The organism is Bacillus sp. FSL W8-1143 (assembly GCF_037965155.1).
In the GTDB taxonomy this organism is placed as follows: domain Bacteria; phylum Bacillota; class Bacilli; order Bacillales; family Bacillaceae; genus Bacillus; species Bacillus pumilus.
Genome location: NZ_CP150182.1, coordinates 3,170,477 through 3,228,147, shown reverse-complemented (window position 1 = coordinate 3,228,147; position 57,671 = coordinate 3,170,477). Strand labels below are relative to the sequence as shown.

General features: G+C 40.4%; 58 protein-coding genes, 1 pseudogene and 1 other annotated feature (2 of these 60 running past the window's edge). Of the genes and pseudogenes, 48 read left to right on the top strand and 11 right to left on the bottom strand.

Annotation, left to right across the window (positions count from 1 at the left end):
• The 13 genes from NSQ36_RS16590 to NSQ36_RS16530 form a co-directional block, all read left to right on the top strand.
• A protein-coding gene (locus NSQ36_RS16590) for a SpoIID/LytB domain-containing protein (protein ID WP_339206159.1) crosses the window boundary here: on the top strand, nucleotides 1-354 show its end. The gene continues 1,755 nt to the left of window position 1, outside the view; the window shows 354 of its 2,109 coding nt (coding positions 1,756-2,109); its start codon lies off the left edge, out of view; it ends in the stop codon at nucleotides 352-354.
• A gap of 23 nt (nucleotides 355-377) precedes the next feature.
• The gene (locus NSQ36_RS16585; protein WP_044140362.1) at nucleotides 378-1,868 is read left to right on the top strand and encodes an N-acetylmuramoyl-L-alanine amidase; all 1,491 of its coding nucleotides are present in this window, start codon (nucleotides 378-380) and stop codon (nucleotides 1,866-1,868) included.
• Nucleotides 1,869-2,099: 231 nt separating this feature from the next.
• The gene (locus NSQ36_RS16580) at nucleotides 2,100-2,678 is read left to right on the top strand and encodes a hypothetical protein (protein WP_170965966.1); all 579 of its coding nucleotides are present in this window, start codon (nucleotides 2,100-2,102) and stop codon (nucleotides 2,676-2,678) included.
• Between the two features lie 198 nt (nucleotides 2,679-2,876).
• Complete coding sequence (locus NSQ36_RS16575; RefSeq protein ID WP_044140051.1) at nucleotides 2,877-3,536, top strand: exopolysaccharide biosynthesis polyprenyl glycosylphosphotransferase; 660 nt, start codon at nucleotides 2,877-2,879, stop codon at nucleotides 3,534-3,536.
• 18 nt (nucleotides 3,537-3,554) lie between these two features.
• The gene (locus NSQ36_RS16570; RefSeq protein ID WP_137054330.1) at nucleotides 3,555-5,006 is read left to right on the top strand and encodes an MOP flippase family protein; all 1,452 of its coding nucleotides are present in this window, start codon (nucleotides 3,555-3,557) and stop codon (nucleotides 5,004-5,006) included.
• Nucleotides 5,003-6,187: a glycosyltransferase gene (locus tag NSQ36_RS16565; RefSeq protein ID WP_113387418.1), complete on the top strand. Its 1,185-nt coding sequence runs from the start codon at nucleotides 5,003-5,005 to the stop codon at nucleotides 6,185-6,187. Before NSQ36_RS16570 ends, NSQ36_RS16565 begins: the two co-directional genes overlap by 4 nt.
• 79 nt (nucleotides 6,188-6,266) lie before the next feature.
• Nucleotides 6,267-7,604 carry a UDP-glucose/GDP-mannose dehydrogenase family protein gene (locus NSQ36_RS16560; protein WP_137054332.1) on the top strand — a complete coding sequence of 446 codons (1,338 nt, stop codon included), beginning with the start codon at nucleotides 6,267-6,269 and terminating at the stop codon, nucleotides 7,602-7,604.
• 15 nt (nucleotides 7,605-7,619) lie between these two features.
• Entirely contained in the window at nucleotides 7,620-8,549 is a 930-nt protein-coding gene (locus NSQ36_RS16555) for an NAD-dependent epimerase/dehydratase family protein (protein ID WP_339206156.1), read from the top strand.
• 39 nt (nucleotides 8,550-8,588) lie between these two features.
• Complete coding sequence (locus tag NSQ36_RS16550) at nucleotides 8,589-10,046, top strand: O-antigen ligase family protein (RefSeq protein WP_212045590.1); 1,458 nt, start codon at nucleotides 8,589-8,591, stop codon at nucleotides 10,044-10,046.
• 72 nt (nucleotides 10,047-10,118) lie between these two features.
• Nucleotides 10,119-10,796 carry a hypothetical protein gene (locus tag NSQ36_RS16545; RefSeq protein ID WP_106030077.1) on the top strand — a complete coding sequence of 226 codons (678 nt, stop codon included), beginning with the start codon at nucleotides 10,119-10,121 and terminating at the stop codon, nucleotides 10,794-10,796.
• 24 nt (nucleotides 10,797-10,820) lie between these two features.
• A complete protein-coding gene (locus tag NSQ36_RS16540) occupies nucleotides 10,821-11,576 on the top strand; it encodes a glycosyltransferase family 2 protein (protein WP_050944347.1) in 756 nt (251 codons plus the stop codon).
• 25 nt (nucleotides 11,577-11,601) lie between these two features.
• Nucleotides 11,602-12,792 (top strand): glycosyltransferase, encoded by a 1,191-nt coding sequence (locus NSQ36_RS16535; protein ID WP_226805380.1) that lies wholly within the window; start codon nucleotides 11,602-11,604, stop codon nucleotides 12,790-12,792.
• Between the two features lie 134 nt (nucleotides 12,793-12,926).
• On the top strand, nucleotides 12,927-13,994 hold the full coding sequence (locus NSQ36_RS16530) for an MraY family glycosyltransferase (protein ID WP_003212692.1): 1,068 nt from the start codon (nucleotides 12,927-12,929) through the stop codon (nucleotides 13,992-13,994).
• Nucleotides 13,995-14,028: 34 nt separating this feature from the next.
• On the opposite strand, the gene NSQ36_RS16525 is transcribed toward NSQ36_RS16530, so the two are convergent.
• Together NSQ36_RS16525 and NSQ36_RS16520 are read right to left on the bottom strand one after the other, a co-directional pair.
• Nucleotides 14,029-15,117 carry an LCP family protein gene (locus NSQ36_RS16525; protein ID WP_212045589.1) on the bottom strand — a complete coding sequence of 363 codons (1,089 nt, stop codon included), beginning with the start codon at nucleotides 15,115-15,117 and terminating at the stop codon, nucleotides 14,029-14,031.
• On the bottom strand, nucleotides 15,102-15,770 hold the full coding sequence (locus tag NSQ36_RS16520; protein ID WP_339206153.1) for a YigZ family protein: 669 nt from the start codon (nucleotides 15,768-15,770) through the stop codon (nucleotides 15,102-15,104). The genes NSQ36_RS16525 and NSQ36_RS16520 overlap by 16 nt, the downstream gene beginning before the upstream one ends.
• A 221-nt stretch (nucleotides 15,771-15,991) precedes the next feature.
• On the opposite strand from NSQ36_RS16520, the gene NSQ36_RS16515 reads away from it, so the two are divergent.
• The 25 genes and pseudogenes from NSQ36_RS16515 (at nucleotide 15,992) to NSQ36_RS16395 (ending at nucleotide 38,074) form a co-directional block, all read left to right on the top strand.
• Nucleotides 15,992-17,167, top strand: coding sequence for a sensor histidine kinase (locus NSQ36_RS16515; protein WP_003213166.1), 1,176 nt, complete (start codon nucleotides 15,992-15,994; stop codon nucleotides 17,165-17,167).
• 64 nt (nucleotides 17,168-17,231) lie between these two features.
• A complete protein-coding gene (degU, locus tag NSQ36_RS16510; RefSeq protein ID WP_008348273.1) occupies nucleotides 17,232-17,921 on the top strand; it encodes a two-component system response regulator DegU in 690 nt (229 codons plus the stop codon).
• 217 nt (nucleotides 17,922-18,138) lie between these two features.
• The gene (locus NSQ36_RS16505) at nucleotides 18,139-18,981 is read left to right on the top strand and encodes a DegV family protein (RefSeq protein WP_339206151.1); all 843 of its coding nucleotides are present in this window, start codon (nucleotides 18,139-18,141) and stop codon (nucleotides 18,979-18,981) included.
• A gap of 119 nt (nucleotides 18,982-19,100) precedes the next feature.
• Nucleotides 19,101-20,480 (top strand): DEAD/DEAH box helicase, encoded by a 1,380-nt coding sequence (locus tag NSQ36_RS16500; protein WP_339206148.1) that lies wholly within the window; start codon nucleotides 19,101-19,103, stop codon nucleotides 20,478-20,480.
• Nucleotides 20,481-20,546: 66 nt separating this feature from the next.
• Nucleotides 20,547-20,840, top strand: coding sequence for a competence protein ComFB (locus NSQ36_RS16495; RefSeq protein ID WP_050944343.1), 294 nt, complete (start codon nucleotides 20,547-20,549; stop codon nucleotides 20,838-20,840).
• Nucleotides 20,837-21,004: pseudogene (locus tag NSQ36_RS16490) on the top strand (ComF family protein); the annotation flags it as partial. The gene NSQ36_RS16495 and the pseudogene NSQ36_RS16490, both read left to right, overlap by 4 nt.
• Nucleotides 21,005-21,016: 12 nt before the next feature.
• The gene (locus NSQ36_RS16485) at nucleotides 21,017-21,523 is read left to right on the top strand and encodes a ComF family protein (RefSeq protein WP_339207374.1); all 507 of its coding nucleotides are present in this window, start codon (nucleotides 21,017-21,019) and stop codon (nucleotides 21,521-21,523) included.
• A 56-nt stretch (nucleotides 21,524-21,579) separates the two neighbouring features.
• On the top strand, nucleotides 21,580-21,999 hold the full coding sequence (locus NSQ36_RS16480; RefSeq protein ID WP_003212865.1) for a TIGR03826 family flagellar region protein: 420 nt from the start codon (nucleotides 21,580-21,582) through the stop codon (nucleotides 21,997-21,999).
• A gap of 79 nt (nucleotides 22,000-22,078) precedes the next feature.
• The gene (flgM, locus tag NSQ36_RS16475; RefSeq protein WP_003213252.1) at nucleotides 22,079-22,342 is read left to right on the top strand and encodes a flagellar biosynthesis anti-sigma factor FlgM; all 264 of its coding nucleotides are present in this window, start codon (nucleotides 22,079-22,081) and stop codon (nucleotides 22,340-22,342) included.
• Nucleotides 22,343-22,360: 18 nt separating this feature from the next.
• Nucleotides 22,361-22,843, top strand: a complete 483-nt coding sequence (locus NSQ36_RS16470) for a flagellar protein FlgN (RefSeq protein WP_050944342.1) — start codon at nucleotides 22,361-22,363, stop codon at nucleotides 22,841-22,843.
• Nucleotides 22,844-22,858: 15 nt separating this feature from the next.
• Nucleotides 22,859-24,379 carry a flagellar hook-associated protein FlgK gene (gene flgK, locus NSQ36_RS16465; protein WP_003213544.1) on the top strand — a complete coding sequence of 507 codons (1,521 nt, stop codon included), beginning with the start codon at nucleotides 22,859-22,861 and terminating at the stop codon, nucleotides 24,377-24,379.
• 9 nt (nucleotides 24,380-24,388) lie between these two features.
• Nucleotides 24,389-25,300, top strand: a complete 912-nt coding sequence (flgL, locus tag NSQ36_RS16460; protein WP_003213719.1) for a flagellar hook-associated protein FlgL — start codon at nucleotides 24,389-24,391, stop codon at nucleotides 25,298-25,300.
• 48 nt (nucleotides 25,301-25,348) lie between these two features.
• Nucleotides 25,349-25,927 carry a DUF6470 family protein gene (locus tag NSQ36_RS16455; RefSeq protein ID WP_003213106.1) on the top strand — a complete coding sequence of 193 codons (579 nt, stop codon included), beginning with the start codon at nucleotides 25,349-25,351 and terminating at the stop codon, nucleotides 25,925-25,927.
• Nucleotides 25,928-25,955: 28 nt separating this feature from the next.
• A complete protein-coding gene (fliW, locus tag NSQ36_RS16450) occupies nucleotides 25,956-26,390 on the top strand; it encodes a flagellar assembly protein FliW (protein WP_050944340.1) in 435 nt (144 codons plus the stop codon).
• Nucleotides 26,384-26,608: a carbon storage regulator CsrA gene (csrA, locus tag NSQ36_RS16445; protein ID WP_003212955.1), complete on the top strand. Its 225-nt coding sequence runs from the start codon at nucleotides 26,384-26,386 to the stop codon at nucleotides 26,606-26,608. Before fliW ends, csrA begins: the two co-directional genes overlap by 7 nt.
• A 153-nt stretch (nucleotides 26,609-26,761) precedes the next feature.
• A complete protein-coding gene (gene flaG / locus NSQ36_RS16440) occupies nucleotides 26,762-27,103 on the top strand; it encodes a flagellar protein FlaG (protein WP_003213002.1) in 342 nt (113 codons plus the stop codon).
• A gap of 20 nt (nucleotides 27,104-27,123) precedes the next feature.
• Nucleotides 27,124-28,653: a flagellar hook-associated protein 2 gene (locus NSQ36_RS16435; protein ID WP_339206142.1), complete on the top strand. Its 1,530-nt coding sequence runs from the start codon at nucleotides 27,124-27,126 to the stop codon at nucleotides 28,651-28,653.
• Between the two features lie 17 nt (nucleotides 28,654-28,670).
• Nucleotides 28,671-29,075, top strand: a complete 405-nt coding sequence (gene fliS, locus NSQ36_RS16430) for a flagellar export chaperone FliS (protein ID WP_003212886.1) — start codon at nucleotides 28,671-28,673, stop codon at nucleotides 29,073-29,075.
• Nucleotides 29,072-29,413 carry a flagella biosynthesis regulatory protein FliT gene (gene fliT, locus NSQ36_RS16425; protein WP_003212921.1) on the top strand — a complete coding sequence of 114 codons (342 nt, stop codon included), beginning with the start codon at nucleotides 29,072-29,074 and terminating at the stop codon, nucleotides 29,411-29,413. Before fliS ends, fliT begins: the two co-directional genes overlap by 4 nt.
• 13 nt (nucleotides 29,414-29,426) lie before the next feature.
• The gene (locus NSQ36_RS16420) at nucleotides 29,427-29,807 is read left to right on the top strand and encodes a hypothetical protein (protein WP_003213093.1); all 381 of its coding nucleotides are present in this window, start codon (nucleotides 29,427-29,429) and stop codon (nucleotides 29,805-29,807) included.
• 32 nt (nucleotides 29,808-29,839) lie between these two features.
• Nucleotides 29,840-31,525: a methyl-accepting chemotaxis protein gene (locus NSQ36_RS16415; protein ID WP_113387414.1), complete on the top strand. Its 1,686-nt coding sequence runs from the start codon at nucleotides 29,840-29,842 to the stop codon at nucleotides 31,523-31,525.
• A gap of 189 nt (nucleotides 31,526-31,714) precedes the next feature.
• Nucleotides 31,715-32,278, top strand: coding sequence for a ribosome-associated translation inhibitor RaiA (raiA, locus tag NSQ36_RS16410; protein ID WP_003213481.1), 564 nt, complete (start codon nucleotides 31,715-31,717; stop codon nucleotides 32,276-32,278).
• 186 nt (nucleotides 32,279-32,464) lie between these two features.
• The gene (secA, locus tag NSQ36_RS16405; protein ID WP_106030064.1) at nucleotides 32,465-34,990 is read left to right on the top strand and encodes a preprotein translocase subunit SecA; all 2,526 of its coding nucleotides are present in this window, start codon (nucleotides 32,465-32,467) and stop codon (nucleotides 34,988-34,990) included.
• A gap of 64 nt (nucleotides 34,991-35,054) precedes the next feature.
• Nucleotides 35,055-36,156, top strand: a protein-coding gene (gene prfB, locus NSQ36_RS16400) for a peptide chain release factor 2 (RefSeq protein ID WP_106030063.1) whose coding sequence is annotated in 2 segments (ribosomal slippage) — nucleotides 35,055-35,126 and nucleotides 35,128-36,156 — 1,101 coding nt in all. Because the reading frame shifts where the segments join, the coding sequence is not laid out codon by codon here.
• A 124-nt stretch (nucleotides 36,157-36,280) separates the two neighbouring features.
• Nucleotides 36,281-38,074, top strand: a complete 1,794-nt coding sequence (locus NSQ36_RS16395) for a M3 family oligoendopeptidase (RefSeq protein ID WP_339206139.1) — start codon at nucleotides 36,281-36,283, stop codon at nucleotides 38,072-38,074.
• Nucleotides 38,075-38,132: 58 nt separating this feature from the next.
• On the opposite strand, the gene NSQ36_RS16390 is transcribed toward NSQ36_RS16395, so the two are convergent.
• A complete protein-coding gene (locus NSQ36_RS16390) occupies nucleotides 38,133-38,888 on the bottom strand; it encodes an alpha/beta family hydrolase (protein ID WP_339206137.1) in 756 nt (251 codons plus the stop codon).
• Between the two features lie 189 nt (nucleotides 38,889-39,077).
• Between NSQ36_RS16390 and NSQ36_RS16385 the strand changes: the two genes are divergently transcribed.
• From NSQ36_RS16385 to NSQ36_RS16365, 5 genes are all read left to right on the top strand, one after another.
• Complete coding sequence (locus NSQ36_RS16385; protein WP_003212797.1) at nucleotides 39,078-39,926, top strand: YitT family protein; 849 nt, start codon at nucleotides 39,078-39,080, stop codon at nucleotides 39,924-39,926.
• 48 nt (nucleotides 39,927-39,974) lie between these two features.
• On the top strand, nucleotides 39,975-40,310 hold the full coding sequence (gene cccB / locus NSQ36_RS16380; RefSeq protein WP_003212771.1) for a cytochrome c551: 336 nt from the start codon (nucleotides 39,975-39,977) through the stop codon (nucleotides 40,308-40,310).
• A 380-nt stretch (nucleotides 40,311-40,690) separates the two neighbouring features.
• On the top strand, nucleotides 40,691-41,377 hold the full coding sequence (gene ftsE, locus NSQ36_RS16375) for a cell division ATP-binding protein FtsE (RefSeq protein WP_003213646.1): 687 nt from the start codon (nucleotides 40,691-40,693) through the stop codon (nucleotides 41,375-41,377).
• Complete coding sequence (gene ftsX / locus NSQ36_RS16370; protein WP_034620145.1) at nucleotides 41,370-42,260, top strand: permease-like cell division protein FtsX; 891 nt, start codon at nucleotides 41,370-41,372, stop codon at nucleotides 42,258-42,260. Before ftsE ends, ftsX begins: the two co-directional genes overlap by 8 nt.
• A gap of 111 nt (nucleotides 42,261-42,371) precedes the next feature.
• Nucleotides 42,372-43,637, top strand: a complete 1,266-nt coding sequence (locus NSQ36_RS16365; RefSeq protein ID WP_106035653.1) for a M23 family metallopeptidase — start codon at nucleotides 42,372-42,374, stop codon at nucleotides 43,635-43,637.
• Between the two features lie 50 nt (nucleotides 43,638-43,687).
• Here NSQ36_RS16365 and NSQ36_RS16360 read toward each other — a convergent pair whose 3' ends face one another.
• Nucleotides 43,688-44,428 (bottom strand): sulfite exporter TauE/SafE family protein, encoded by a 741-nt coding sequence (locus NSQ36_RS16360; RefSeq protein WP_003213751.1) that lies wholly within the window; start codon nucleotides 44,426-44,428, stop codon nucleotides 43,688-43,690.
• Between the two features lie 153 nt (nucleotides 44,429-44,581).
• Here NSQ36_RS16360 and NSQ36_RS16355 point away from each other — a divergent pair, with 153 nt between their 5' ends.
• The 3 genes from NSQ36_RS16355 to NSQ36_RS16345 all read left to right on the top strand — a co-directional run bounded on the left by NSQ36_RS16355 (nucleotide 44,582) and on the right by NSQ36_RS16345 (nucleotide 47,984).
• Nucleotides 44,582-46,030, top strand: a complete 1,449-nt coding sequence (locus tag NSQ36_RS16355) for a S41 family peptidase (RefSeq protein WP_212045582.1) — start codon at nucleotides 44,582-44,584, stop codon at nucleotides 46,028-46,030.
• Between the two features lie 344 nt (nucleotides 46,031-46,374).
• Nucleotides 46,375-46,728 (top strand): swarming motility protein SwrAA, encoded by a 354-nt coding sequence (locus NSQ36_RS16350; protein WP_007500014.1) that lies wholly within the window; start codon nucleotides 46,375-46,377, stop codon nucleotides 46,726-46,728.
• A 68-nt stretch (nucleotides 46,729-46,796) separates the two neighbouring features.
• A complete protein-coding gene (locus NSQ36_RS16345) occupies nucleotides 46,797-47,984 on the top strand; it encodes a PDZ domain-containing protein (RefSeq protein ID WP_226804174.1) in 1,188 nt (395 codons plus the stop codon).
• A 10-nt stretch (nucleotides 47,985-47,994) separates the two neighbouring features.
• On the opposite strand, the gene NSQ36_RS16340 is transcribed toward NSQ36_RS16345, so the two are convergent.
• Nucleotides 47,995-48,360: a winged helix-turn-helix transcriptional regulator gene (locus tag NSQ36_RS16340; protein ID WP_050944318.1), complete on the bottom strand. Its 366-nt coding sequence runs from the start codon at nucleotides 48,358-48,360 to the stop codon at nucleotides 47,995-47,997.
• Between the two features lie 229 nt (nucleotides 48,361-48,589).
• Between NSQ36_RS16340 and NSQ36_RS16335 the strand changes: the two genes are divergently transcribed.
• Nucleotides 48,590-49,264, top strand: a complete 675-nt coding sequence (locus NSQ36_RS16335; RefSeq protein WP_321999534.1) for an NAD(P)H-dependent oxidoreductase — start codon at nucleotides 48,590-48,592, stop codon at nucleotides 49,262-49,264.
• A gap of 90 nt (nucleotides 49,265-49,354) precedes the next feature.
• Nucleotides 49,355-49,579, top strand: a binding site (T-box leader).
• A gap of 75 nt (nucleotides 49,580-49,654) precedes the next feature.
• The gene (locus NSQ36_RS16330; protein WP_050944314.1) at nucleotides 49,655-51,004 is read left to right on the top strand and encodes an amino acid permease; all 1,350 of its coding nucleotides are present in this window, start codon (nucleotides 49,655-49,657) and stop codon (nucleotides 51,002-51,004) included.
• A gap of 211 nt (nucleotides 51,005-51,215) precedes the next feature.
• Here the strand turns inward: NSQ36_RS16330 and NSQ36_RS16325 are convergent, their stop codons facing one another.
• The 6 genes from NSQ36_RS16325 to NSQ36_RS16300 all read right to left on the bottom strand — a co-directional run.
• Entirely contained in the window at nucleotides 51,216-52,631 is a 1,416-nt protein-coding gene (locus NSQ36_RS16325) for an ATP-binding protein (protein ID WP_106032161.1), read from the bottom strand.
• A complete protein-coding gene (locus NSQ36_RS16320) occupies nucleotides 52,628-53,314 on the bottom strand; it encodes a response regulator transcription factor (protein WP_050944310.1) in 687 nt (228 codons plus the stop codon). The genes NSQ36_RS16325 and NSQ36_RS16320 overlap by 4 nt, the downstream gene beginning before the upstream one ends.
• On the bottom strand, nucleotides 53,311-54,294 hold the full coding sequence (locus NSQ36_RS16315; protein WP_335365207.1) for a YncE family protein: 984 nt from the start codon (nucleotides 54,292-54,294) through the stop codon (nucleotides 53,311-53,313). Before NSQ36_RS16315 ends, NSQ36_RS16320 begins: the two co-directional genes overlap by 4 nt.
• A gap of 275 nt (nucleotides 54,295-54,569) precedes the next feature.
• Nucleotides 54,570-55,904, bottom strand: coding sequence for an MFS transporter (locus NSQ36_RS16310; RefSeq protein ID WP_339206129.1), 1,335 nt, complete (start codon nucleotides 55,902-55,904; stop codon nucleotides 54,570-54,572).
• A 40-nt stretch (nucleotides 55,905-55,944) separates the two neighbouring features.
• Complete coding sequence (locus tag NSQ36_RS16305) at nucleotides 55,945-56,517, bottom strand: TetR/AcrR family transcriptional regulator (RefSeq protein ID WP_050944304.1); 573 nt, start codon at nucleotides 56,515-56,517, stop codon at nucleotides 55,945-55,947.
• A 90-nt stretch (nucleotides 56,518-56,607) separates the two neighbouring features.
• A protein-coding gene (locus NSQ36_RS16300; protein ID WP_339206127.1) for a PEP/pyruvate-binding domain-containing protein crosses the window boundary here: on the bottom strand, nucleotides 56,608-57,671 show its 3' end. Its footprint extends 1,510 nt past the window's final position; only the last 1,064 of its 2,574 coding nucleotides appear in the window; its start codon lies beyond the right edge, outside the window; its stop codon occupies nucleotides 56,608-56,610.

Sequence of the window (57,671 nt, the reverse complement as noted above, 5' to 3'; positions counted from 1 at the left end):
GCATCCATCTCAAGCCTGACGTTCTCAGGAAAAACAAAAGGACAACGTGCGAAGACGGTATCAATCAAGCTGACATATCATCTGAAAAATAAAACAGGCACGTATGCAGTAAACAAAAGTACAACGGCAAGTATGAAGATGACCGAGTTTAGATCCATCATGGGCGCAACAAAGGTGAAGAGCACATTTGCGTCAGTCAAAAACAATACAAATGACTTTACGATTTCAGGAAAAGGATATGGTCACGGCATTGGCATGAGCCAATACGGTGCCAAAGCTAGAGCAGAATCTGGAAACTCATATTCTTCCATACTTTCGTTCTACTATCCAGGTACAAAACTAACAAACTATTAAAGGGTTAAAGGAGGACATAGATGATGCGCTCAATCATGAAAACAGCCATCCTCAGCCTCATCGCCATTTTCGTTATTGTTCCAACAGCTTCAGCAGATAATTCAGTCTCACGAATTGATGGCGGAAGCAGATATGCTGTAGCAGCAAACGTAGCGAAAAAGGGATGGGGAACTGCAAGTACAGTCGTAATAGTAGGGAAAACTGCGTATGCAGATGCCACAGCAGGGATTCCACTTGCACACCAAAAAAATGGACCAGTTCTTTATACAAACAGTAAGAGTCTTTCAGGTGATACGAAAAAAGCCCTAAAGGCTTTAAAAACAAAGACAGTGATCGTTTTAGGCAGTACATCAAGTGTGTCAAATAACGTAATCAATGAAGTGAAGAAGATGGGCATCTCTACACAACGTATTTCAGGAAAAAATCGATATGAGCTATCTGCAAATATCGCGAAGAAAATGAAAAAGCCAGCAGGCGTCGTTGTCGTTGAAGGTTCCTTCTACGCTCATGGGATTGCAATTGCACCGGTAGCAGCACAAAAAGGTTTCCCGATTCTCTACACAGATAAAAAGGGACTTCGTTCTGAAATCGCATCTGTTGCAAAAGCAAGCAATGTCAAACAAACCATTGTAGTCGGCGGAGAAAATTACGTCACAAAAGCAGCTTATAATCAATTGAAATCTCCAACACGAATTAAAGGCTCCACTCGTTATGACGTTGCCGCTAATATTGTGAAAAAGTATAATATGAGCACGAACAATACCTATGTAGGAAGAGGGTTTGGCTACGCCACTTCATCTTCTGCTGCAGGGATCGCAGCGAAGCAAAACAAAGCATTGCTTCTAACGAATGAAAAAACATTACCAAAAGTAACAAGAGCAACCATTAGCAGTAAAAAAATCACCAAATTTACTGTCGTAGGCAGTGCAAATACGGTGACACCAACTGTCGTGAATCAATTGAAAAACCCTGTCGTCGGGAAAAAAGTATTCATTGACCCAGGTCATGGCGCACATGATTCAGGAGCTGTAGGCTACGGGTTATATGAAAAGAACTTGAATTTAGATGTAGCTAAGCGTTTAAATACGAAATTAAACAACGCGGGTGCACTTGTTACCATGTCAAGAACATCAGACACATTTGACAGTCTTCAAACACGAGTGAGCAAAGGTGCGTCAGCAAATGCAGATATCTTCATTAGTGTCCATGCAAACTCAAATGATAACAGCAGTGCAAACGGAACAGAAACGTATTATGACAAAACATATGCGTCTGCAAACAGCTTGAAGCTTGCGCAAAACATTCAGCCGAAAATGGTCAGTGCACTTGGTACAAGAGACCGTGGTGTGAAAACAGCTGGATTCTACGTGATTAAATATTCTAAAATGCCGAGTGTTCTTTTAGAAACTGGTTTTGTGTCAAGTCCAGTTGATTCAAACATCTTGAAATCGGCTACGTATAAAGATCGTTTAGCGTCAGGCATTTCAAGCGGTGTGTCAGGTTACTTTAGATAAGAAAATACAAACATGAGGGGTGCCTCAGATACTCCTCTTAGGCTGCTCGAGAACGTCTCTCGGCAGCCTTTTTTCAAAAGTCTATGAAGTGATCGGGTCGTCAATAATGTGTCAAGTTAAAAATACATTTCATTTCTAGTTATCTTTGTTATAATTGAAACATAAAAGGTGAATGGTTTACGCATGAATCTAAGCGACAGCCAATCGACAAATCATGAAGAGGTGACAATTTTGAAAAAATTAATCACAATGCCGTTTCTAGTATTGCTTCTAGGTGTACTACTCACAGCATGCGGCACAACAAATCAATCAAGCGACAACAATAAGGATGATAGCAAAAAGGAAACAACCGAAGCAGCTGATCAAAAGAAAGAAAATGCTTCAGAGAAAAAGGAAAAAACAGAAGATCAGTCATCAAATGAAAAAGCAGATGATCAAAGCAAAGAAACAGTTGCTCCAAAAGAAGAGCAATCTGGTCAATCTGATGAAGACGCAAAAGACAGCTCAAGTAAAGAAATCACAAAAGAAGAACCTACTAAGGAACAATCAAAAACTGATTCTAAAACAAAGAAAGAATCAACAACAAATAAGAAAAATGAAGTCACCAAGGAAGGCACATATGTCGGCTTGGCTGATGGACATACCATTGCTGTGAACATTGATGGCAAAGAAGTTGCTATTCAATTCGGAAATACGTTTTCTAAACAAGTGAACAGCTTAAAAGAAGAATCAAAAGTGAAAGTCACTTATACAAAAGATGCAAACGGAACCCTTCGATTAAAAACGATCGAATCCGTTAAAGCAAAATAAAAAAAGACCCAGAGACCCGCAGAATTGCGGGTCTTTTTTACGTTGAAAAGGGCATAACTTGATATAAGTGCACATTCTTAACACAGTTTTACAAGACTTAACAGCGCATTTACATTTGCTTAATGTTGCTCTGCTAAACTGACCTTCATAGAACATCTCTTTACACAACAACTACTTTGAATGGTGAGGTGCAGGTCAGTGAGTGCAGAGAAAGCGATGAATCTTTATAGAGAATATGAAGTGAGACGAAACCACTCTTTTGCCTTAACAGAACATATGGTTCGTTATTTATTTGCAAAACGTTTCATAGATTTAATGTTCTCGTTCATCGGATTGATGTTGAGTACGCCAATCATTTTGCTGTTTGCTCTTTTGATTAAGCTGGAAACACCGGGACCAGCCTTTTATATGCAGGAGAGGGTCGGGAAAGACGGTGTTTACTTTAAATTATGGAAGCTCAGATCGATGAGAACCGATGCTGAAAGCGGAGGAGCGAAATGGGCACAAAAAAACGACCCACGTATCACCAAAGTGGGAGCCTTCATTCGTAAAACAAGAATCGATGAACTCCCTCAATTCATCAACGTGTTAAAAGGAGAAATGAGTATCGTAGGTCCGCGTCCGGAAAGACCGATGTTTACCGCAGAATTTAATCGGACGATTCCAGGTTTTACGAAAAGATTAACGGTCAAGCCGGGACTGACAGGTCTTGCTCAAGTAAATGGAGGATATGAAATGAGTCCAAGTGAAAAATTAACACATGACTTACAGTATATTCAAAACTTGACATTTTCTCTCGACACGAAGATTATGGTAAAAACGTTAAAAGTCATCATGACGGGTGACGGAGCCAGATAAGTAAAGTAGGGAAGAGAAATGGCAAGTATGAAAAAACACATGCTGGGCGGGGCAAAATGGACAAGCTTGTCCGCATTTATCATTACGATCATCCAAATTGCACAGTTCGCCTTTTTAGGGAACGTGATGTCACTGAAAGAGTTTGGACTCGTTGGCATGATCACAACTGTCACAATATTTACGCAGATTTTACTTGATCTAGGGATCGGGGCAGCGATCATCCAAAAGGAACAAACAACAGAACGTCAATTATCCACATTATATTGGATCAACTTACTCACTGGCATTATCTTATTCTGTTTACTCATTCTAGTAAGCCCAATGATTGCCGCCTTTTATAACCGGCCAGAGCTGGAGGGGTTGCTCAAACTATTATCGATCATGTTTCTGATTGCACCCATTGGCCAGCAATACCAATACATGATGCAAAAGGACTTAGCCTTTAAAACATTAAGTGCCATTGAAGCCATTGCAACTATGATATCGCTGTTTGTTTTACTCGCTTTGGCCTTCTTCATCAATCCGATTGTAGCCTATGTCATTTCTCAAGTGCTTCTGCAATCTGGAAAAGGGCTTATGTATGCCGCAGCTTATTGGAAGAAGTGGCGCCCAGCACCTGTTTTTGCATTAGGAGAAGTGAAAGAATTTTTCTCATTCGGTGCATTCCAGCTCGCGTCCAGACTAGTCAATCGAGCAGGATCGAACATAGACATGATTTTAATCGGCCGGTTTCTAGGAGCAGAAGCGTTAGGTATTTATAGCTTGGCGTATCAAATCGTGACGATCCCCGTGCTGAAGATTAACCCAATCGTGACGAGAGTGGCTTTCCCGGTTTTCGCAAAAAGTCAGCGTGATCACTCCATGCTGCGAGAGGGCTTCCTCAGTATGACGAATATGCTCGCATTGATTAGCTTTCCGTTATTAATCGGTCTTGCTGCCGTATCAGATAGCTTTATAGAAGTAGTGTTTGGCGAGAAATGGCTCGTAGCTGTTCCGGTTCTTAATATATTATGCATTGTCGGACTTCTGCGTGTACTGATGAATCCAAACGGGTCAATACTTCTTGCCAAAGGGAGAGCGGACTTAGCCTTTTATTGGGATACGGGGATGCTTCTTGTGTATGGATGCGCCTTATATGTAGGTGTCAGCACAGGCAGTCTGCTCACAGTAGCTTGGGTTTACTCAGGTGTCAGCCTGCTCAACTTCATTGTCGGCAGATGGCTCATGGCGTATGTCATTCAGCTAGATATGAAGGTTTATTTAAAATCACTTGGCAAGCCTGCTGTTATGACGCTATTGATGGCCGCCTGTGCGGTAGCCCTGCATCAAGGCATGAAGCTGACGTCAGCCGACATTTTACTTCAATTAGGATTGACGATTTGTGTCAGCGCAGCATTGTATGGCTTGCTGCTCATCAAAATGTATCCGCAGGTGGCAGGCAAATTATTGAGAAGAGGTCGTTCGTCATGAAGGTGCTATGGCTGACAAGTGTATATCCTAGTGAAAAACATCCAAGTGAAGGTGTGTTCCATGAAACGCAAGTGCAGGAGCTGCTCAAACAAGGAATACAAGTGACCGTCATCTGTCCCAACCCGGTCAATCCACCGGTTTTGCGGATGCTGAAGGCGTCCTATCGGCAGAAAAAGGATCTGCCCGAACAGGAAGTGAGAAACGGAGTGACCGTATACAGGCCGCCCTATACAGCGCTTCCTGGACAGCTGAAATGGGCACAGCCGAGTAAACGAATAGCTTCTACTGTTCTCGGCGCCATGCAGCGTTACCAGCTGTCACCAGATTTTATCCATGCACACTTTGCGATGCCGTCTGGCGGAGCGGCGGCTGTGATTCAGAAAGAAACGCAAATTCCTTATCTTTTGACCTTACATGGCAGTGATGTGAACGTGTATCCGGGCTATAGCAAAGGGGCACATGCAGCCTTTGAAACGGCGGTGAAACAGGCATCTGCTGTTCTGACGGTGAGCGAGGAGCTTGCTAAAAAGACAAATGACATGACAAAGGTAGAAGCGAAATGCCTCCCGCTCGGTATTCCGCTCCAGTCATTTTCTAAAACGGAAGAAGATCAACAAGTCATCAGGAAAAAGTTAGGCTTACCCCTTCACGACAAGCTCGTTGTATTCGTCGGGCGATTAGTCAAAGAGAAGGGCTTACTTGAATTAGCTGATGCTGTCAGCGGCTTGGATGGTGTGAAAGCAGTTTTTGTTGGAAAAGGCCCCCTTGCAAAGGAGCTCACAGAACGGGCTGGAGCATCTATTCTACTCCCAGGGCAGGTGCCGAATGAGCAGGTGAAAGACTACTTAATCGCATCCGACCTGTTTGCACTTCCTTCTTATAGTGAAGGGATGCCTACCGTCGTCCTAGAGGCGCTCGCTTTAAAAGTACCTGTCATTGCGACACGAGTTGGCGGTCTCCCAACCTTATTTTCTAGCTATCAACACCTGCTCATTGAACCACGTTCGACAAGTCAGCTGAAAAAGGCCATTCACGCCTACCTTTATGAAAACAGATGGAATGAGCAAGTGAAAAGCGATCTTCATCAAATCGTTCATACAGAATATTCATCAGCAAATAATACGAAGCAGCTCATACAGCAATATGAAAAGGTGCTTCATCAATCAAGATCCATCGTTTAAACAAGATGAAATGTGCAAAGAATGATAGATAGATAAACAGCTTGGAACGGACAATATGCTTTTACTGAGAGGATGAAAAATGTTGAAGAAAATTGCTGTGATTGGAACAGGGTATGTCGGGTTAGTATCGGGTACTTGTTTTGCTGATATCGGAAATCGTGTCATCTGCTGTGACATCGATGAATCAAAAATCAACAGCTTAAAAAGTGGTGTCGTTCCCATTTATGAACCGGGTTTAAAGGAATTGATTGAAAAGAATACGGAAGAAGGAAGACTGTTTTTTACAACCAATATTCCTGCTGCTATCCGGGAATCAGAGATTATCTATATTGCTGTAGGGACTCCGATGACAGCACAGGGAGAAGCAGATTTAACATACGTGAAAGCTGTCGCTCAAACAATTGGTGAACATCTAAATGGCTATAAAATCATCGTCAATAAAAGCACAGTACCCGTTGGAACAGGCCGGCTCGTTCAAGCCATTGTCGAAAAAGCATCGCGCAGTAAATATCCTTTTGATGTCGTATCCAATCCAGAGTTTCTCAGAGAAGGATCTGCCATCCAAGACACGATGAATATGGAGCGGGCAGTAATCGGCTCGACAAGCACCCATGCGTCGACCATCATCAAAAGATTGCATGATCCATTTCAAACAGAGGTTGTGGAGACCAATTTAGAAAGTGCTGAAATGATTAAGTATGCTGCAAATGCCATGCTTGCCACAAAAATCTCATTCATCAATGACATTGCAAATATTTGCGAGCGGGTGGGCGCTGATGTTGAAAAAGTTAGCGAAGGCGTTGGATTAGACAGCCGTATCGGGCATAAATTTTTAAAAGCGGGCATTGGATTTGGTGGGTCTTGTTTCCCGAAAGACACGATGGCTCTTCTCAAAATTGCCGAAACAGCTGGCTACCGGTTCAAGCTGATCGAGTCCGTGATTGAAACGAACAATCACCAAAGAGCGCACCTTGTCAGCAAATTGATGAGTGTATTCGGTGATATTAGAGGAAAAACCATCTCTGTTTTAGGTCTCGCATTCAAACCGAATACGAATGATATGCGTTCTGCACCTGCATTAGACATTATCCCAATGCTGAGAGAGCTGGGTGCTTTTGTGAAGGCCTATGATCCGGTTGCTTATGTAGAAGCAGAACGAGAGCTTGGCCCGCAAGCTGTCTTCAGTAATGACCTGTATGAAACAGTAAAAGATACGGATGCTTGCCTCATCCTAACAGAATGGGATGACGTACAGAAGATGGATAAAGATCAAATCAAGCAGCTGCTTCGTTCACCGATTGTAATTGATGGAAGGAATTTGTTTGATCCAGCAGAAATGAAAGAGAGAGGATTTATTTACCAGTCTATCGGCCGCCCAGGCGTATGGGAAGCAGAATTGGTATCAAAGGCACAATAACAGGGGGGAGCTTGGATGAAGAAAGTATTGGTTACTGGGGGAAGCGGATTTATTGGATCACACACGGTAGAGGCTTTACTAGAAAAAGGCTACGAGCCCATTGTTCTTGATAACTTTTCAACTGGATCTCGGGAAAATATTGCCCACCTTTCCGTTCAATGCATTGAGGCAGATGTCACAAAAACAGAAACGGTCGATTTGATCAAACAAATAAGACCGGATTATATCATTCACCTTGCAGCACAGGTGAGTGTCGCCGTTTCCGTTCAGAATTTCGTTTATGACGAAGAGGTCAATATCAAAGGGTCCCTGCACGTCATGAAAGCAGCTGCTGAAACGGGGGTGGAGAAGGTGGTATTTGCCTCATCGGCAGCTGTCTATGGAGATCCAGTGTATCTGCCAGTGGATACCGCTCACCGTCTAAAGCCTGGTTCGCCTTATGGTTTAGCGAAACTCACAGTAGAGCGATACTTAGAAATGGCAAAATCATTGTATGATGTGGACTATTGTATTCTTCGGTATAGCAATGTTTATGGTCCGCGACAAGATGCACTTGGCGAAGGCGGGGTTGTCTCTATTTTCTCTGATAAGTTTGCAAAGGATGAGGCTCCTTTCATTTTCGGAGACGGAGAACAAACAAGAGATTTCATCTATGTAGGTGATCTAGCAGCGGCTAATGTTGCGGCTTTAACAGCTCAATCAAACGTTTGTTTAAATATCTCGTGTGGTGATTCAATCACTGTGAATGAGCTGTTTCAAACGATGAAGCGAGTAACGAGGTCGCATCTTGAACCAATTTACAAGCCGCAGCGTGCAGGAGATATTGTGCATAGTACATTGGCAAATGAGGAAACGAAACAAGTCTTAGCATGGGAGCCTGTTGTGAGTTTACAGGAAGGTTTGGCTCGTACCATTTCCTACTATGAACAGGAAGTCAAGGCTTAATCCCTCAAATCGGATGGGTTGCTTAGGAGGAAAATGGGTATGAGTGTGAAGCATACAGCATGGCAAATCATGATTGGATGTATATTGTTTGCAGCAGGGATCGGTCTTGTACAAATGGCAGCCGCGCAGCCCGTCGGGTTAAAGAAGATGGTGGCTGTTCCGGTTATACTTCTGATCCTGTCGGCTGCTCTCGTGTTGATGAAGCTGTACATGAATGGTGAGCAAATCTTCATGTCAGTCATCTATCTTTTGATTACATTGACCTTTCTCAACAACGCTTTCTTTTCTATTAGTGCAGGATTCTTTAGTCTTTTTCTCTACCGTATCATGCTCATCGCCGCCTTTGCTTTATTTATATGGCGGATGAGAGATCAGGGGACGTACATATCGCAGTGGCAGCAGATTCGTGTCAAAGGAATTCTTGGTTTTTTCGCTGTATGGTTTCTTTACGGTCTCATCTCACTGCTTTGGGCTCATTCGGTCACAGACGGCCTGAAATATATGTCCCTTCTTGCAATGGGGATGGGATTTGTCTTTCTAGTCGTCATGTATATTCAGCGAATGGATCAAGTGGTGACCTTTTATAGCATTTGGCTGGTCATGACTGTGTTTGTGATGGGGATTGGGTTCTATAATCATTTTACATTGAACCATTTACCGAATACCTCATTGTATCTAGGGCCAGCGTATAAACAGCACTATCCTACATCTGTCTTTTTTAATCAGAATGACTTTGCAACGTTTTTATCGATTAGTTTCTTCTTATATCTAGCATGCATGCGTCAAATGAAAAACGGTTACATCAAAGCGTTTGGATTATTAGGTGCAATCGCCGCGCTGTATCTCATTTTGTTAACCGAATCCCGCGCTAGTCTGCTTGGGATATTTGCAGGAGTGGCGATCTATGTGTGGCTGCTGCTGCCGCGTTTTCTCAAAAAGTGGTCAATCATTGCAGCAAGCGGACTTGTCGTCATCGGTATCGCTGTTTTTTCAGCTAAGATTTATTCGGTCTTTTATGACTTGTTTCTCGCTTCTCAGGTCGCGCATTCTTTTAGTGAACCACTCCCGTCTAACATCGCGAGAGCGAATTTAATCAAAAATGCTTGGCACTTCTTTACGAATTCATACGGATTCGGAGTTGGAGCGGGGAATGTGTCTTACTACTTAGCTCACTTTTCGATCTTTGACACAGACCAGGTCGTAGAAGTGCACAATTGGCTGCTGGAATTGATGACGAACTTCGGATTTGCAGTCATGCTGGGCTATATCTCTGTATACGCCTATCTCATGTTCACACTGTACAAACAATACCAATGGGCTGACACAAGATCTGCAAAAATGATCATTGAGGGGTTGTTTGCAGCCATGCTGAGTTTTCTCGTTTCAAGTATCAGTCCTAGCTCCGTCTCGAATTTATATTTCCATTGGGTATTTTTAGGACTGGTGATCGCAGCGGTGAATATGTTGAAAAACAAACAACGACTCAAGCTATGGTAAACCGTGTGTGATGCTGCGTTTGTATGGCTACACTAGTGAAAGAGCAAATACGTCAATGTTGGGAGAATGAACATGTCTGGTTTCATATCTAGGATAGGGAAGCGAATCAAAAAGTACATCGTATGGCTCATACTGCTGCCTGTCGTATTAGGTGCCTTTGGTTTCTTTTTTGCTAAAGGAACTACGCAGCAATCTAGTTACACAGCTGCTGTTACCCTCACTCTCGGTAAATATGATGATGGGGTGTATAACAACATGGCAGAAGTGACATCTCTATTAAAAAGCGATGCATTTCTAAATGAAGCACTCAGTGATGTGAAAGAAGAAGAAAGACAGGATGTGAAAACTCGTCTCATCCTTACTAATCAATCAGATACACAATTACAGCTGTCTTTCACGGATGCCGATAAGGATCGTGCTTTGGCTGTCGTGAAGCAGGTGTCGGATACATTTCTCAAGCAAGATAAAGCATTATTTACAAAAAGGCAGCAGGTGATTGAAAGTAGATTAGCTGCTCTTGAAGACGAATCGGTCAGCAATGATTCCAAAGTCGATAAAGAACGATTCTTATATGAATTGGAGTCAACAAAGCTTGGAATGAAGCAGGCAAAGATTGTCGATCCTGCACAAGTACTTGATGAAGGCAATAAAGGCATGTCAGCTAAAAAACGGGCACTTCTTGGGCTTGTCATTGGCTTTAGCATCTCGCTCATGTTTGTCGTCTTACCCGAAGTGTTCAAAGAATCTTAATAATGAACTGGAGATGAGTCTTAGGTGAACAATCAACCGTTAGTATCCATCATTACACCTGCGTATAATGCGGAACGTTATTTAACGGATACAGTTCATTCCGTCCTTGCCCAAACCTATTCCAATTGGGAGCTGATCATTGCAGATGATTGTTCTACAGATGGAACTAGAAAGCTATTAGGGGATTTAAGTCAAGCGGACGACAGAATCAACGTCATTTATTTAGAGGAAAATGGGGGAGCTGCCATTGCTAGAAACGCAGCCATCAAACAGGCAAAAGGACGCTTTATCGCTTTTTTAGACAGCGATGATATGTGGAAAGAGACGAAGCTTGAAAAACAGGTAGACTTCATGCTGACAAATGATTATGCCTTTACATTTACGGCATATGACATCATTGCAGAAAACGGAGAACCATTAGAAAAAACCGTCACTGCGCCAGCGAGATTAGACTATAATGAAGCCCTGAAAAACACCATTATCGGCTGTTTAACGGTCATGCTTGATCTTCAAAAGGTAGGACATGTGGAAATGCCGAACATTCGCACAAGGCAGGATTTAGCTACATGGCTGTCTATATTAAAAAGAGGATTTACAGCCTATGGTATGAGTGAACCGCTCAGTGAATATCGCATCGTTGGGAACTCCATCTCTAGTAACAAGTGGAAAGCAGCGAAAAAAACGTGGTTTGTCTACAGAGAAATTGAGCAGCTTCATTTTGTCAAAGCGTCTTGGTGTTTTATGCACTATGCGACAAATGCTGTGAAGAAGCGCTTATAAACAGAAGGGAAAAAAGGTGATAAAGGTGAAAGCAGACTCGATCATACATGTTGTCGTAGCGACGGGAGAATGGGGACAGGACGGACTGAGGTACAGACGGCATCGGCTGGCCGAATTTCTAGCATCTGATCCAGAAACAAAAGAGGTCATCTGGGTATGCCCGTCATCATCTCGTCATACAGCTCCCTTTCAGCCCATAACAGATCGAATGAAGCAATTGACCATTCCTGATGTGCTCAAGAGCAAATTATTTCGCTTTGGTCGATATCAAGACATGTTCTATATTCATAAATTATCCCCTCTCCTTGAACATTTGCGGCATGAGGAGAAGAAGGGGATCGCTGTTTGTTTATGGTATACGTTTCCGGGCTTTCCGCTCTTATCTTCTTTATTTGAATGGAAACATATTGTCTATGATTGCAGTGACCTGTGGGGAGAGCCGATAAGCGGCAACCATAACATCCTTTCTTATATGAGGCAGCGTGTCATTGTCAAAGCAGAAAATCGAATCATTAAATACGCACACAGCATTACATGCTCTTCTCAATATTTACACGATCAAATCAAAAAACGTCTTATGGGAGAACCGAAAGATGTGTTTACGGTGGAAAATGGCGTCGAATACGATGTGTTTGCGAAAAGCAATCTTCCGTGCAAAGAAGATGTGCTGGAAGGAAGAGAAGGGACTGTGCTTGGTTTTATCGGAGGAATCAAGCCAAAGCTCGATTTTGACATGATGGCTGAAGCTGCTCGCATGCGGCCTGATTGGACATTTTTATTTGTCGGTCCGGATGGAACGAATGGAGATCCATCTTTTCAGCATGCACTCAAACTGCCTAATGTGATTTGGACAGGTGCTGTTGCCCCAGAAGAAGTGCCTGCTTATATGAAGCTGATTGATGTAGGTATGATGCCATATAAACAATCCCCTTACAATCAAGCGGTGTTCCCTCTCAAGCTTTATGAATTTTTAGCCGCTGGAATACCGGTTGTCGGTTTAAATCTCCCATCAACGGAAAGGCTAAAAGAGAAGGATGTGTATGAATATTTAGAGGGCGATGATCCTGCGCTCTTCGTAGAAGCCTGCCTGAAAGTGATCAGCAAAAAAGACGACACGAGCTATAGACATCTAAGACAAAGCCGAGCGAAGAAAAAAGATTGGCACGCGCTGTTCACAAACATGGTGGAACTAACGAATATTAAAGAAAACGCATAATTCATTCGGGATTGTGCGTTTTTATTTGTTTCTTCCTCACAGGGGGAGCTTGTGATCATCCTCTATTCAATTGTATAATGGAAAGAGCGGCCAATATACAAAATACAGATTTCAATTTAGAAGGAGACTGACCTATGGATTACGAACGCGCCTTATTAGCGTTTTTTGTCTCTCTGGCTACAGTTTTAATTGTGACACCAATCGTCAAAAAGTTTGCAATTAAGATTGGTGCAGTGGACCAGCCGAATAAACGAAAAGTTCATGATAAAGTAATGCCTCGAATGGGTGGTTTGGCAATTTTTATTGGAGTAGCGGCTGGAGCATTAGCAGGTGGGCTGTTTCTACATAATAAAATTACAGCAATTTCAGTTGGTGCCGTACTCATCGTCATTTTAGGTATATTTGATGATAAATATAATTTAAGTGCAAGATTTAAATTTCTCGTACAAGTCCTAGTTGCTTGTTTGATTGTGAGCACGGGCTTAAAAATGGACTTCTTCTCTGTTCCTTTTTTAACAGATCGAATTGAGTTAGGCTGGATGGCATACCCCCTCACCGTGCTATGGATTGTGGGTATCACAAATGCCATTAATTTAATTGACGGCCTTGATGGACTAGCTGCCGGTATTTCTGTCATCGGTTTATCAACGATTGCAGTGATGGCATTTTCTGCTGATAAGATTCTCATTCTTTCTTTATCTCTTGTCGTCATTGGCAGTACGATCGGCTTTCTCTTTTACAACTTCCATCCGGCGAAGATTTTTATGGGAGATACCGGTTCGCTATTTTTAGGCTATATGATTTCGGTACTGTCACTTTTAGGGTTATACAAAAGTGTCACTTTGTTTAGTGTTGTTGTTCCTGTGATCATTCTAGGTGTTCCTATATTTGATACGACCTTTGCAATCATTAGACGCATATTAAACAAACAGCCCATTTCATCACCGGACAAATCTCATATTCATCATAGACTAATGGCCTTTGGCTTGTCCCATCGCATGGCTGTCATCGTGATTTACATGATTGGCTTAGTCTTTAGCTTAAGTGCGATTTTGCTGACAAGCGCGACCATTTGGTTATCGCTGATCATTATCTTTTTACTGGTGATGTTTATGCAAGTGATTGCGGAAGTCACGGGTTTGGTCAACGAAGAGTTCAAACCATTTACGAAATTCTATAAACGAATGGTGAAAAGACAATAAAAAACAGCCCGTTCCTAGGAACTGGGCTGTTTTATTATTGTCCTGATGTGCTGGAAGGATTAGTTGTATCACTTGATCCTGTTTCACCAGAGGATGGATTGGTTTGTGAATCTGTTTCAGTCGAAGATTCAGTAGGAAGCTTTAAATGCGTCCGTAATGCATTTTGTACGTTAGCTAGATTGGTTTGATCTGGCTCAAAGTAATACGTTCGATTTGGTCCTAAATAAAGATCCGACCCTTTAATAGAAAGTGTTTCTGTGTCGTCTCCCTTAAACCCGCTGTAGATTTGCTGAAGCGCTAGACCTTCTGTGATACGGAAGTTGGTCGTAATATGATCACTGACTTCTTTAGCGATATTATCCACGTTCGCGATGTTATTTGCCTTCGACATTTGATCAATCATTGCACGTAAAATTTGTTTCTGACGATCATTACGTCCGAAATCACCGCGTGGATCTTGTTTTCTCATCCGCGCGTAAGCAAGTGCTTCTTCCCCGTTTAAATGCATATTGCCTTTTTTGAAATAAATCTTTTTCGATTTTTTCACATCACTTTTTTCATTGAAGTCAAATGGAACATCGATATCAATTCCACCGACTTCATCAATGACATCCTTGAATCCGTCAAAATCAACGGTCGCATATTTATCAATCGGAATATTCAAGAATTGTTCGACAGTTTCAATCGTTTCGTCTTTACCGCCTTTAGCATATGCTGCATTGATCTTTTCTTTACTTCCTGTCGTGTCACTTGCAAGCTGTACGCGTGTGTCACGGGGGATACTAACCATTTTCATCGTTTTGTCTTGAGGGTTAATTGTTGCGACAATAAGTGAATCTGAACGGCCATGATCACCATCTGTGGCATAATCCTCAATTCCGACAAAAAGTACAGAGAAGGGTTTCTTTTTAATATCAATGACCGCATCACGAAGCTTCGATTTCTCTCCGCGGTTTAGTTCGTCATATGTTTTGTCAGCGGCTTGAAGTGTATTGACTATTTTATAGACTGCAAATCCGCCCATGCAGATGATAAGAAGCAAAAATAAAACCAGGATACGTTTGAAAATTTTCTTCTTCTTACTCTTTTTCTTTCGTACACGCACTTTTACTCGTTGTGCCATTCATCTGTCTCCTTTATCGGACCAATGTCCTTTTCTAAATAAATCAGTTCGCCTTCTTTTGTAACACTCTTTCCAATTGTCAGCTCAGTCATCCATTCAATGAACTGCTCTGTTTGTGTTTCTTCTACATACGTCTCAAAAATAACATCTTCTGCATAATGAATTTCTTTTAGCTGAAAAGATGAGGCTCTAAGCTCATTCTCTACCTTTCCAAGCCATGTATAATCTATTGTTGTGTGCATCGTACGCATTAAACAGCGCTCTACCATCCCAACATGGTTGATGGCTTCTGATACAGATTTTCCGTAGGCACGAATCAATCCACCGGCGCCTAGCTTAATACCGCCGAAATAACGAGTGACTACTACGACTGTATCTTTCAGCTTCCGTTTTTTTAACACTTCAAGCATTGGCACACCTGCTGTACCACTTGGTTCACCATCATCATTCGCTTTTTGAATCAGGTCATGTTCTCCAATGAGATAGGCAGAACAATTATGTGTGGCATTCCAATGTTGTTTTTTAATGGATTGTATAAATGCTTGTGCTTCTTCTTCTGAGACAGCACGCTGTATATGACAAATAAAACGTGATTTTTCAATGACGATCTCATGCTCGCCACGACTTTTTACTGTAAGATAGCGATGCAGCAAAAGACATACCCTCCTGAAAAGCAAATTGTAAGACTAGAGAAAATTTGCATTGATTTTAGAATTTTACAGCGTATTTTGTTATGATGATAGGGGTAGAAAAAGGGTCGTCATAAAAACTTCATGATTTATACGCATTCTTTCATTATAATTCGACATAAAATGCAGATCAATGACATTTATAATAAAAAAAGATGACATCACTGTTACGGGAGGGAAAAGCCATGACAACACCTAAAATGGATCCGAAATTATTGGATTCAATCATCATGAAAATGCTTAGTACAGTTGATGGCAGCAAGGACGAAGTATTTAGGATAGGCGAACAGTCCCGTCAACAATATGAAAGCCTTGTAGAAGAGCTGAAGCAAATCAAGCAGCAAGTAAACGAAGTAATTGATTTTGGGGATAAACTAGAAGTCCATACGAGACATGCTAGAAATCGCTTATCTGAGGTCAGCAGAAACTTCAACAAATTTAGCGAAGAAGAAATACGGGAGGCCTACGAAAAAGCACATAATCTGCAAGTGGAACTCACTATGATCCAGCAGCGCGAAAAGCAGCTGAGAGAAAGAAGAGACGATCTGGAAAGACGATTGTTAAGCCTACAAGACGTCATTGAACGCTCTGAAACGCTTGTGAGTCAGATCACAGTTGTTCTCAACTATCTCAATCAGGACTTACGTCAAGTTGGCGTGTTACTTGAAGATGCTCAAGCAAAACAAGATTTTGGACTTAGAATTATTGAAGCCCAAGAAGAAGAACGCAAAAGGGTATCCCGTGAAATTCACGACGGTCCGGCCCAAATGCTGGCAAACGTAATGATGCGTTCCGAATTAATTGAACGTATTTTCAGAGACCGTGGGACAGAAGAAGGCTTTAAAGAAATTAGAAGTCTCAGACAGAATGTGCGAAATGCTCTGTACGAAGTGAGAAGAATCATTTATGATTTAAGACCAATGGCTTTAGATGATTTGGGTCTCATTCCGACGCTAAGAAAATATTTAAACACAATCGAAGAGTATGATGGAAAAACCAAGATCACGTTCCAATGCCTAGGGGATACAGAAAGCGAAAGAATTGCTTCTCAATTTGAAGTGGCACTGTTTAGACTAGCCCAAGAAGCTGTCACAAATTCACTAAAGCATTCCGAAGCTGAAGAAATCTCTGTAAAAGTAGAAGTGACGAAAGACTTTGTTACGTTAATTATCAAAGACGATGGAAAAGGCTTTGATATGAAAGATGTGAAAACAAACAAAAACAAATCCTTCGGTTTACTTGGCATGAAAGAACGCGTAGACTTACTTGAAGGTAAAATGACCATAGACTCAAAAATAGGTCTAGGGACATTCATCATGATTCGCGTGCCATTAACATTGCAAAATAAAATTGTAAAATAGAGACAAAAGACATATTGACCATAAAGTTCAGGTGTAGAACAATAAACATGGGGAGGCGTAGCTTGTGACTAAAGTAAATATTGTAATTATTGATGATCACCAATTATTCCGTGAAGGTGTCAAACGGATTTTAGATTTTGAACCTACTTTTGAAGTAGTTGCAGAAGGAGACGACGGAGACGAAGCTGCACGTATCGTAGAACACTATCATCCGGATGTTGTCATTATGGACATTAATATGCCGAATGTAAATGGTGTAGAGGCTACAAAGCAGCTAGTTGAGCTTTATCCCGAATCAAAAGTCATTATTCTATCTATTCATGACGATGAAAACTATGTGACACATGCATTGAAAACAGGAGCAAGAGGCTACCTGTTAAAAGAAATGGATGCAGACACGCTCATTGAAGCAGTGAAAGTCGTAGCTGACGGAGGATCTTATTTACATCCGAAAGTTACTCATAACTTAGTAAATGAATTCCGACGCCTAGCGACTAGTGGCGTTTCAGCACATCCACAGCATGAAGTATATCCTGAAATTCGCAGACCACTTCATATCTTAACGAGACGTGAGTGCGAAGTACTTCAAATGTTAGCTGACGGAAAGAGCAATAGAGGAATTGGTGAGTCGCTCTTTATTAGTGAGAAAACAGTCAAAAACCACGTGAGTAACATTTTGCAAAAAATGAATGTAAACGACCGTACACAAGCTGTTGTTGTAGCAATTAAGAACGGCTGGGTAGAAATGAGATAATATTCCGGACAAGTACTCCTTTTTCGCCTGTTTTTGATTCTCTCACATGTTAATTTGAGAGAAATGATAGGTAGATAAGGAGTCTTTTTCGGATATAACGGGCTTGCCTATTGATTAGGCAGGCTTTTTTGATTACTATTATAAATCTAATGAATAACAATGATCATTCTTTGAAAATAAAAAAGAGCAACTTAACGGATAAGGAAGGTATTTAAGAATGAAAATAGCCGTTGTAACAGACAGTACTGCTTATATACCACAAGAGCTGCGTGATAAACATCATATTCATATGATCCCTCTTAATGTCATCTTTGGCAATGAATCATACCGTGAAGAAATAGAAATGGATTGGAAGACATATTATGAAGAAGTCAAAAAGCATAAAGACCTTCCAACCACCTCTCAGCCTGCTTTCGGTGAACTAATAGAATTATATGAAAAACTAAGTGAAACATATGATGCCGTGATTAGTATTCACCTTTCTAGCGGAATTAGTGGAACATATAATAGTGTAGCCTCAGCAAATGACCTAGTTGACGGAATTAACATTTATCCGTTTGATACAGAAACTAGCTGTATGGCGCAAGGTTTTTATGTGATAGAAGCTGCTGAGAAAATCCAAGCTGGTGCTTCTCCAGAAGAAGTGTTAGCCCATCTCAATTACCTGAAAGAGAATCAGAGAGCTTATTTTATGGTAGACGATTTAACTCATTTACAAAGAGGCGGCAGATTAAATGGTGCTCAGGCTTTTATTGGGAGCCTCTTAAAGGTAAAGCCTATACTGCATTTTGACAACAAGCTAATTGTCCCTTTTGAGAAGATTCGTACACGGAAAAAAGCCATTTCACGTATGTTTGAACTATTTGATGAAGATGCATCACGTGGTGTCCCGATGAGAGCAACAGTGATACATGGTAATAGAGAAGAAGAAGTAGACGATTTGATTGCGCACTTATCAGAAAAATATCCTCATGTTGAATTTTATAAAAGCTATTTTGGTGCCGTAATCGGCACTCATCTAGGCGAAGGCTCTTTAGCTCTTGGCTGGCTGATTAGATAAATCCTAAAAACCTCTTTTCTCTTAGAAAAGGGGTTTTGTTTTTCTTTTTTAGCTGTTGGACGAAAGGTCATGTCTTTGCGCATAATAGGCAAACATCAGTTGAAAGGTGTTTGTTGAAATTGAACATGGACAAAGCAATGGAACTAGGGCAACACCTGCAGTCACGCCACCTGCTTACTGCTGAAACAAGATGCTCACAGTCTGATTTGGATTGGCTGGAGGAGAAAGGGTTAGTTATCCGAACACCTGCTATTGAGAGGAAAGCAAATGGTCTTATTTGCTGCAGATGTGGTGTATCAAAAAATCGGTACTTTGCCCACTCTTCGTGTGACAAGTGTCAAAAAGATTGTGTGTATTGTAGATCATGCATCATGATGGGGAAAACAACGGAATGTGGCTTTCTTTATGAATGGACGGGTCCACAAATGGAAGAAGCATGTCACTCGGAATTAACATGGCAGGGAAACCTGTCGAAAGGACAAAAAAGAGCGTCAGAGAAATTGATCGAAGCGATAAAAAACAAATCTGATCTACTCATCTGGGCAGTTTGCGGGGCAGGGAAAACAGAGGTGCTTTTTCACGGAATAGAATATGCCTTACATCAAGGAATGAGTGTCTGCATTGCGACACCTAGAACTGATGTTGTCCTTGAACTAGAGCCGCGGCTTAAAAAAGCTTTTCAAGGAATGAAAATAGCTGTTCTTTATGGAGGAAGTCCTCAAAGGTTCCAAATAGCACCGTTAGTAATCGCTACAACTCACCAGTTGATGAGATATAAACACGCATTTGATGTGCTCATTATAGATGAAGTCGACGCCTTCCCTTATTCAATCGATGGACGTCTCCAATTTGCTGTTTTAAAGGCAATGAGAAAGAAAGGGGTTAGGGTTTATTTAAGTGCGACGCCGTCTAAGAAAATGATAAGAGATGTATCTCGTGGACAACTAGAAGCCATAAAAATTCCTCTGCGCTTTCACCAACAACCTTTACCGGTCCCATCCTTTCAATGGATTGGACATTGGAAGAAGAAATTAAAAAAGAATCAGCTCCCACCTAAAGTAATGAATTGGATGCAGAAACATATTACAAAAAAGAGAAGGGTTTTACTTTTTGTTCCTTCTATTTCTACTATGAAGAAGGTAACGAAGGTTCTTAGAAAGCACCACTTAAATGTAGAAGGGGTGTCTGCTGATGATCCAGATAGGAAACAAAAGGTCCAGCAATTCAGAGATTACAAATACGATGTACTAGTTACAACCACAATTCTAGAAAGAGGTGTAACCATTTCAAATGTACAAGTGGGGGTACTAGGTGCAGAATCTACTATCTTTACAGAAAGTGCACTTGTTCAGATTTCTGGTAGAGCAGGTAGACATCCCGATTTTTTTAAAGGAGATGTTTTCTTTTTTCATTTTGGTTTAACGAGAAGTATGAAACAAGCAAAGAAGCATATTGTAAAAATGAATGATACAGCTGAAAAAGAGTTCTCCGAAAAATAATGTAGGTTCAACTAAATTTCATGGTACATTTATATTCACAATACACAAATGGCAGGAGAGACAAATATGCTACTCAATGCAAAAGAAACACTACTCAAGGAAATCCTCTATCAATATCTCAACCAATTAAACATGATTTGTCACTGTGAAAAGTGTATAGAAGATGTATTAGCGATTTCACTAAATCAAGTGAAGCCTCAGTATATAACAGATATCAATAAAATATCTTACAGTAAATCTGAGATGGTGGACAAACAGAAGAATACGGCCATGCTGGTCATTCTGACAGAAGCCGCTTCAAAGGTCTCCACATTTCCAAGATGCGAAAATCGTCTGCCGATAAATAAGGATAACAATTGATCTGCCTCATTTGTGAGGGACATTTTGTCGCTTCTTTTACATGGAAATCATTACTTCTATTAAATGATGATCGTCTATGTATAGCATGTAAGCATCACCTAGAAAAAATTCAACGCCCGATTTGTCCAGCCTGCGGGAGAGCACAGTCGAACGATCAATTATGTCAAGACTGTTCCATGTGGAAAGAACGCCCTGATTCTACTACAGTACTTGTGAAAAATAGGTCTGTCTATGCTTACAACGATTTGATGAAAGATGTCCTTTCCCGCTTTAAATTTCGAGGTGATACAGCTTTAGCTGAGCTTTTTAAACAAGATGTCCGAGCAGTATTTAAGCGCTCTTTTTCAATGAAAGAACCTGTGCTGATCCCGATTCCTTTAAGTAAAGAAAGACTAAAGGAAAGAGGGTTTAATCAGTCCGTCATACTTGCTTCCTTGATTGGTGAGCCGATCCTTCAGCCACTTGTAAAAATACATCAAAGCAAACAGTCCAAGAAAAAGAAAAATGAACGTTTAGATCAAAAAGGAATGTTTCAAATCAAGCAGGCAGATGAAATCGTTCAAAGGGATGTTATCTTAATTGACGACATTTATACAACAGGGGCCACCATTTATGATGCGGCGAGAATTTTAAAAGAAGCAGGTGCCAAAAGTGTTTCCTCTTTTACGTTGATCCGTAGTTAAAATTCAGGATAATTAACCGATAATAAGAAGAGAAAATAACGTAAGGGGTTTTGGTTATGAATCAATTGGCAAACTGCCCGCAATGTAATCAGCTGTTTTTAAAAACGACCATCCAAACGGTTTGTAACAAATGCTTTGAAGAAGAAGAACGTTCTTTTGATATCGTTTATAAATTCTTGCGAAAGCAAAGTAATAGACAATCAACCATTGCTGAAATAGTAGATGCAACAGAAGTTGATGAAGAATTAATCTTGAAATTTATCCGTTTGAAAAGACTTCAAATTAGCCAATTTCCGAATATCAACTATCCTTGTGAAAGATGTGGCCAACCGATCAGAAAAAACAAGCTGTGCAGTCAATGTGAACAGGACATTCAGTCACAAATGAGTCAAATGAACCAAGAAGAAGAGCGTAAAAGGGAGATTGAATCTAGGAAAAAAGACACCTATTATGCCATTAATCCTAAAAACGATTGATTCCCTAAACTAAGTTGCAGTTTGGTCGATAAAATGGATAGAATCAAGACAGACTGTAACGGAAAGCGAGAGGAATCCCGTGAAAATTAATCGATATGGAACACAACCAGTAAATCCTTACAAGAAAACATATGAGAAACAAACGTTGCAATCAAATCAAGCAAAATCAACTGATAAAGTCGAAATTTCTAAAAAGGCAATCGAAATGCAAAAGGTGCCGAATATCATGAAAGAACGCCAAGATAAAATAGACCAAATTAAAAAAAGCATTGAAGCTGGAACATATCAAGTAGATACAAAGGGCATTGCTGATAAAATGCTGAATTTTTATAAACAACAATAACAAAAGGGAGTAGCGTGAATGTCAGTTAAAATAATCATTGAAGAGCTGCATCGTCTCTATGGATTGCATGAACAGCTTTTGAAGCTGTCGAAAGATAAAACAGAAATGCTGAAAAGTAATGAGATTGATGCTCTTTCAGAGGTTCTGAATTTAGAGCAAAAATATATTCAGGCCATTTCTCAATTAGAAGAAAAAAGAATTGAAGCGACAGTTCAATTTTTACAAAATGATGAACCGCCAACCATCACCGCGTGTATCGAAAAGGCTGAAGGTTCGGATCAAGAAGAGCTCATTTCGTTATATGACAAATTAAAAGACATCATGGTGGAACTGAAAGATGTAAATGAACTGAACAAACAGCTCATTCAGCAGTCGCTTCAATTTATTTCACTGACATTCGATCTCGTTAACCCTAATAAAGAAAATATGAATTACGGACAAAATGGTCTTGAGAGTTCAAAGCCTAAACAGCAGAGGGCTTTGTTTGATTCAAAGGCGTAAACAAGGAGGATACCAATGGGTTCTACATTCATGGGACTAGAAACGGCAAAAAGAGGAATCACAGCCCAGCGTGCAGGGCTTTATGTCACATCAAACAACGTCTCCAATGCAAATACAGATGGCTACTCAAGACAAAGAGTTACCTTTAAAGCAGATAATCCTTATCCAGTCATTTCAGTTTATGACGGCAAGACGTATGGCCAAATGGGGACAGGAGTTCAAGTTGGAACCGTTGAAAGAATTCGAGACAGCTTTTTAGATCTGCAATTCAGAGATCATAACAATAACTTGTCTTACTACTCAACAAAATCTGATGCCCTTTCGCAAATGGAGGGAGTCATGAATGATTTGACGGATGAAGGCTTAAACAGAGCTTTTGATAACCTTTGGAAATCATTGCAGGTCCTATCCGAAACCAAAAATGCCGATACAGCGTCTGCGCGTACAGTTGTTAAAACAAGTGCACAGGCTTTAGTAGATCAATTCCGTCTACTTAATTCTTCTTTAACAACGATACAGAAGAATTTAAAAACAGAACTCGATTCAACAGCCAAAAATGTGAACACGATTTTATCTCAAATAGATGAAGTGAACAAACAAATTGCAGCAGTTGAACCAAACGGGTATCTTCCAAATGATCTATATGATACGCGTGATGCGTTGGTAGATCAATTATCTTCACTCGTTGATATTAAAGTGAGCTACAATCCATCTGGCGGGAATGCACTCAAAATTGCAGAAGGAACTGTCAACATCGACATTATCGGTGCAAATGGACAATCTGCTGGAACGATTTTGAATGGTATTACGAACGAAAAATCTGAACTGCAAATCTCCTATGATAATACAACGGGACTTGTTAACTCACTTCAATTCGGAACAACAACCATTGCAGCAGATCAGCTTCAAGTGAATGGTAAAGTAAAAGCACTTGTTGAGGCTTATGGCTACATGTCAAATGGTGCTGAAAAAGGCATGTATCCAGACATGCTTGCAGAGCTTGATGAAGTAGCACAAGTCTTCATGGATACATTTAATGATGTGCATAAGCAGGGGTACACATTAAATGGCACAAGTGGACAAGACTTTTTTGATATCGAGAATAATAATGATCTGAATAAAGGTTTAGCTGCTCGTATCAAAGTGAGTGATGTTATTTTAGCATCAACAGATAATATTGCAGCATCTCTCAATCAAACAAAAGGTGACGGTTCGAATGCTACGAAATTAGCTGGTATTCAAGACTTAAAGGTACCAATCGGCGGCAATACAACGACGATCCAGGATTACTACCAAAATGTCATTGCTGAGATGGGGATTCAAGGGAAAAAGAACATAACGCTAGAAAGCAGTTCAGCCGCTCTTGTCAATTCAGCCAATGAGCGTAGAATGTCGACGAGTGCTGTTTCCATTGATGAAGAAATGACGAATATGATCCAATTTCAGCATGCATATAATGCAGCTGCGAGAGTTGTGACATTACAAGATGAAATATTGGATAAAGTAATAAACGGCATGGGTGTCGTAGGAAGGTAGGTATAACTGATGCGAGTCACACAAGGTATGATTTCTCAAAACTCACTTCGTAATATTAGTAAAAGTTATGAAAAACTTTCTAAAATAAATGAGCAAGCACAAACAGGGAGACGTTTCACAAAAACGTCTGATGATCCCGTTGCAGCAGTAAAAAGCCTTCAATATAGCACAGCAATGTTTCGAAATGATCAATATCAAAAAAACTTAAATGAAGCACAGAACTGGATTGATACATCTGAAACAAGTGTCACTGAAATCATTGATATTATGTCAAATGTACGAGATAAAGTGCTTGATGCGGCTAATGGAACAAAGCAGCCAGAAGATTTAGCAGCTGTCGGCGTGGAAATTGGTCAGATGAAGAAACAAATCATTGACGCGATGAACACTCAGATGTTAGGTAAGTTCGTATTTAATGGAACAAATACAAATGTCAAACCAGTTGTTGAGAACGCAGATGGTACGTTTACGTTTAACTTTGAAAACTATACAGATGCAAATTCTGTTAAGTCGAACATTTCTGATGGTATCACTTTAAATGTGAACTCAAATCCAATTTCAGCGTTTGGTGGACAGACTGCCAGCGGTCAAAATGTCATTGAAATGCTGACGGATTTAGAAAACTCATTGAAAAATGGAACGTTCGCAAATTCTGATGATGCGTTAGGAAGTATCGATCAGTTTAAAGAAGTGATGAGTGCTGAGCGCTCGGACTTAGGAGCCCGTTCAAATCGTGTTGACTTAGTAGGCAGTCGCTTGACTTCACAATTCGAAGTACTGAAAAATGCCAAATCAGATAATGAAGATGTAGAAAGTGAAAAAGCAATTATTGATCTTCTTCAACAAGAGACTGTGAATAGAGCTGCTTTAGCAACGACGGCTAAAGTTATTCAGCCATCCCTTGTCGATTTCTTAAGATAATAAAAAGCATCCGTTGGGTGCTTTTTTGCATCATGGAGGTGAACCTATATGCAAATCCCTAGATTGTTAATGCAACAAACCTATGCAAAGCTGCAAATGTCGACAACTCCTTCTCGGCAAGAAGTAGAGCAGCCAAGAGCAGACCTTGAGATTCAGCAGCCCAGAGCCGTCATGAATATGACAAGGACACCGTCAAAGTTAACAATAGATCAAACCGAAGCATTTGCCGATATGGATATCAAGTCAATTTTTAGGCGTTCTGAAGAATGGGCAGCTGAGGGGAAACGTGCTGTTGGAGAGGGAATGGGCCGAAGAGCGGAAGAAGGCAGTGAACTCATCAAGATCGAGAATGGTGGGAATGCAATTGCCGAGTTTGCCAAAATCAATGGCACTCCTCCAGCCAAACAATTCAATATTGGTGTGATCCCTTCATTCTTTAGTGTGAAAATTCACTATCAGCCATCTGAGCTTCAAATTGAAGTGGAGCCTCAAAAAGCTATTATAGAGGCAACGCCTCATAAACCAATCGTTAACTACCAGCCAGGTAAGGTCAATATTGATATGTTACAATACCCAGATTTAAAAATAGAAGTTGACGAAACGGGCCAAAATGGTGATAAGGTATAGTTAAGAAAAATGAAAAAGGTCGTGAATTATGATCATTCAAACAAAATACCATGGTGAAGTGACAATCAAAGAGGAGCAAATCATCAACTTCTCTAATGGAATACCAGGATTTCTGGATCAAAAACAGTTTGTCATTTTACCTTTATCAGAAGAGTCTCCATTTTTAGTTCTTCAATCATTGAAAAACGCAGAGTTAGGCTTTATTGTCAGCAGTCCGTTTTTATTCTTCAATCAATATGAATTCGATCTAGACGAAACGGTCGTAGATATTCTAGAAGTAGAAGATGCCAATGATGTGGAAGTCATGGTGATCTTAACAATGGAATCTTCTATTGAAAAAACGACAGCCAATTTAAGAGCGCCTATTATTGTGAACCGGAAAAACATGAAAGCCAAGCAGGTGATTTTGCATGATTCATCCTATCATACAAAACATTTGTTAGAGGTGGCATCCTCATGTTAGTTCTCTCGCGTAAATTAAACCAGTCGATTCAAATTGGCGATGATATTGAAGTCAAGATTATTTCGATCGAAGGCGATCAAGTGAAAATCGGGATTGAAGCTCCTAAGCACATTGATATTCACAGGAAAGAAGTGTACCTGTCTATTCAAGAAGAGAACAGTCGTGCTGCGAGTTTATCCGTAGATCTCCTCTCTCAATTATCCTCACAAAAAAAGTGAGGATTTTTTTATCTGATTCAGCTATCCTTCTCCACGTTTCTGTGTGGATGTTCACCATCTATATGAAACTTTAACAAATCGGTCCATCTATATTTAATTTGAAAATTCCAAGCCGATATAAAAGGTAGATTAAAGCACAGGAGCTGAATAACTATGTCTGTTGGTAAGTTGACATCGCTAGAGCCAATTATCGATGCATTTCAAACCCGTGTTTCTAATAACCAGAATGACAATGCAAACTCTGATTTACAAGCAAATGGCAAGGTCGTTTCAAAAGAAGAAATTGAAAAAACGCTTCAAGGCGCAAACAAGCTGATTGAACCCACTCAATTTCATCTGCAATTTGAATTACATGAAAAACTCAATGAATATTATGTCAAAGTCGTAGATAACCAAACAGAAGAAGTCATTAGAGAAATTCCTTCCAAGGAATGGCTTGATTTCTATGCGGCAATGACAGAAATTGTCGGTTTATTTGTAGATAAAAGAATGTAAGTGAAGGGAGAACATAAAAAATGGTCAATCGAATTACTGGATTTTCAAATGTGTTTGATATTGATGAAATCGTATCAAAACTCATGAAAACTGAGCAAGCACCACTTGATAAAATGACACGCCAGAAACAAACACTTGAATGGCAAAGAGACAGCTATCGCGAGGTTAACTCGAAAATCAAAGAATTAGATGATTTGATCAACAGTTTAAACTTAACGCGTCCAAGTACATATGGCGCAAAAAAGGTGACAAGCTCTAATGAATCTGCTGTCACAGCAACTGGGTCAACAAATGCGACCTCTGGCTCTATTCATGTCACTCAACTAGCGACAGCTTCCGTCTTCAAATCTTCTGGTACATCTGGATTTACACCAGCAAACGGCACGTTTACTTTTGAGGTGACGACACCAGATTCGACAAAACCGAAAATGGTGACGATCAATACTTCTGATACCGATACAATTGATAACATTGTGTCAAAGCTAAACAACGCGCAATTAGGTGTGACGGCTTACAAAGGCCAAATCTTTGATGGAACGAACTACGTGGATACAATTGCTCTTACTTCTCGGACAACTGGTGAGGGTGTCAGTATTAAAGCAGCTGATGGCAATTCGGCTTCATTTTTAACGCAATTAGGATTCCAAGTAGATGGAGATAACAAATTAGTTGCGACCACTCAAGGACAGAAGGCACAATACGAGATTAACGGTCTGAAAATGGAAAATAACAACAACACATTCACACAGGCTGATATTACGTACGAACTTAAAGGAACAACGGATCAGCCTGTCAGCTTAAACGTTTCAACAGATGTGGATGCAATCTTTGATAAAATTAAACAATTTGTTGATAAATACAATGAGCTCGTTGAGCAAATTAATGGTAAAGTCAATGAAAAGAAAAACAGAGACTATCAACCATTAACGGCTGAAGAGAAAAAAGGGATGTCTGAAAAAGAAATAGAGCTATGGGAAACGACCGCGAAGTCTGGCTTGCTGAGAAGTGATTCCATTTTACGAGCTGGTGCCTCTAAAATAAGAAGTGATTTTTATGCTAATATTACGACAAGTGATGCGAATAAAATTCACCTCACACAAATTGGTATTGAGACATCATCCAAGTATAAAGATGGTGGAAAGCTGGAATTTAGTAAGGATCTTAATGGAGTAGAGAAATTAAGAAAAGCCATTGAAGAAGACCCGGAGAAAGTCAGACAAATGTTCATCTCGGGTAGTTTAAATGTGGATTCAAAAGATAAAGACAAAGCACAGCAACAATATCAAGAACAAGGAATCATTTATCGTGTCAAAAATTCCTTAACTGCCTTCACGAAGAGCATTCAAACAAAGGCGGGAAGCACAACGATGGAATTAAAGGAATACGGACTTGGTAAGGACCTTGATTCTTTGACCAAACGAATGGGTACGTTCCAAGACCGTTTGAAGATGGTTGAAGCCCGTTACTACAAAAAGTTTAACGCCATGGATAGCGCGATTCAAAAGCTAAACAACCAATCTGGCTATCTTTCTCAACTGCTTGGACAATAATTGGAGGTTTATAACATATGGCAATTCAGAACCCTTATGCCGCCTATCAGAAAAATTCTATTGAGACTGCAACACCTGCCGAGTTGACGCTTATGCTTTATGAAGGCTGCTTAAAGTTCATTAGACTCGCGAAGTATGCCATTCAAAAAGAGGATGCAGAAACGAGAAATGTGAACCTGAAAAAGGCTCAAAACATCATTCAAGAATTAAATGTCACCTTAAATCGTTCTTATGACGTATCAAATAGTATGGCAAGTATGTATGATTACATTTATCGCAGACTGATTGAAGCCAATCTTCAAAATGACGAAGAGATGTTGAATGAAGTAGAGCAATACGTAACTGATTTTCGTGATGCGTGGAAGGAAGTTATTCAAACCGATCGAAAAGGGCGTCACCACTCTATCGGGGGATCTCTATGAGTATTGTGGACCAGCTGCATGACCAAACATTAAAAATGGCAGCCGAAATAACGGCAAATCCGCAAAGTGACACCTTGGTTGAAGACTTTGATGCCTTTTTAATTGAGAGAGACGAATTAATGAGAGATATTCAGCATGAGCTGACGGATCAAGAAAAAGAAAAAATCAAAGAAATCATCCAAACAGATCAACAGATGGCGAAGCAATTAACTGTGATCCAAAATGGGATCAAAGCAGATATTCAAGCCATTCAAAAAAAGAAAACGAAACAGCTGAATTATCAAAATCCATACCAGCCTATGACGAGTGACGGCGTATATTACGATAAACGGAAATAATTAGGTGAGACCTGTGGCGTATCGTTCAGATGACTATATTTTATTAACCACATATTATGAACTTCTATTTACGATAGAAGAGAGTCTAAAATATTTAGATGAAATTGAGAAGGATTTTGCTAAAACAGAAGGGGATCGGATCTTTAATGATCTGATCCATGCCTTCTTTCATTTAGAGACAACACATCCCCTTCTACTTTCAATTATAGAAAATGAGCACTTTGCCAAAACGATTCGTTCGTTTGATCAAATTTTTTTAAGTTTTGATATACTAGCTTTCTATACATTCCCTTCAATACACTTCCAATCATTCCTTAAAGCATATTTTATACCTGAATATAGAAAGTGGATGGATGAAATACATGCCTGTATGAGGCCGTATGTCATTCATTAATTTTTGTTCAATTCAGACTTTCGGAGGAAATTATGAGACTAAAAAATCAATTTTTGTTTGGGCTTATTGTCATATGTGTATTGTTTGTCAGTATTTTAGGATTCTCAAGCTTTATCTATTACAAAACAGATCAATCCTATAAGACGCTTCTTAGCAAAGAAGTAAAGCTTTATCAAACCTCACTGGAATTAGAGGCGCTTTTGCAAAAACAGGAAGCACAAATTAAAACATACGTTGTCGTGCAAGATGCTGAAAATTTACAGAAAATTGAGCAAACATATGAAGAGATTAATAAAAAAACAACGGAAGCTACAAAAATGAGCTCTGTCAAACAAGCAAAAAATCTATTAGATCAAATCTCAGAAAAGAATTATCTCTACTACACCTCAACGAACCGACTATTTAATTCATTGAATATGCAAAATCAAAAAGAATTTAACACACGCCTCAATCAAGAATTACAACCTATCGAACAAGAAATACATACCTTTACAAAAGAATTTGCTCAAACCCAGTTGAAGCAACGTGACCAAAAAATCAATCAGCTCAACCAAGACAGTAATCAATTACTATTTACTCTCATTCTAGTTAGTGCGGTCATTATTGTTGGCTTTTTGTTGATTGGGACAAGATTCGTTTATCGTATGACAAAGCCGATTGTGTCTGTCACAAATGCTGCGAGAAGGATGGCAGATGGAGACCTTACACTTGAAGAGATTGAAGTGACCTCTAAAAATGAGATTGGTCAACTCGGTACTGCTTTTAATCAAATGACAAAGCATTTGCGTCAGCTCATTTTACAGGTGCAACATGGATCAAGACAATTAGCTGATTCTGCTGCTCAGTTTGAGGAAACGATTCATCAAACCATATCGGCCAGTGAGCAGACATCTAGCTCGATTGAACAGGTCAGTGAAGCTTCACGTGAACAATCAAACGCGGTCGGAAAAGTAGCTTCTGCCATTCAAGAAGTCTCGACTGGTATGCAAAATGCAGCTGAACACACATCCGATGTTTCGGGTCACTCAATTTCAGTGACTGAAAAGGCTGAAGAGGGTGCAGCGCTTATTCAGCAATTCGTAAAACAAATGAGCTCTATCAAAGCGTCTGTGAATGAGCACCATTCCACAATGGCTCATGTACAAGCCCAGTTTACTGGCATTGAAGATTTGTTAGGTCATATCCATGCCATCGCTGATCAAACGAATTTGCTTGCTTTAAATGCTGCTATTGAAGCGGCAAGAGCAGGAGAGCATGGGAGAGGATTTGCGGTGGTAGCAGATGAAGTGAGGAAACTGGCGGAAGAATCTAGTCAGCTGACAGATCAAATTAGTCAATTGCTCGCGAACGTGAACAAAGATACTGAAAAATCATCACATACGATGAAAAAGGTTGAGCAGGATGTAGCAGAAGGTGTGAAAGTATCGCAATTGTCAGAACAGAGCTTTCATGAAATCCTGGAATCTATTCGTGATATTTCGATGAAAGCAGAGGAACTTTCAGCTACTGCAGAGGAGATTTCAGCTAGTACAGAGGAAATATCTCAGACGGTTGGAGTCATTGAAGAAGGAGCCAAACGCAATTCAGAAGAGACGGAGTACATGTCTGCGGCTGTTGAAGAATCATTGGCAGCAAATGAAGAAATGAAAGCAGCGGCGGAGGATTTAAAAACCTTATCTCAATCGCTGAAAACATCAATATCATCTTTCACCATTTAAATGTGCGCTGGTCTTTTTCAAGAATGAGCCGAATATATATTCATCACCTATCAAGTAACAATTGATGCACCGCAAAATTCGACAAATTTCAATAAAAATTCACATTTTTTTTACGTTTGAGCAGGAGAAAAGGAGGGAAAAGTAGAAATAGGTTTACATATCCTTAATTTTAAAGGAGGCGTTCTTTACATGAATTACAATGTCAGAGGAGAAAACATCGACGTAACACCTGCACTAAGAGATCATGTCGAGAAAAAAATTGGAAAGCTGGAGCGTTATTTTGAGACAGACGTAGATGCTTCAGTCAACGTGAACTTGAAGTTTTACAATGATCAAGAATCTAAAGTTGAGGTTACCATTCCAATGACTGATCTAGCACTTCGAGCTGAGGTGCATAATGAAGATATGTACAATGCAGTAGACCTAGCAGCCAGTAAATTAGAACGTCAAATTCGAAAACACAAAACAAAAGTAAACCGTAAATTCCGCGAACAAGGTGCCAAAAAGCACTTATTTGCTGGAGGAAATGGGACGGCTGACGTAGCTGTTCAAGATGACGAAGAAATTGATGAAACAGAAATCGTCAGACAAAAACGTTTCAATTTAAAACCGATGGATAGCGAAGAGGCCATCCTTCAAATGAACATGTTAGGTCATAGTTTCTTCGTCTTCACAAATGCTGAGACAAATTTGACCAATGTGGTCTATCGCCGAAATGATGGAAAATATGGACTGATTGAGCCGAACGCTTAATCTGATCTAAAAACAACCTAAAAAAAGTAAACCCGTTCCCTCCATGAGGGGCGGGTTTTTTGTGCGAAATCATTGCAAATTCTTTGGAAATGAAGGAAGGTATGGTATGATAAATGCAGGTAAATATGGACCTGTCAATCTTTTGGACATGCCGAAAAATTGCATGAAATAGAGGAGCGTTATTATATGCTTGGAATCTTAAACAAAGTGTTTGATCCTACGAAACGTACGATCAGCAAATATGAAAAAAAAGCAAATGAAATTGAAGCTCTTGCTCAAGATTTTGAGAAATTATCTGACGAGGCTTTACGAAATAAAACGAACGAATTTAAAGAAAAACTTGAAAAAGGACAATCCGTGGATGACCTGTTGGTTGAAGCATTTGCAACGGTTCGCGAGGCATCACGCCGCGTGACAGGAATGTTCCCATTTAAGGTGCAGCTCATGGGGGGGATCGCGCTTCATGAAGGCAACATCTCTGAGATGAAAACAGGTGAAGGTAAAACGTTGACTTCAACAATGCCTGTTTATTTAAATGCTCTTTCTGGAAAAGGCGTCCACATTGTGACAGTCAACGAATATTTGGCAAGCCGTGATGCAGAGGAAATGGGCAAAATTTTTGAGTTTCTTGGCTTAACGGTTGGCTTAAACTTAAACAGCTTAGACAAAGATGAAAAAAGAGAAGCATATGCTGCTGATATTACGTATTCTACAAACAATGAACTTGGCTTTGACTATTTACGAGATAACATGGTGCTTTACAAAGAGCAAATGGTTCAAAGACCGCTTCATTATGCCGTGATTGATGAGGTTGACTCCATCTTAGTTGATGAAGCGAGAACACCTCTTATTATTTCTGGACAAGCTGCGAAATCTACAAAGCTTTACGTACAAGCCAATGCATTTGTTCGTACATTAAAAATAGAAGATGATTTCACATACGATATTAAAACAAAAAGTGTACAGCTGACAGAAAGTGGAATGACGAAGGCGGAAAAAGCATTCGGCATCGAAAACTTATTTGATGTCAAACATGTCGCACTGAACCATCACATCGCCCAGGCGCTAAAGGCACATGTTGCGATGCAAAAAGATGTGGATTATGTCGTTGAAGAAGGTCAAGTCGTTATTGTTGACTCGTTCACAGGACGTCTAATGAAAGGACGCCGTTATAGTGAAGGTCTGCATCAAGCCATTGAGGCAAAAGAAGGTCTCGAAGTGCAGAACGAAAGCATGACCCTTGCAACGATTACATTCCAGAACTACTTCCGCATGTATGAAAAGCTTTCTGGTATGACGGGTACAGCGAAAACGGAAGAAGAAGAATTCCGTAACATTTACAACATGCAGGTTGTGACAATCCCGACCAATCAACCAGTGGTTCGTGATGACAGACCTGATTTAATTTACCGCACAATGGAAGGTAAATTTAAAGCAGTGGCTGAAGATGTTGCGCAGCGCTATATGACAGGGCAACCAGTGCTTGTCGGAACAGTAGCGGTTGAGACGTCTGAGCTTATTTCTAAGCTGCTTAAAAATAAAGGGATTCCTCATCAGGTGTTAAATGCGAAAAACCATGAGCGTGAGGCACAAATTATTGAAGAGGCTGGTCAAAAGGGTGCCGTCACCATTGCGACCAACATGGCAGGACGTGGTACGGACATCAAGCTTGGCGAAGGCGTCAAAGAGCTTGGCGGTCTAGCTGTAATTGGGACAGAGCGTCATGAATCACGACGTATTGATAACCAGCTGCGTGGACGTTCTGGTCGTCAAGGAGACCCAGGGATTACCCAATTCTATCTCTCCATGGAAGATGAATTGATGCGCCGATTTGGTGCAGAGCGTACGATGGCCATGCTTGACCGCTTTGGCATGGATGACACTACGCCTATCCAAAGTAAAATGGTGTCTAAAGCCGTTGAATCATCTCAAAAACGCGTTGAGGGGAACAACTTTGATTCCCGTAAACAGCTTCTGCAATATGACGATGTGCTTCGTCAGCAGCGTGAAGTGATTTACAAGCAGCGCTTTGAAGTCATTGATTCTGATAACTTAAAATCGATTGTGATCAATATGATTCAGTCTTCAATTGAGCGCGCTGTTGGTTCTTATACGCCGAAAGAAGAGCTTCCAGAAGAGTGGAAACTAGATGGTCTTGTTGAATTAATCAACACGAACTATTTAGATGAAGGAGCCATTTCGGTCAAGGATATTTATGGTAAAGAAGCAGATGAAATCACCTCCTTCATTATGGATCGTATTAAAGAAAAATACGATGCAAAAGAAGAAACATATGGCGACGAACAAATGCGAGAATTTGAAAAAGTCATCGTTCTTCGTGCGGTGGATTCAAAGTGGATGGATCATATCGATGCAATGGATCAACTGCGTCAAGGGATTCATTTACGTGCGTATGCACAAACAAATCCGCTTCGTGAGTATCAAATGGAAGGATTTGCGATGTTTGAGCACATGGTCGCTTCAATCGAAGATGATGTGGCCAAATATGTTTTGAAATCAGAAATTCAAAACAACTTAGAACGTGAAGAAGTCGTTCAAGGTCAAACAACAGCTCATCAGCCTCAAGAGGGTGATGAGGAGAAGACAGTGAAAAAGAAGCCGGTACGTAAAGTCGTAGACATTGGTCGAAACTCACCATGTCACTGCGGAAGCGGCAAGAAATATAAAAATTGTCATGGGAAGACAGAATAAGTAATGGAAAGAGGTGAAAACCTCTTTCTATTCATGTCAGCCCTACATCTATGAGGTGAAGGATATGGAATTAGTAGAAATTAGACAAGAGCTTGAAAATATGGCTAGCAGGCTAGCTGATTTTAGGGGGTCTCTTTGACCTCGAAACAAAAGAAGCCAAAATTGCAGAACTCGAAGCGACCATGTCAGAGGCTGATTTTTGGAATGATCAGCAAAAGGCACAAGGCGTCATCAATGAAGCCAATGCACTAAAGGATAATGTGAATTCATACCATGAGCTCAGTGAATCTCATGAAGAGCTGCAAATGACACATGACCTGTTAAAGGAAGATTATGACGAGGAGCTTCATGTAGAGCTTGAGAAAGAGCTGAAGAACTTAACTAAGCAATTTAACGACTTTGAACTGCAGCTTCTCTTAAGTGAACCATATGATAAAAACAATGCCATCCTTGAGCTTCACCCAGGCGCAGGCGGTACTGAATCACAGGACTGGGGTTCTATGCTTCTGAGAATGTATACTCGCTGGGCAGAGCGCAGAGGCTTTAAGGTTGAAACGCTTGATTACCTTCCTGGTGATGAAGCAGGAATTAAGTCTGTGACATTGCTCATCAAAGGGCATAACGCATATGGATACTTAAAGGCAGAAAAAGGGGTCCATCGTTTGGTTCGTATTTCTCCTTTTGATTCATCTGGCCGTAGACATACTTCTTTCGTTTCCTGTGATGTCATGCCTGAGTTCAATGAAGAAATCGATATTGATATTCGAACAGAAGATATCAAAGTAGATACGTATCGAGCAAGCGGTGCAGGTGGACAGCACGTCAATACGACTGACTCTGCCGTTCGTATCACACACATTCCAACCAATGTCGTGGTGACATGCCAAACAGAAAGATCACAAATCAAAAACAGAGAACGTGCGATGAAAATGCTGAAATCGAAACTTTATCAAAGACGGATCGAAGAACAGCAGGCTGAATTGGATGAAATTAGAGGAGAGCAGAAAGAAATTGGCTGGGGAAGCCAAATTCGCTCTTATGTATTCCATCCGTATTCTCTTGTAAAAGACCATCGAACCAATACGGAGATGGGAAATGTTCAAGCGGTCATGGATGGAGATTTAGATTCATTTATCGATGCTTACTTACGTTCGAAATTATCATAAAAACTCGGCTTCTTGCCGGGTTTTTTTTATTGTGAGAAAATATAATGAATATAAAGGAATACATACGCCATACTGACTCTATATCCTTTGTATGATGAAATTAGCAAATAAAGGGGGAAATATTTTGGGATTAACAACATTACAAGAGACGTGGGATTTAGATGCCTTTTTTAAAGGAGGCAGCGCTTCACCAGAATTTAAAACATACTTGCAACACATTCAGCAGCTATTAGATGAATTACGACAAAAGGTCGATGCCTTTTCAAAAGAAGATACACACATTGAAAGCAAATTAACGTCTGTCCTTGACACGTATGAAACCACATATAAAAAACTGTCTCAAGCAGGTTCATTTGTTTCCTGTCTTCAATCTCAAAATACAAAGGATATGAAGGCTGGCAGTCTTCGAGGTACGATTGCTAAGCTGGAAGCTGATTTAGGTACCATTCTTGCGCTGTTTGATCAGGCGCTTGCTGCCATCTCTCCTGGAAAATGGGAGGATCTCATGAATTCAGAGGCCTTTTCAGATGTTCGCTACATATTAAATGAACGCAGAGAACGCGTGAAGGATCAATTGCCTGTTGAACAAGAAACATTGATTCAAAAGCTAGCCGTAGATGGCTACCATGCGTGGGATGAGCTTTATTCTAGCTTAGTGAATAAGATTACGATTCCGTTTGAACAACATGGTGAAACGCAGATGATCTCTGTCGGCCAAGCGGAAAATGCGATGGATGATTCAGACCGTGAAGTCAGAAAGGCTGTTTATCATAACCTAGAGCATGCATGGACGCAGGACGAACATCTATTTGCAAGCACGCTCAATCATTTGGCAGGTTTTCGTTTGCAAGTATATGAAGCAAGAGGCTGGGATCATATCTTAAAAGAGCCGCTTGATATTTGCCGGATGAAACAAGAAACCCTTGATGCCATGTGGTCTGTGATTGATGAACATAAGCAGCCATTCATTGATTATTTACATCGAAAGGCTGACATGCTTGGAGTGGATAAGCTAAGCTGGTTTGATGTTGGGGCTCCTATTGGCAGTGAGACCAAGATTTATCCGTATCAGGAAGCAGCTGCTTTTATTGTGAAGCATTTCGCTGGATTTGGAGAAGAGCTTGCTGCTTTTACAGAAAAGGCCTTTAATGAGCGTTGGGTAGAAGCTGAGGATCGCCCGAACAAACGAGTAGGCGGTTTTTGTACAAATTTTCCTGACAGCGGAGAGTCCCGCATTTTTATGACCTTCTCAGGCAGTCCATCCAATGTGGCGACACTTGCGCATGAGCTTGGTCATTCGTTCCATCAGGAAGTGATGCAGGATGTTCGCATTCTTAATCGCAAATATGCGATGAATGTAGCTGAAACGGCGTCGACATTCGCAGAAATGATTGTGGCTGATGCTTCATTGAAAGAAGCGGCAAATGAAGAGGAGCGCCTCAGCTTGTTAGAGGATAAGCTGCAGCGGAGTGTAGCTTTTTTCATGAACATTCAATCTCGTTTCTTATTTGAACAGCGTTTTTATGAAGAGCGTAAACAAGGAGAAGTGCCGGCGGATCGGTTGAATGAGCTGATGGTAGAAGCGCAGAAAGAAGCCTTTGGCGACTCACTAGATGAATACCATCCGCATTTCTGGGCGTCTAAGCTACATTTCCATATCACGGGTGTACCGTTTTATAATTTCCCGTACACATTCGGCTACATGTTCTCACTAGGAATTTATGCAAAGGCCTTGCAGGCTGGTACTTCGTTTGAAGAAAAGTACATTGCATTATTAAAGGACACAGCTTCAATGTCAGTAGAAGATTTGGCCTTTAAGCACTTAGGTGTCGATCTTACCCAAAAAGACTTTTGGGAGGAAGCCATTAGCCTCGCTGTAGAAGACGTTGAAGAGTTTTTAGAAGCGACGAAAAAGTGAAAATGAAAAGCCCCCATTACGGAAGCTTTAGATTGTTGACAAAGGGTTAAAATGATCTTTATTTTAGCCCTTTGTCTTCTTTATGGAGCTTTTTTGCTGGTTTTAGCCATCCAAGCATCGTCTGAACGATATCCTTTTGCTGTGTGAGGGCTGGAATGTCCGCTGGCTGATCACCTTTTTGTTTACCGTACATGCCAAACTGAGCATGGTTCCCGCCTTTTACTTCATGATAAACGGTTTGAGACGGCAAATTTGTTTTCGATTGCTTGATTTTCTCTTGTGTCGCAAGTCCATCCTTTTCACCTGATATAGAGAGGACGTTCAAGGAGGATGATTTCAGCTCATCTGATGCTGGATAAGACGCAAGGAAAAAAAGACCGTCGAGCTGGCGCTGGTTTTTTTCTGCAAACATAGCGGCGGCTGTTCCGCCTAGTGAATGACCGCCAATATACCAGTGTTTGATCGTTTGATGATCTTTTATGATACCTTGTGCTTTATTTGTATTAAAAATCGCAAACGAAAATGGCATGTCAGGGATAAAGACAGAATAGCCTTTTTTCATCAATTCATTCCCAATATAGGCGTACGAAAGTGGTTCTACCTTTGCTCCTGGATAGAGAATGATGCCCGTATCGCTTTTAGTTGATGCAAATGTATATACGTCGTTTTTATGTTCCACTTGCTCGATGTTCACTTGCTTTTTTAAAGCGGCAGATGGTCCGTATGTAAAGCGGCTCCATGTATAGAAAGCACCAAAAGCCAAAATGATCAGTGCAAGTAATGAAATGCCTGTGATCTTCAGTATTTTCTTCATCGCATGTCCCTTCTTTCTCATGTACATATTAAATATACCATCATTTGCTCCTATGCCAAACGGCAAGCACGCTGATCCGTTTGTGTGATAAAGTATTAATCCATTAGCACTGCATTTGGCTGTTATTTACATTCATAATTGGAGGGCTTAAAATAGGTGTGCATTCAGAAGTAACGGAGGAAGACAGACATGAAGCAGGGACATTCACAATTATGGATTGAAGCAAAGAATTACTTGTTCATTTTAATTGGATCAGCCATTGTGGCGATTGGATTTAATACGTTATTATTACCGAATCAGATTGCCGCAGGTGGTGTGAGCGGGATTAGTACGATTATGCAGTCATTCGGCTTTGAGGCGGCATATGTGCAGTGGGGGCTCAACATTCCGCTGTTTATCGCTGGCTTTTATTTATTAGGCGGTACATTTGGCGTGAAAACGCTCGTTGGCTCTATTTTCTTACCTTTGATGGTGTTTGTCACAAGGCATATTGCACCTGTGACACATGAAGCACTCTTAGCAGCTATTTTTGGCGGAGTGGTGATTGGGATCGGCATAGGGCTCGTGTTCCTTGGAAATGGGTCAACAGGTGGAACGGCGCTCGCTGCCAAAATCATCAATAAATATACAGGCCTCACGCTTGGTACCTGTTTAGCAATGATGGATGGCCTAATCGTTCTGGCTGCGATGACTGTTTTCGGGATTGAAGAGGGACTGTACGCTGTCATTGGTGTGTTTATTTCAAGTAAAACGATTGATGTCGTACAGGCCGGCTTCAGTCATTCGAAAATGGCGATGATCATTACAGGGCATGAGGATGAAGTCAGACAGGCAGTTTTTGATCAAATTGACCGTGGTGTCACAAAAATCTCAGCAGTCGGAGGATATACCGATCATGACCGTCCAATTCTAATGTGTGTCGTTGGACAGTCACAATTCACAAAGTTGAAACAAGTGGTGAAAGCAATCGATGCATCAGCATTTGTCATCGTAATGGATGCAAAAGAGGTGCTTGGTGAGGGTTTTAAAAGGGCGTAAACAAGGATATAATAGCGTTGACCAAATGATTGTAAGGGAGGGAAATTGATGCAAAAGAGCGGATTAATGATGCTGTTTGCAGCGATGATTCTTGTTCTTGCGGCTTGTGGAGGAAATTCAAGCAGCAGTGACAGTGACAAAGAAGGCAGCAAAAGTGCTTCAACTGTGAGCAGTGGTGAGGAAATTTATCAGCAAAACTGTATTGGCTGTCATGGGAAAGACCTATCTGGCGGAGGCGGACCAAGCCTGAAAGAAGTAGGGAAGAAATATAATGAAAGCCAAATTGCAGATATTGCACAGAATGGTAAAGGCTCTATGCCAAGCGGAATGGTAGATGAGAAGCAAGCAAAAGAAGTAGCAAAATGGCTTGCAGAGAAAAAATAAAACCTTTGTCTAATCGACAAGGTTTTTTTGTTTTTATATGTAGAAAAAGACTTTTGGATAGTATGAAAACGTATTATATTAAGTTTTATTTAAAAAATAAGGGTAAAAAGACATGCTTTTCGGTTTTAAATGTTGTTTTTACCTTTTAACGATAAGTTTTGAAATATAAATGTAATACCATTGCGTCGATTCATGACGTATAATTGGAGTTGTTGAAATTTAGACGATTCAATTTTTTCATCTTTTTGGATGAAAAGGACATAAATTGCTTGTACGTATCGAAGGGTATGTGCGTGACCATACATAACGTTTTTTGACGATAAGTGTCAAAACATCATGATAAGCTGTTAGTCAGCAATAAGAAAAGATTAGGTGATTACATGATTGAAATGAAGGAAGTCTACAAGATCTATTCTAACGGTGTAAAGGCGATCAATGGAATCAATGTCTCTATCCACCCAGGAGAGTTTGTGTATGTTGTTGGTCCCAGTGGTGCTGGTAAATCCACTTTCATCAAAATGATGTATCGTGAAGAGAAGCCAACCAAAGGGAAAATCTTAATTAATAGCAAAGATTTAGGCTCGATTAAGGAAAAAGAAATCCCTTACTTAAGAAGAGAAATTGGCGTAGTATTCCAAGATTTCAAACTGCTTCCAACCCTCACAGTGTTTGAGAACGTGGCATTTGCTCTTGAAGTCATTGGGGAACAGCCTCATATCATTAAGAAAAAAGTGCTGGATGTACTTGATTTGGTACAGCTCAAGCACAAAGCACGACAATTTCCTGACCAGCTGTCTGGCGGTGAGCAGCAGCGTGTATCTATCGCTCGTTCGATCGTGAATAGTCCTGAGGTAGTCATTGCAGACGAGCCGACAGGAAACCTTGATCCAGATACATCTTGGGAAATCATGAAGACACTCGAAGAGATTAATAACCGAGGAACAACAGTCGTCATGGCGACACATAACAAAGAGATTGTAAACAGCATGAAGAAACGCGTCATCGCAATCGAAGATGGAATGATTGTGCGTGACGAAGCAAGAGGGGAGTACGGCATTTATGATTAAAACTCTCTCGCGGCATTTACGTGAGAGCTTCCGTTCACTTGGAAGAAACACGTGGATGACATTTGCATCAATTAGTGCGGTCACTGTCACATTGATTTTAGTTGGGGTTTTTCTTGTGATTATGCTCAACTTGAACAACATGGCATCGAACGCTGAAAAAGAAGTAGAAGTAAAAGTGTTAATCGAATTAACGGCGAATCAAAAGCAGCAGGATGAATTAAAAGCAGAAATTGATAAGATTCCTGAAATCAGTGATGTCAAGTACTCATCTAAAGATGACGAACTAAAAGCGCTGATTAAAAGCTTTGGTGAAAATGGACAATCCATGGGACTTGTTGATCAAGAAAACCCATTAAACGATGCGTTTATTGTGAAAACATCAGATCCACACGATACACCAAAAGTAGCGAAGAAATTAGAAAACCTAAAAGGTACGTATAAAGTAACCTACGGAAAAGAAGAAGTCAGCCGACTCTTTAATGTGGTTGGAGTGGCGCGGAATGTAGGGATTGCGCTCATTATTGGGCTTTTATTTACAGCCATGTTCTTGATCTCTAATACGATCAAAATTACGATTTTTGCTAGACGTAAAGAAATCGAGATTATGAAGCTCGTAGGTGCAACGAACTGGTTTATCCGCTGGCCATTCTTCATTGAAGGATTACTGCTTGGTGTATTTGGTTCCATTATACCGATTGCTCTACTGCTTGGCACATATCAATATGCAGTGGGCTGGGTGGCACCGAGAGTACAAGGCTCATTTATTTCCATGCTTCCATATAACCCGTTTGTCTATCAAGTTTCACTGGTCCTTCTTTTGATCGGTGCAATCATTGGTGTATGGGGAAGCTTGACGTCCATCCGTAAATTCTTAAAAGTATAAATCTATTTTTGATGGCAGCACTCGAGAGTTTGATAGAAGGTGTGACCGGTTGAACCGATTCATCCGGTCGACTCTTCATGCAGGCAGTTGTCATAGGAGGGGAATATCGTTTTGAAAAGAAAGCTGATGATGGCTGGAATGGCAGCGTTTATTGGAACAACGTGGCTATATATTCCAGGGAACGAGAATCGTGCATTCGCATACGAAGACCTAGATCAAAAACGTCAACAAATCGAAGAGAAAACATCAAAGACTGAATCAACTTTGAAGAAAAAGAAATCAGAGCTGGCTAAGCTTGAAAAGAAAGAATCCAAGCTCAAAAAAGAAATTGAAAAGATTGACCACAAGGTAAGTGCTGCAACTGAAAAAGTCGCAGAAAAAGAAAAAGAAGTCAAACAAACGAAGCAAGAGATCAAGAAACTAAAAAAAGACATTCAAGTCATCAATGATCGAATTGAAAAAAGAAAAGCTATTTTCAAAGATCGAATTCGTTCGATGCAAAAAAGCGGCGGTACGATCAACTATTTAGATGTGCTGCTGGGTGCTCGCAGCTTTAGTGATTTTGTCGGTCGTGTTGGAGCTGTTACAACCATTGTTGAAGCAGACAAAGACATGATTACAGAACATGAAAATGATTTAAAGCTGGTGGAGCAAAAAGAAGCAGAGCTAAATAATCAGCTAAGTGGACTTGAAACATCTCTGAAAGAGCTAGAAGAGTTGAAAAAGGATTTGTCTAAACAGCAAAAAGAAAAAGAAAAAATCTTAGGGAATGTAACAGATAAAAAGAACCATGCCCATGATGAATTAGGCAAACTTGAAAATGAACAAGAAATTTTAGCGAACCAAAAAGCGGCTGTGAAGTCTGAGGAAGCACGCCGCCAAAAGGAAGAAGCAAAGAAAGCAGAACAAGCAGCTGCTGAAAAAAGTGCACCTACACCTCAAAGTGGCGGTTCAGATCAAGTATCTGATACACCAGCAAGCAGCTCAGGCTTTATTAAACCAGCTGCTGGCCGATTCTCATCTGGCTTTGGCGGACGTTCTGGCGGAAACCACTTCGGATTAGATATTGCAGCAAAAGGCACAGTATCTGTCGTCGCAGCTGCATCTGGAACAGTCACGAACTCAAGCTACTCATCGAGCTACGGGAATGTGATATTCATTACGCATAATATCAATGGACAGACCTATCAAACGGTATATGCCCACCTATCTACAAGAAGTGTGTCCACAGGGCAGAGAGTCGAGCAAGGACAATTCCTTGGATATATGGGTAATACAGGCCAGTCACATGGTCAGCATCTCCATTTTGAAATTCATAAAGGATTATGGAATGGCGCAAAATCAAATGCAGTCAATCCAGCGCAATATATTCGCTAATCAAAAAGCCGATAACATCATGTTATCGGCTTTTCTTATTCTAAATAAAATTAAAATAACAGCAGTAAACCGGCAATAATAGGTGTTAACAGTACAGCCGATTTCAATAAAAGCTTCGGTGCAAGGCGTGTAAATTTTGCGCCAATATATGCACCTAATACTGTTCCGATTAAAATTTGAATGAGCAAGATAAAATCAACATAGCCCTCTGTAATATATCCAATTCCACCACCGATGGAAATTGGAATAATGACAAGCATCGTCGTACCAACTGCCTGTCGAATGGAAAGTCTCAGTAAAATCAAAAGTCCTACTTGGATAAATGGTGCGGACCCGATACCAAACATACCTGATAGCAATCCGGATACAAGTCCTAAAATAATACCCCTTATGAGCAACTGACGTGAAGAAAGCGGCTGCTGCTCAGCTTCTTCCTTCAGAACAAATAATTTGATCATCATAAACACAGCGGATAAAAAGAGCATGCCAGCTGTTAAATAGTGCAGATTTCCTTCTGGAATAAAAGGAGCAATCTTAGCTCCTGCAAAGGAAGCCACACAAGCCAAAGCTCCGACGATCAAACCAGATTTCAGCTGAATATTCCCTTCCCTGTAGTGGCTGTATGCACCTGATAACGTCGTAAATGCCATTGCGGCTAAAGATGTCCCAAGTGCGGTATGGATAGGGATATCAAAAATTAACGTAAGCAATGCGATGACAAAACCAGCACCGCCTGCTCCTACAAATCCTAATAAAATTCCTAATAATAGCATCGTCAATATAATATACATAGCGAAGACTCCTTCTCGATCATAACAAAATAAAAATTACACCTAATAAAATAATTAGTCAAGCCTTCGCGGCAGAATGTCATTACATGAAATCCCTTCTTCTGGCATATAATAACTCAGGTCATCAGGAAGAGTTGAAGAAGGAGGCCAAATATGAAAAAACAAATCGCATCTATTATGGCAAGTGTCGTTCTATTAATCAGTGCAGGGGTGATGACGCATAAAGAGGGAACTCATGCGGAGTCACCGCAAGCAGCTGCTGCAATGGCTGGACAAGCTCAATCAAGTGATAAGGCGAAAGAGAATGGGATGGAGAAAATTGAGAAAGCCTATGACCTTATTTCGAATGAATATGTAGAGGAAGTGGATCGCCAAAAGCTGCTTGAAGGCGCCATTCAAGGAATGCTTTCAACTTTAAATGATCCGTATTCAGTATACATGGACAAGCAAACCGCCAAGCAATTTTCTGATTCGCTTGATTCTTCTTTTGAGGGAATTGGGGCAGAGGTGGGGATGGATGAAGGAAAAATCATTATCGTCTCTGCCTTTAAAAAATCCCCTGCAGCAAAAGCAGGTCTAAAGCCGAAAGATGAAATCATCAGCATTGATGGTGAGTCGATGAAAGAAAAAAGCTTAAACGATGCTGTACTGAAAATAAGAGGGAAAAAAGGAACATCCGTCGCTCTGAAAATCAGACGAAATGGGATTGAAAAAGAGTTAACATTCCATATCAAACGAGAAGAAATCCCACTTGAAACCGTGACTTCCTCTGTTAAAGAGGTAAATGGTCATAAAACAGGCTATATCGCGATCTCAAGCTTTTCAGAAGATACTGCGAAGGATTTCACATCAAGCCTGAAACAGCTCGAGAAAAAGGGCATAGAAGGTCTTGTGCTTGATGTGAGAGGAAACCCTGGCGGCTATCTGCAAAGTGTAGAAGACATTTTGAAACATTTTATTACAAAAGATCAGCCTTATATTCAAATTGCAGAACGGAACGGCGACAGGAAACGCTATTTTTCAAAGCGGAAAGAACAGAAGCCTTACCCAGTTAATGTCTTAATTGATAAAGGCAGTGCATCCGCTTCTGAAATACTCGCTGGTGCTATGAAAGAAGCCGGAAAATATGAAGTCGTCGGTGATGTCTCCTTTGGGAAAGGCACTGTGCAGCAGGCGGTTCCAATGGGTGACGGCAGTAACATTAAATTAACGCTGTATAAATGGCTCACGCCAAAAGGAAATTGGATTCACAAAAAAGGTGTCGTACCGACGATTGCGATTCATCAGCCAGATTACTTTACTGTAGGACCGCTTCAGCTGAAAGAACCACTTCAGCTTGATATGAACAATGAAGAAGTGAGACAAGCACAGACGCTATTAAAGGGCTTGTCATTCGACCCCGGCAGAGTAGACGGCTACTTTGATGAAGAAACGAAAAAGGCGGTATTAGCCTTCCAAAGCACATACAATCTCAACAAATCAGGTGTAATTGATCTGAAGACAGCGAAAATGATGAACAAAATGGTGGATGAAGTGAAATCCTATGAAAAAAATGATCTTCAACTGCAGACTGCACTAAAAGCACTATATCTTAAAAAATAAAGAGGCGAATAAATGCCTCTTTTTTTTGGTTCATAAGTGTCACAAACATGTAATAGTTTATTCTTAAAAATAAATTATATCGAGAAATATATTCATTTATTTTACAAAAAACATAACATTCCTTCGATTTTACCCGATAACATATTTATATAAGAGACTTTCTGTTGATTTAAACATGTCATGAAAATGAAACTTTTGAAAGTTGTATGTTACATAAATAATTCTTACAATATAAAGTAGCACTCATTTTAAATATTTTATTTTTTGCGGATATTCAGCTTGAGCATTAAGCTGTACCGAGGTTTGCGCTTTTCTTAAAAGAACTAGTAAATGGGGGTACACAATTGAAAAGGGCAAGTATTGTGAGAGAGAAAAAATATTACGAGTTGGTAGAGGAGCTTAAGAGTCGTACGAAAGATGTGACGTTTTCCGCTACAAAGGCATTAAGTCTGCTCATGCTGTTAAGCAGGTACTTGGTCAATTACACAACGGTAGAATCAGTCGACGAAATCGATGAAGACTGTGCTGAGATATACTTCAATTATTTAATGGATAATCATAAGAGACTTGGTATAAACTTAACCGACATCAAGAGGTCGATGCAGCTGCTCGGCGGCATACTAGATGTAGATGTCAATCACTACTTAAAAGATTTTTCACTGTCGAATGTCACACTTTGGATGAATCAGGAGAAATAAACCTGGTGTCAAGCATCGATTTATTTGATAGAATAAGAGAAAATGCTTGACTTGGGCGGTGAACGATAATGAGCTCGGAGTGGATGGGAGCTGGATTAAAAGCGGTCGGTCTGTTTTTAATCCACCCTCTTTTTTATTTCATGATATTAATCAGCCTGTTACATGGCTACATCCGCGTAAAGCGGGAGAGAAAAGCGTTTCAAACAAGAATAGAAGATGTATACGATGAACTTAAATTTACATATTCAAAGGGATGGATTCTAGGGATTTGCCTATCCGTCATTTCAGTAGGCTTAGGGATTGCCCTCCCGCCTGGATTCATCGTGCTGATTGCAGCGATGACCATTGTTTGCTCTTTATTCTTTAAGGCGAGTGCGCTTTCGTCTGCATACACACTCGGTTTCAGCTTTATTGCGGCACTTGGACTGATGTATTTCCAAGTGAGCCATTCATGGCTGCCGCAGCTCTCAATGATGAATACATCAGCCGTTGTTATTCTGCTAGGACTTTTATTAATGACCGAGGGGATTCTAGCCTATCGAACGGCGCATTTACGAACATCGCCTGCAATGGTGATGAGTGCGAGAGGACTTTTGATTGGCCAGCAGCGGGCAAATCGTCTGTGGCTTTTACCGCTTGTTTTGCTGATGCCGGCAGGTGAATTTACTTCTTCTCTGCCATGGTGGCCGGTGCTTCAAGTACACGATCAAAGCTTTTCATTTATTTTGATTCCATACATCATCGGTTTCGGGCAGCGGATTCAAGGATCGCTGCCAATTGTCAGCATTCAAATTACGGCACGGCGCATTCTCATGCTTGGACTCGCTGTTGCTTTACTAGGTGCTGCAAGTATTTGGTTTACGCCGATTGCATGGGCAGCTGTATTGATAGCGATTGCCGGAAGGGCATTCCTCTCATGGAAACAGAGAGTCAACGACAATGCGGCTCCATTCTACTTCTCTAAGCGTAATCAAGGGCTAATGGTGCTGGGAATCATTCCGAATACACCTGCAGCTGATTTAAAGCTTGAGATCGGAGAAGTCATTACAAAGGTGAATGGAATTGAAGTCAAAACCGTTTCGGAATTTTACGAAGCCCTTCAAACCAATCGTGCTCTGACAAAGCTTGAGATCATTGGCTTGAATGGTCAGACAAGGTTTGAGAAACGCGCTTCTTACGAAGGGGAGCATCATCAGCTTGGCATCCTGTTTGTGAAGGATGATCCACAGCAAGAATCAACGGCGATTTCATCATAAAAAAAAGCTGCTAGAGATGGCAGCTTTTTTCTTTTGGACGCGCTTCTTTTCCATAGGATTCGCCCCATTCACGCATAGCGAAGATGATAGGCTTTAACGTATCTCCTAAAGAAGTAAGTGAATATTCGACACGAGGAGGGACCTCCTCATAGACTTCTCTGTGAACAACGCCGTCTTGTTCTAGCTCGCGCAATTGCAGCGTAAGAACACGCTGAGAAATCCTTGGCAGAAGCCGGCGTAATTCGTTGTATCGTTTTGGACCGCAAGTCAAATGATAAAGGATCACTCCTTTCCATTTTCCTCCTATTACACTCGTTGTGGTGGAAACGGGACAGCCATGATTGACAATACTGACTGGATTGGATGGTGCACTCATCTTTACACTCCTTTCTAAGGCGAAATGGGTGATAAACGAACATGATTGTACCTAACGAACAAAAATGTGCGTACTTGAATCAAAGGAAGTTTTTCTTTTACCATAGAGGTATCACATCACACATTCGGGTTGTTTGTTTTCTTATCATAACAATTTCTATATGGGAATGGAAAGAAATTGGATTGGTGAAACTTCACACCCTAATCGTTCACTAGAAAGGATGAATACCATGCGAGACAAAGAGCAATTAAAAAAAGAAATCATTGAGGCGTATGAATTCCGTCATGCGACAAAAGAGTTTGACCCGGCGAAAAAGATTCCAGAAGATGACTTTGCGTTCATTTTAGAGACAGGAAGACTTTCGCCAAGCTCTGTCGGATTTGAGCCTTGGAAGTTCCTCGTCGTTCAAAATGAAGCATTTAGAGAGAAATTAAAAGAATATACATGGGGTGCGCAAAAGCAGCTTCCAACTGCCAGCCATTTTGTGATCATTTTGGCAAGAACAGACGCCCGGTATGATTCAGCATATGCAGAATACATCAACAAGGAAATCAAAGGAATGACAGACGAAACGTTTGAGATGGTAAAAGAACGCTACAAACAATTCCAAGAGAATGATCTTCATTTGATGGAAACTAACCGCACGCTCTTCGATTGGGCTTCCAAACAAACGTATATTGCCCTTGGAAATATGTTGACAGCCGCAGCACAAATCGGCATCGATTCATGCCCTGTTGAGGGATTCAGCTACGATGAAATTCATCGTATGCTTGAGGAAGAAGGATTACTTGAAGATGGTCAGTACGACATCTCTGTCATGGCTGCCTTTGGGTATCGAGTCATTGAGCCAAAGCGCGGCAAAACGCGTCGTCCAATGGATGAAGTAGCCATTTGGATTCGTTAAAAGAAAATGTCTGAAAAAGGCTGTTGACAATTGTGTGGTTAGTCAGTATATTTAAAAAATAAAATCTTTGATAAATAGACAAATTGACTATAAAACGCTTTGACTTGAGAATAGTAAATGAATATCCGTTTTCTAAGAGAGCTGCGGGTTGGTGCAACGCAGTAAAACGAATCATTGAACTCGCTCAAGGAGCGGCAAGACTGAATGAATAGTAAGTCTTTACGTGTGACCTCCGTTATCGGGTTTCAAGTTGGATTCAGCTATGTCTGAGTCAATAAGAGTGGTAACGCGGTTGCAAGGTCAGTCGTCTCTTCAAGGAGATGACTGGCCTTTTTATATGCTTTTATCTTATATTTGTCTGAAGATTCAAATTTAAAGGAGCTATAGAAAATGGAAAAGGAACATGTGCAATTAAAACGAACAATGACGTCAAGGCATATCATGATGCTCGCACTTGGCGGTGCCATCGGTGCTGGTCTGTTTAAAGGAAGCAGTTCTGCCATTGATATCGCGGGTCCTGCTGTCATTTTGGCATATATGATTGGTGGTCTTATTTTATTATTTATTATGCAAGGACTTGCCGAAATGACAGTTGCACGACCTGGCGCTAGAACATTCCGTGATTTAATTGAACCTGTGTTAGGCAAATACCCCGCCTATTTCTTAGACTGGATCTATTGGAAAATGTGGGTGTTGAACATTGCAGCAGAAGCGATCGTGTCTGCAATCTTTATTCAGTACTGGTTCCCACAAGTACCGATTTGGACACTTGTGTTAATCATTTCACTTGTTGTGACATTGATCAATGTTTGTTCAGTCAAAATGTTTGCTGAAACAGAGTACTGGTTAGCTTCTATTAAAATTGCTGTCATTCTTTTATTTATTATCATTGGGTTAACGATGCTGTTTGTCTCATTCGGACAGCATGCAGCACCGGGATTATCCAACTTAACCGAACACGGAGGATTTTTTCCGAATGGAACAGGCGGCTTAATTGCGGCAATGCTGGTGGTCGTGTATTCATATGGCGGAACTGAAATGATTGGGGTTACATTAGCAGAAACGAAAAACCCTGAAAAAGTCATCCCAAAAGCCATTCAAAGTACATTTGTACGAATCATCGGTTTTTATGTACTTCCGTTCTTCATCATCGTCAGCTTAATTCCTTGGAATCAAGTAAACAATGAACAAGTGAGCCCATTCGTCACGGTGTTTGCAACGATTGGTGTGCCATATGCAAGTGATATCATGAACGGGATTATTCTATTAGCAATCTTGTCTTCTATGAACTCTGGTCTGTATGCTTCTTCAAGGGTACTATTTACACAGGCAATGGATGGCCGTATATGGAAGGGCTTTTCGAAGCTGTCGAAACAGCAGGTGCCAGTCAGAGCGATTCTAGTATGTACATCTACTTTGTATGTAGCCGTATTAATCTCTCTTTTTGTAGGAAGTCAAACCTTTAATTATTTAATGGGATCTTTAAGCTACACGGTCTTATTCATCTGGTTTATTATTGCTGTCGGGCATCTAAAGTCTCGAAGCGTAGCAGCACCAGGAGGATATCGCGTCAAGCTGTATCCTTTCACAACATGGTTTTCTGTCATTGCGATCATTGCCATTTTTATCGGTGTTGTATCAACAACTCCGATTGTCCAAACCTTGGTCACAATGGGTATCTATCTCATCATTACGCTTTCTTTCTTCATCAATAGAAAGCGGTTTGAAACAGCTGTTTAATTTAAAAGCGTGCAGGACTCTTGAAGAAGGTCTCGCACGCTTTTTTAATGTAGTTTTATTGTTTGAACGAAAGCAATCGACTATCCTTTTGAAAGGAATTGATGCATAAAAGTAGATGATCAAAAAGATGCCGAAAATAGCTGTTCAAATTTAGGCGACTGATGCGTATATTTGGATTAAACGAATGACCTTACCTAAAAAATCTAATTGGTTATATCGTTGGCAGGTTTTCAACGACTGGAGTATTTGGCAGCTGGATGATGGCTGTCGTACCGCATCCTGGCTCAGATTGAATATCGAACGTGCCATGATGTTTTTTCATGATTTGATAGACAATAGCTAGTCCAAGACCTGAGCCGCCATCTTTTCTCGTACGTGCCTTATTTACTCGGTAAAATCGCTCAGAAACATGTGGAAGGTCTTCTTTTGGAATGCCGTTGCCCTCATCTGTCACTCTCAATTCAGCTTTATGTTGGTGAACTAGTAATTCAATCGAGACCGATTTTCCAGAGGGAGTGTAATGAATGGCATTGTCCAGTAAATTACGAACCACTTGTTGCAGCCGATCGCTATCGCCATACACAATACAATCCTCATCAAGTGTCCGTTTCAGATAAATGCCCTTTTGATTAGCGATAAATGCCATTTGATCAAGAACGTCATGAATCAGCTGAGCAAAGACGATTGGCTCCATCGTTAGTGGATAAGAATCTCCTTCTAGCTGCGCAAGGTCTAAAAGATCATGCACAAGTCGGCTTAAACGTGCGGCCTCATCCTGGATGATGTGCATTCCTTTTTTTTGATCAATGATCCCTTCTTCAATACCTTCAGCATATCCTTTCATATAACTTAGCGGAGTCCGAAGTTCGTGGGAGACATTCGCAAGAAATTCCCTGCGGTGCTGCTCAACTTTTTCAAGGGTAGAAGACAGTTTGTTAAAAGAGCGGCTCAGCTGGTTTAATTCATCTCCGTTTTTGGTCACAGCCATCCGTTTTGAAAAATCGCCAGATTCCATTTCCATCGCAATTTCTTTCATTTGATTAATTGTCCGAACGACTTTATTGGAGCTCTTATATCCGATAAAGAAAATCAGGAGCAGAATTAACAAAATGGATATGCCAAGTGTCAATCTGATTTGGACAAAGGGTTCATATACATCCGATAAGGGCATGGATAGAAAAATTGTCCCTGATAGCTCATCTTTGCTTGAGAAAACAGGGATGGCGATGCCAAGAATATCTTGATGAAACTGTGAGTGTTCTCTAATCAACACGACGGTTTCCCCTTGAAGGAGTTTTTGGCGTTCCTTGAACGTGATGAGGTTATCATTTGTGTTCGTATCAAAAGGAAGACCACTTGAAAGCTCCATTGGGTCATCTGTAAAAATAATGTTCGCCTGACTCGAGTCGTTAGCCCATTTTACTCTATCGGTAAAATACGTATCTTTCCCGTGTTGATGATAAATTTGTGCCAGCTTTTTACCTTGTAAACTTAAGGAATCAATCTGCTTATCAACATACAAGTGCTGGTATAAGTAATAGGTGAGGGCAAGAGCTGAGGCAGCAACGATTCCGGTCACTACAAGGATTAAGAAGAGCACTTTCTTTTTAATCGATAAAGGCTTCATTCTTCCTCCTCAAACTTATAGCCGACACCCCAAACGGTTTTTATATGCCGTTCCGCTCCCTTTAATTTCAGTCTCAGCGTTTTGATATGTGTATCGACTGTTCGTAAAGAGCCGCTCGTAGAATGTGATTCCCACAATTTTTGATAGAGCTGTTCTCGTGAAAACACTTGGCCTTGATTGAGTAAAAGAAACATGAGCAAATCGAATTCTCTTCTAGTTAAATTGATGGGCTCCTGATGGATATAGACTTGTCTACCATCCTGATCAATCTCCATGTCACCAAACTGTATGCGGCTGCGCTTTAGCGAAAGACCTCTAATTCGTCTCAAAGTTGTTTCAATTCTTGCTGCAAGCTCACGTAGACTGAAAGGCTTCATGATGTAGTCATCCGCACCAATTTCTAGGCCTCTAATTCGATCCTCCTCATAACTTCTAGCTGTTAAGAATAAGATGGGGATTTGAGATGTTTGCCTGATACGCTGGCAGACTTCAAATCCATCCATATCAGGCATCATGATATCTAGTACTACAAGGTCAACGGGTTCCTTTTCAAGCTGACGTAAGGCATCCATTCCATTACTAGCTGTGATGATGTGAAAGCCTTGTCTTTTTAAGAAGGATCCGATTAACTCAAGCATATCGAACTCATCGTCTACTATTAAAATATGCATTTGTTCTTTCATTTCTTTTCCTCCAACACGATAGCATAAGGTCCTGATGGGACATTCAGTCGATTTTTCATCATGAATGTATGTTTATCGATAATTGATACTGAATTGTCATCTAAGTTACTCACATATATTGATGTGGTATCAGCGGTGATATAATTCGGATTTTGACCAGTTTCAACAGAAGCAAGCTGCTTATTCTTCTCTGTATCTACTTTGTATAGCATATGATCTCCATGACAAAGTACATATAAAGTAGAAGAATTTTTCTCTGAAAAGAATGCAACAGGCATAACGCCTAGTTTTATTTCTCGCTGCTTTTTACCTGTTTGAGGGTCGTAAGCAAAAATGCTCTTATTTAAGGTGCCTGGTTTTCCGTGACCACCGATCCAAATGGACTGTCCATCAAAATGAATACCAGATGGTCGTTCAAGTACAGAGAACGTACGTATATGTTTTTCCTTCTCAATATCTATAACAGAGACAGTATGACTTTCTGCATTTAAAACAAATAAAGTACCTGACGGAGAAAGTGTCATAGAAGAAGGTAACTTTCCGGTCTTCACAGTTGCTTTTATTTTTTTACGCTGCGTATCAATAAAATAAACGACATTTTTCTGCGAATCTGCTGCAATTAAGGTGTGAGAAGCTGCATCATATGTAAGGGAAGTCAGCCCTTTATTCACATCCATATAATCTGTTGCTGTACCTTTTTTTAAATTAATTTCGATAAGCGATTCTCCTTCTTTACTAGTTGCGATGATGACGTCTTTGTTGATTTGGATAAGATCAGTGAGCGGATGTTTTAAATCAACGGAAGAGATCATTTTATTCTTTTGTAAATCAACTATTGAAAAGGAGGCTTTTTTTAATTGAGAGATGACCGCGATCGATTGAGAGCTGCCAGGTGGAGTAAATTGCTGGTCTTTTCCACAGCCTGACAGGAATAACAATAGAGCTGATAAATAGATCACAACATATTTTACACGTTCCATTCTTCCGCTCCTTTGCGTCCTCTATTTTCAAAAAGCATACCACAAAAATTGTGAAAAAAAATCGAAGTTATCAATGCTGAAAGAGATGAAAAACAGATTTTAGGTGGATGAATGAGGACAATTCGATTTAAAGTTCCTTTTTTGTCTAGTCATGTGGCATTTTTTCATCTTTAAAAAAGGATTTTCAATATTTGATTCCTGTGCCAGCTATAGCTTACAGTGATAAAAATAATGAAAACTCCCCGCTCTAAATCGCCATAGAGCGCAGGGAGTGATTAGGCAGAATGCCCAGATGATGGAGAGGTAGATTTCGTTTTGACGCGTTGGGATAAAAGGAAGCCAAGGATTCCTGCGCCCATTAATACAATAAATAAAGATTGGAAACCACTCATGATACCAATCAATGTCGACGAAATGATACTGCCAAAATATCGAAAGGTTGAGAAAATACCAGATGCCGAACCAGTTAAGCTTTGATCAACAGCTGTTAAAGAAGCCATCTGCATACTTGTCATACCAATCCCTGATGAAATTCCACCTGCGACTAGTGTCACGATAAGCAGTAGTAAGGTTGGGTACTGACTCAGTGTAATTAACATGATGCCTGATAAAGTAAGGCAGAGAAATGAAAAGCGAATCATTTTTTTCGCGCCTTTTTTTAGATGGAGTCTTGCGCCTAATAAACCGCTAAGAGACATACAAAGAGAAAATATCGATAGAATCATACCGCTTTTTGTATGAGAAAGCGCAAGTTGTTGTTCCATAAACAGCGGCATAATGAGAAGGATGGCATACATCACAAAATTACTTAGCATGATCGACAGATTCGCATTTGTAAATGAACTGTTTTTAAATAGGGATAAATCGATAATGGGATTCTTTACTTTGCGTACATGTTTAAAGAATAAAGGAATGACAATCAATGCTAGAATGCCATAAATTAAATATTCATTTAGTAGCTGGCTTTTTGAGCATAGAATGATTGTGGCAATTCCGATGGTTAAATACAATGAACCGATCATATCTACCCTTGCATGTATGCGTGTATGCTTTATGTTTGGAATGAGCAAGACGCCGGTGACTAGTGTAAGAAACAGAAATGGAATATTTACTAAGAATATGGAATGCCAATCAAAACTCTGAATGAGAATCGATCCAATAAATGGCCCAAGTGCGGCACCAATACCAGCACCAAATCCAAAGTAACCCATTGTTTTAGATAGCTTTTCGGGTGAGACTGTTGCACGAATCAAAGCAATGCTATTCGGTGTTAAAATAGCCCCGCCAGCTGCTTGAATGGAGCGAAAGATGATGAGAAATGCTAGATTAGGTGCTAAAGCACAGCCAATCGAGCCGATTAAAAAGAGTGTCACTCCGGTTAAATACATGCGGCGGTGTCCATATATATCTCCTAACTTACCAGCGATAGGCTGTGTGACCGCCATGACAATAAGATAAATCGTGACAACCCAAGTAATGTTTGAAATGGATTGATCATAATAAGTTGATATGGATGATAAAGCGACTGCGATCATCGTTGAGTTGACCGGAACTAGTATAGCTCCAAGTAACAAAGAATAGATGATCAAATTCTCTTTTTGCAATTTCAATGTGTATACCACCTTTTGTAAAAAAGAAGAATTCCACCCTTTAAGCGGGAGAAATTCCTCTCATGAAAATGTGTGTGTATGTCTCAATAAAATCATCTTTTTGTGTTAATACGAGCTGGAAGTCTTGCTCAAGCTGCTGAATAAAAAAACCGAAATACGTACTAATGAAAATGTCTGCATAAATGTCTTCTTTTCCTTTTAAGACATGATGCAAAGCACTCATCTTTTTGAAGTATTGTATCAGCATTTCCCTTAGTTCTTGAGGATAAATTTTTTCATGACTGGTCAGATCTTTAAACATAGCCGGTTCTCGCATGCTGATATAAATGAATTCTTTTTTTGAAGTTAAATGTTCAAGGATATAAGAACCGAGAAACTTTAAATCGGTGTATAAATCCCCTTTAAATTCTGCTTCTAAGGTTTTCGTCGGCGTTGATTTCATTTTCATAATGGCAGCAATAACGCCGCGTTTGTTTTTAAAGTTGCGGAAAATTGTTGCTTCACTGACATTCGCTTTTGTGGCTATTTCTTTGGTTGTGGTTTTTTGATAGCCCTTTTCAGTCAATAAATCCATTGTTGCGCGAATGATTCGTTGATTTGTAGATTTTAACAAGCATACTCACCTCAGGTTATGAATGTGTTTGCAACAAAGTAAGTATACCGATAAAACCTATGACCGCCAATATGATCCAAAACGATAAAGTTAGACACGTGCATGCTGTTTTAATATCTGAATGCGTCCATTGCTTCCATCTACTGTCACAAGGTCACCTGATTGAAGTGTTTCAGTCGCTATTCGGGTTCCTAGGACAGCTGGCATCATATACTCTCTAGCGATAATAGCTGAATGAGACAAAATGCCTCCAGCATCGGTGATGACTGCTTTTGCATCTCTAAATAAGCTCGTCCATAAAGGTGTGGTTGTTTTGCAAACTAAAATATCATCCTTTTGAAATTGTGAGAATTCCTCAGCACATGTAATGACTTTTACTCTTCCAGAAACAATGCCGCTAGATGCGCCAATTCCATAGATCATATCGCTTGTATTGTTTTCATTTTCTCTTAATGAACCGAGCATTCTTTCTACTTGCTGCAATTCAGCTTCAGTTGGGGTACCCATATAAGCTGGTGGTTGGATGGCTTCATTATCTTTCATGTCAATTTTTCTTTGTGCGATGACCGTATCAAATGATGTAGAGGTTGTGAGCGCTGTGTGTACCTCCTCATCGTAGAGGTACCATAGATCTTCTGGATGAGGGATCGCTCCTTTTTGTACAAGAAGTTCACCAATCTTTAATAGATATACCCTGGCTTTAGCATCTAACATGGCATCAATATAGAAGTGGTGATCGTCACGGATATTAGCGGCCTGTAGGGCGAATTGGTAAAGAGTCTCAAATTTCGTTTTAAACGCTTCATCCTTCACTTGGCTCATAAAATGTTCATATGTCTCTTGTCTTTTGATGACGGCTTGTGCAAATTCTTCATCAAAATCACTTTGGTGTTGAATATTGTTTCTGATGATATCTAGTATAAACTCAGGGTTTTCCACCCATGTCTCTTCCGTAAGATCATGACTTTTAACAGATCGCCAGCCATAGACTTGAAGAAATTCCTCTAATGTCGAAATGAAGTGTCTGCCTTTTTCCGATTGAGTGAGTGCATCAAGCAGTGCTGGATTCTTTTCATGGTTCATAAATGCTTGATGAAGTTCAGTATCTTGATGGACACTCTTTGCAAAATCAGATAGCTTCTTGTCTGTTTCAA

What these genes read in the sequence shown, in the direction of transcription:
- NSQ36_RS16585 (WP_044140362.1), top strand. Translation starts at nt 378, where the DNA reads ATGCGCTCAATCATGAAAACAGCCATCCTCAGCCTCATCGCCATTTTC.
- NSQ36_RS16570 (WP_137054330.1), top strand. Translation starts at nt 3,555, where the DNA reads ATGGCAAGTATGAAAAAACACATGCTGGGCGGGGCAAAATGGACAAGC.
- NSQ36_RS16565 (WP_113387418.1), top strand. Translation starts at nt 5,003, where the DNA reads ATGAAGGTGCTATGGCTGACAAGTGTATATCCTAGTGAAAAACATCCA.
- NSQ36_RS16560 (WP_137054332.1), top strand. Translation starts at nt 6,267, where the DNA reads ATGTTGAAGAAAATTGCTGTGATTGGAACAGGGTATGTCGGGTTAGTA.
- NSQ36_RS16555 (WP_339206156.1), top strand. Translation starts at nt 7,620, where the DNA reads ATGAAGAAAGTATTGGTTACTGGGGGAAGCGGATTTATTGGATCACAC.
- NSQ36_RS16550 (WP_212045590.1), top strand. Translation starts at nt 8,589, where the DNA reads ATGAGTGTGAAGCATACAGCATGGCAAATCATGATTGGATGTATATTG.
- NSQ36_RS16545 (WP_106030077.1), top strand. Translation starts at nt 10,119, where the DNA reads ATGTCTGGTTTCATATCTAGGATAGGGAAGCGAATCAAAAAGTACATC.
- NSQ36_RS16530 (WP_003212692.1), top strand. Translation starts at nt 12,927, where the DNA reads ATGGATTACGAACGCGCCTTATTAGCGTTTTTTGTCTCTCTGGCTACA.
- NSQ36_RS16525 (WP_212045589.1), bottom strand. Translation starts at nt 15,117, where the DNA reads ATGGCACAACGAGTAAAAGTGCGTGTACGAAAGAAAAAGAGTAAGAAG.
- NSQ36_RS16515 (WP_003213166.1), top strand. Translation starts at nt 15,992, where the DNA reads ATGACAACACCTAAAATGGATCCGAAATTATTGGATTCAATCATCATG.
- NSQ36_RS16505 (WP_339206151.1), top strand. Translation starts at nt 18,139, where the DNA reads ATGAAAATAGCCGTTGTAACAGACAGTACTGCTTATATACCACAAGAG.
- NSQ36_RS16495 (WP_050944343.1), top strand. Translation starts at nt 20,547, where the DNA reads ATGCTACTCAATGCAAAAGAAACACTACTCAAGGAAATCCTCTATCAA.
- NSQ36_RS16485 (WP_339207374.1), top strand. Translation starts at nt 21,017, where the DNA reads ATGTGGAAAGAACGCCCTGATTCTACTACAGTACTTGTGAAAAATAGG.
- NSQ36_RS16480 (WP_003212865.1), top strand. Translation starts at nt 21,580, where the DNA reads ATGAATCAATTGGCAAACTGCCCGCAATGTAATCAGCTGTTTTTAAAA.
- NSQ36_RS16470 (WP_050944342.1), top strand. Translation starts at nt 22,361, where the DNA reads ATGTCAGTTAAAATAATCATTGAAGAGCTGCATCGTCTCTATGGATTG.
- flgK (WP_003213544.1), top strand. Translation starts at nt 22,859, where the DNA reads ATGGGTTCTACATTCATGGGACTAGAAACGGCAAAAAGAGGAATCACA.
- flgL (WP_003213719.1), top strand. Translation starts at nt 24,389, where the DNA reads ATGCGAGTCACACAAGGTATGATTTCTCAAAACTCACTTCGTAATATT.
- NSQ36_RS16455 (WP_003213106.1), top strand. Translation starts at nt 25,349, where the DNA reads ATGCAAATCCCTAGATTGTTAATGCAACAAACCTATGCAAAGCTGCAA.
- fliW (WP_050944340.1), top strand. Translation starts at nt 25,956, where the DNA reads ATGATCATTCAAACAAAATACCATGGTGAAGTGACAATCAAAGAGGAG.
- csrA (WP_003212955.1), top strand. Translation starts at nt 26,384, where the DNA reads ATGTTAGTTCTCTCGCGTAAATTAAACCAGTCGATTCAAATTGGCGAT.
- flaG (WP_003213002.1), top strand. Translation starts at nt 26,762, where the DNA reads ATGTCTGTTGGTAAGTTGACATCGCTAGAGCCAATTATCGATGCATTT.
- NSQ36_RS16435 (WP_339206142.1), top strand. Translation starts at nt 27,124, where the DNA reads ATGGTCAATCGAATTACTGGATTTTCAAATGTGTTTGATATTGATGAA.
- fliS (WP_003212886.1), top strand. Translation starts at nt 28,671, where the DNA reads ATGGCAATTCAGAACCCTTATGCCGCCTATCAGAAAAATTCTATTGAG.
- fliT (WP_003212921.1), top strand. Translation starts at nt 29,072, where the DNA reads ATGAGTATTGTGGACCAGCTGCATGACCAAACATTAAAAATGGCAGCC.
- NSQ36_RS16415 (WP_113387414.1), top strand. Translation starts at nt 29,840, where the DNA reads ATGAGACTAAAAAATCAATTTTTGTTTGGGCTTATTGTCATATGTGTA.
- raiA (WP_003213481.1), top strand. Translation starts at nt 31,715, where the DNA reads ATGAATTACAATGTCAGAGGAGAAAACATCGACGTAACACCTGCACTA.
- secA (WP_106030064.1), top strand. Translation starts at nt 32,465, where the DNA reads ATGCTTGGAATCTTAAACAAAGTGTTTGATCCTACGAAACGTACGATC.
- NSQ36_RS16390 (WP_339206137.1), bottom strand. Translation starts at nt 38,888, where the DNA reads ATGAAGAAAATACTGAAGATCACAGGCATTTCATTACTTGCACTGATC.
- NSQ36_RS16385 (WP_003212797.1), top strand. Translation starts at nt 39,078, where the DNA reads ATGAAGCAGGGACATTCACAATTATGGATTGAAGCAAAGAATTACTTG.
- cccB (WP_003212771.1), top strand. Translation starts at nt 39,975, where the DNA reads ATGCAAAAGAGCGGATTAATGATGCTGTTTGCAGCGATGATTCTTGTT.
- ftsE (WP_003213646.1), top strand. Translation starts at nt 40,691, where the DNA reads ATGATTGAAATGAAGGAAGTCTACAAGATCTATTCTAACGGTGTAAAG.
- ftsX (WP_034620145.1), top strand. Translation starts at nt 41,370, where the DNA reads ATGATTAAAACTCTCTCGCGGCATTTACGTGAGAGCTTCCGTTCACTT.
- NSQ36_RS16360 (WP_003213751.1), bottom strand. Translation starts at nt 44,428, where the DNA reads ATGTATATTATATTGACGATGCTATTATTAGGAATTTTATTAGGATTT.
- NSQ36_RS16355 (WP_212045582.1), top strand. Translation starts at nt 44,582, where the DNA reads ATGAAAAAACAAATCGCATCTATTATGGCAAGTGTCGTTCTATTAATC.
- NSQ36_RS16345 (WP_226804174.1), top strand. Translation starts at nt 46,797, where the DNA reads ATGAGCTCGGAGTGGATGGGAGCTGGATTAAAAGCGGTCGGTCTGTTT.
- NSQ36_RS16340 (WP_050944318.1), bottom strand. Translation starts at nt 48,360, where the DNA reads ATGAGTGCACCATCCAATCCAGTCAGTATTGTCAATCATGGCTGTCCC.
- NSQ36_RS16335 (WP_321999534.1), top strand. Translation starts at nt 48,590, where the DNA reads ATGCGAGACAAAGAGCAATTAAAAAAAGAAATCATTGAGGCGTATGAA.
- NSQ36_RS16330 (WP_050944314.1), top strand. Translation starts at nt 49,655, where the DNA reads ATGGAAAAGGAACATGTGCAATTAAAACGAACAATGACGTCAAGGCAT.
- NSQ36_RS16325 (WP_106032161.1), bottom strand. Translation starts at nt 52,631, where the DNA reads ATGAAGCCTTTATCGATTAAAAAGAAAGTGCTCTTCTTAATCCTTGTA.
- NSQ36_RS16320 (WP_050944310.1), bottom strand. Translation starts at nt 53,314, where the DNA reads ATGAAAGAACAAATGCATATTTTAATAGTAGACGATGAGTTCGATATG.
- NSQ36_RS16315 (WP_335365207.1), bottom strand. Translation starts at nt 54,294, where the DNA reads ATGGAACGTGTAAAATATGTTGTGATCTATTTATCAGCTCTATTGTTA.